At 34.8% G+C, this 57671-nt stretch carries 46 protein-coding genes (2 of these 46 running past the window's edge); 30 read left to right on the forward strand and 16 right to left on the reverse strand.

The features are described from left to right. The 10 genes from G3A46_RS10775 to G3A46_RS10820 form a co-directional block, all read right to left on the reverse strand. On the reverse strand, positions 1 to 47 hold the start of the coding sequence (locus tag G3A46_RS10775; protein WP_165149695.1) for an efflux RND transporter periplasmic adaptor subunit. It extends 1693 nt beyond the left edge of the window; only the first 47 of its 1740 coding nucleotides appear in the window; its start codon is at positions 45 to 47; its stop codon lies off the left edge, out of view. Positions 48 to 60: 13 nt separating this feature from the next. Then, positions 61 to 543, reverse strand: coding sequence for a DUF305 domain-containing protein (locus G3A46_RS10780; RefSeq protein ID WP_165149697.1), 483 nt, complete (start codon positions 541 to 543; stop codon positions 61 to 63). Positions 544 to 567: 24 nt separating this feature from the next. Beyond that, positions 568 to 1836 carry a TolC family protein gene (locus G3A46_RS10785; RefSeq protein ID WP_241836887.1) on the reverse strand — a complete coding sequence of 423 codons (1269 nt, stop codon included), beginning with the start codon at positions 1834 to 1836 and terminating at the stop codon, positions 568 to 570. Further along, a complete protein-coding gene (locus tag G3A46_RS10790; RefSeq protein ID WP_165149699.1) occupies positions 1829 to 2194 on the reverse strand; it encodes a four helix bundle protein in 366 nt (121 codons plus the stop codon). The genes G3A46_RS10785 and G3A46_RS10790 overlap by 8 nt, the downstream gene beginning before the upstream one ends. Before the next feature lie 83 nt (positions 2195 to 2277). Further along, the gene (locus G3A46_RS10795; RefSeq protein ID WP_165149701.1) at positions 2278 to 6090 is read right to left on the reverse strand and encodes an efflux RND transporter permease subunit; all 3813 of its coding nucleotides are present in this window, start codon (positions 6088 to 6090) and stop codon (positions 2278 to 2280) included. A 147-nt stretch (positions 6091 to 6237) separates the two neighbouring features. Further along, positions 6238 to 6654: a hypothetical protein gene (locus tag G3A46_RS10800; RefSeq protein ID WP_165149703.1), complete on the reverse strand. Its 417-nt coding sequence runs from the start codon at positions 6652 to 6654 to the stop codon at positions 6238 to 6240. Between the two features lie 471 nt (positions 6655 to 7125). Beyond that, positions 7126 to 7467 (reverse strand): hypothetical protein, encoded by a 342-nt coding sequence (locus G3A46_RS10805; RefSeq protein WP_165149705.1) that lies wholly within the window; start codon positions 7465 to 7467, stop codon positions 7126 to 7128. A gap of 35 nt (positions 7468 to 7502) precedes the next feature. Continuing rightward, the gene (locus G3A46_RS10810) at positions 7503 to 7772 is read right to left on the reverse strand and encodes a hypothetical protein (RefSeq protein WP_165149707.1); all 270 of its coding nucleotides are present in this window, start codon (positions 7770 to 7772) and stop codon (positions 7503 to 7505) included. Between the two features lie 111 nt (positions 7773 to 7883). Next, positions 7884 to 8957: a saccharopine dehydrogenase C-terminal domain-containing protein gene (locus tag G3A46_RS10815; RefSeq protein ID WP_206736007.1), complete on the reverse strand. Its 1074-nt coding sequence runs from the start codon at positions 8955 to 8957 to the stop codon at positions 7884 to 7886. Between the two features lie 82 nt (positions 8958 to 9039). Further along, positions 9040 to 11391, reverse strand: coding sequence for a patatin-like phospholipase family protein (locus G3A46_RS10820; protein ID WP_165149709.1), 2352 nt, complete (start codon positions 11389 to 11391; stop codon positions 9040 to 9042). Between the two features lie 312 nt (positions 11392 to 11703). On the opposite strand from G3A46_RS10820, the gene G3A46_RS10825 reads away from it, so the two are divergent. The 15 genes from G3A46_RS10825 (at position 11704) to G3A46_RS14265 (ending at position 32425) form a co-directional block, all read left to right on the forward strand. Then, positions 11704 to 12336 (forward strand): Crp/Fnr family transcriptional regulator, encoded by a 633-nt coding sequence (locus G3A46_RS10825; RefSeq protein WP_165149711.1) that lies wholly within the window; start codon positions 11704 to 11706, stop codon positions 12334 to 12336. Between the two features lie 67 nt (positions 12337 to 12403). Further along, positions 12404 to 13213 (forward strand): sulfite exporter TauE/SafE family protein, encoded by an 810-nt coding sequence (locus G3A46_RS10830; RefSeq protein WP_165149713.1) that lies wholly within the window; start codon positions 12404 to 12406, stop codon positions 13211 to 13213. Between the two features lie 265 nt (positions 13214 to 13478). Then, on the forward strand, positions 13479 to 13748 hold the full coding sequence (locus G3A46_RS10835) for a heavy metal-associated domain-containing protein (RefSeq protein WP_165149715.1): 270 nt from the start codon (positions 13479 to 13481) through the stop codon (positions 13746 to 13748). Between the two features lie 335 nt (positions 13749 to 14083). Next, positions 14084 to 15427 (forward strand): rhodanese-like domain-containing protein, encoded by a 1344-nt coding sequence (locus G3A46_RS10840; RefSeq protein WP_165149717.1) that lies wholly within the window; start codon positions 14084 to 14086, stop codon positions 15425 to 15427. Positions 15428 to 15550: 123 nt separating this feature from the next. Continuing rightward, positions 15551 to 16885 carry a cytochrome ubiquinol oxidase subunit I gene (locus tag G3A46_RS10845; protein ID WP_165149719.1) on the forward strand — a complete coding sequence of 445 codons (1335 nt, stop codon included), beginning with the start codon at positions 15551 to 15553 and terminating at the stop codon, positions 16883 to 16885. Positions 16886 to 16887: 2 nt separating this feature from the next. Continuing rightward, positions 16888 to 17964, forward strand: a complete 1077-nt coding sequence (cydB, locus tag G3A46_RS10850) for a cytochrome d ubiquinol oxidase subunit II (RefSeq protein ID WP_165149721.1) — start codon at positions 16888 to 16890, stop codon at positions 17962 to 17964. Positions 17965 to 17986: 22 nt separating this feature from the next. Continuing rightward, positions 17987 to 18289 carry a hypothetical protein gene (locus G3A46_RS10855; protein WP_165149723.1) on the forward strand — a complete coding sequence of 101 codons (303 nt, stop codon included), beginning with the start codon at positions 17987 to 17989 and terminating at the stop codon, positions 18287 to 18289. Positions 18290 to 18457: 168 nt separating this feature from the next. Further along, positions 18458 to 18838, forward strand: coding sequence for a hypothetical protein (locus tag G3A46_RS10860; RefSeq protein ID WP_165149725.1), 381 nt, complete (start codon positions 18458 to 18460; stop codon positions 18836 to 18838). A gap of 137 nt (positions 18839 to 18975) precedes the next feature. Then, positions 18976 to 23307, forward strand: coding sequence for a CusA/CzcA family heavy metal efflux RND transporter (locus G3A46_RS10865; RefSeq protein WP_165149727.1), 4332 nt, complete (start codon positions 18976 to 18978; stop codon positions 23305 to 23307). A 10-nt stretch (positions 23308 to 23317) separates the two neighbouring features. Beyond that, entirely contained in the window at positions 23318 to 24484 is a 1167-nt protein-coding gene (locus tag G3A46_RS10870) for an efflux RND transporter periplasmic adaptor subunit (protein WP_165149729.1), read from the forward strand. 946 nt (positions 24485 to 25430) lie between these two features. Next, the gene (locus G3A46_RS10875) at positions 25431 to 25640 is read left to right on the forward strand and encodes a DUF6140 family protein (protein ID WP_165149731.1); all 210 of its coding nucleotides are present in this window, start codon (positions 25431 to 25433) and stop codon (positions 25638 to 25640) included. A 51-nt stretch (positions 25641 to 25691) separates the two neighbouring features. Beyond that, a complete protein-coding gene (locus G3A46_RS10880) occupies positions 25692 to 27956 on the forward strand; it encodes a dynamin family protein (protein WP_165149732.1) in 2265 nt (754 codons plus the stop codon). Positions 27957 to 27960: 4 nt separating this feature from the next. Then, positions 27961 to 28383, forward strand: coding sequence for a hypothetical protein (locus G3A46_RS10885; RefSeq protein WP_165149733.1), 423 nt, complete (start codon positions 27961 to 27963; stop codon positions 28381 to 28383). Next, positions 28383 to 31445, forward strand: coding sequence for an ATP-binding protein (locus G3A46_RS10890; protein ID WP_165149734.1), 3063 nt, complete (start codon positions 28383 to 28385; stop codon positions 31443 to 31445). Before G3A46_RS10885 ends, G3A46_RS10890 begins: the two co-directional genes overlap by 1 nt. Continuing rightward, complete coding sequence (locus G3A46_RS14265; RefSeq protein WP_206736008.1) at positions 31436 to 32425, forward strand: hypothetical protein; 990 nt, start codon at positions 31436 to 31438, stop codon at positions 32423 to 32425. Before G3A46_RS10890 ends, G3A46_RS14265 begins: the two co-directional genes overlap by 10 nt. A gap of 80 nt (positions 32426 to 32505) precedes the next feature. On the opposite strand, the gene G3A46_RS10900 is transcribed toward G3A46_RS14265, so the two are convergent. Beyond that, positions 32506 to 32682 (reverse strand): hypothetical protein, encoded by a 177-nt coding sequence (locus tag G3A46_RS10900; protein ID WP_165149735.1) that lies wholly within the window; start codon positions 32680 to 32682, stop codon positions 32506 to 32508. Between the two features lie 77 nt (positions 32683 to 32759). Between G3A46_RS10900 and G3A46_RS10905 the strand changes: the two genes are divergently transcribed. The 5 genes from G3A46_RS10905 (at position 32760) to acs (ending at position 37726) form a co-directional block, all read left to right on the forward strand. Next, positions 32760 to 33656, forward strand: coding sequence for a WYL domain-containing protein (locus G3A46_RS10905; RefSeq protein WP_165149736.1), 897 nt, complete (start codon positions 32760 to 32762; stop codon positions 33654 to 33656). Positions 33657 to 33747: 91 nt separating this feature from the next. Then, positions 33748 to 34335, forward strand: coding sequence for a hypothetical protein (locus G3A46_RS10910; protein WP_165149737.1), 588 nt, complete (start codon positions 33748 to 33750; stop codon positions 34333 to 34335). A gap of 299 nt (positions 34336 to 34634) precedes the next feature. Beyond that, the gene (locus tag G3A46_RS10915) at positions 34635 to 35192 is read left to right on the forward strand and encodes a YeeE/YedE thiosulfate transporter family protein (RefSeq protein ID WP_165149738.1); all 558 of its coding nucleotides are present in this window, start codon (positions 34635 to 34637) and stop codon (positions 35190 to 35192) included. A 3-nt stretch (positions 35193 to 35195) separates the two neighbouring features. After that, positions 35196 to 35609, forward strand: a complete 414-nt coding sequence (locus G3A46_RS10920) for a DUF6691 family protein (RefSeq protein ID WP_165149739.1) — start codon at positions 35196 to 35198, stop codon at positions 35607 to 35609. A 209-nt stretch (positions 35610 to 35818) separates the two neighbouring features. Beyond that, on the forward strand, positions 35819 to 37726 hold the full coding sequence (acs, locus tag G3A46_RS10925) for an acetate--CoA ligase (protein WP_139855693.1): 1908 nt from the start codon (positions 35819 to 35821) through the stop codon (positions 37724 to 37726). A gap of 757 nt (positions 37727 to 38483) precedes the next feature. On the opposite strand, the gene G3A46_RS10930 is transcribed toward acs, so the two are convergent. After that, the gene (locus tag G3A46_RS10930) at positions 38484 to 39632 is read right to left on the reverse strand and encodes a cysteine desulfurase family protein (RefSeq protein ID WP_165149740.1); all 1149 of its coding nucleotides are present in this window, start codon (positions 39630 to 39632) and stop codon (positions 38484 to 38486) included. A 206-nt stretch (positions 39633 to 39838) separates the two neighbouring features. Between G3A46_RS10930 and G3A46_RS10935 the strand changes: the two genes are divergently transcribed. From G3A46_RS10935 to G3A46_RS10945, 3 genes are all read left to right on the forward strand, one after another. Continuing rightward, positions 39839 to 40705: a hypothetical protein gene (locus tag G3A46_RS10935; protein WP_165149741.1), complete on the forward strand. Its 867-nt coding sequence runs from the start codon at positions 39839 to 39841 to the stop codon at positions 40703 to 40705. Positions 40706 to 40966: 261 nt separating this feature from the next. After that, complete coding sequence (locus G3A46_RS10940) at positions 40967 to 42589, forward strand: M1 family metallopeptidase (protein WP_165149742.1); 1623 nt, start codon at positions 40967 to 40969, stop codon at positions 42587 to 42589. Between the two features lie 44 nt (positions 42590 to 42633). Next, positions 42634 to 45924 carry an amidohydrolase family protein gene (locus G3A46_RS10945; RefSeq protein WP_165149744.1) on the forward strand — a complete coding sequence of 1097 codons (3291 nt, stop codon included), beginning with the start codon at positions 42634 to 42636 and terminating at the stop codon, positions 45922 to 45924. Between the two features lie 214 nt (positions 45925 to 46138). Here G3A46_RS10945 and G3A46_RS10950 read toward each other — a convergent pair whose 3' ends face one another. Further along, positions 46139 to 46771: a fasciclin domain-containing protein gene (locus tag G3A46_RS10950; RefSeq protein ID WP_165149746.1), complete on the reverse strand. Its 633-nt coding sequence runs from the start codon at positions 46769 to 46771 to the stop codon at positions 46139 to 46141. 189 nt (positions 46772 to 46960) lie between these two features. Between G3A46_RS10950 and G3A46_RS10955 the strand changes: the two genes are divergently transcribed. Next, on the forward strand, positions 46961 to 47338 hold the full coding sequence (locus G3A46_RS10955) for a LysM peptidoglycan-binding domain-containing protein (RefSeq protein ID WP_139855699.1): 378 nt from the start codon (positions 46961 to 46963) through the stop codon (positions 47336 to 47338). 62 nt (positions 47339 to 47400) lie between these two features. On the opposite strand, the gene G3A46_RS10960 is transcribed toward G3A46_RS10955, so the two are convergent. Then, on the reverse strand, positions 47401 to 48864 hold the full coding sequence (locus G3A46_RS10960) for a magnesium chelatase (RefSeq protein ID WP_165149866.1): 1464 nt from the start codon (positions 48862 to 48864) through the stop codon (positions 47401 to 47403). A 73-nt stretch (positions 48865 to 48937) separates the two neighbouring features. Next, positions 48938 to 50059, reverse strand: a complete 1122-nt coding sequence (locus G3A46_RS10965; protein WP_165149748.1) for a VWA domain-containing protein — start codon at positions 50057 to 50059, stop codon at positions 48938 to 48940. 179 nt (positions 50060 to 50238) lie between these two features. Here G3A46_RS10965 and G3A46_RS10970 point away from each other — a divergent pair, with 179 nt between their 5' ends. Together G3A46_RS10970 and G3A46_RS10975 are read left to right on the forward strand one after the other, a co-directional pair. After that, on the forward strand, positions 50239 to 51453 hold the full coding sequence (locus G3A46_RS10970) for a bifunctional alpha/beta hydrolase/OsmC family protein (protein ID WP_165149750.1): 1215 nt from the start codon (positions 50239 to 50241) through the stop codon (positions 51451 to 51453). Positions 51454 to 51583: 130 nt separating this feature from the next. Then, complete coding sequence (locus G3A46_RS10975; RefSeq protein WP_165149752.1) at positions 51584 to 52168, forward strand: superoxide dismutase family protein; 585 nt, start codon at positions 51584 to 51586, stop codon at positions 52166 to 52168. A 95-nt stretch (positions 52169 to 52263) separates the two neighbouring features. Here the strand turns inward: G3A46_RS10975 and lpdA are convergent, their stop codons facing one another. Beyond that, positions 52264 to 53667 carry a dihydrolipoyl dehydrogenase gene (gene lpdA, locus G3A46_RS10980; protein ID WP_139855703.1) on the reverse strand — a complete coding sequence of 468 codons (1404 nt, stop codon included), beginning with the start codon at positions 53665 to 53667 and terminating at the stop codon, positions 52264 to 52266. Between the two features lie 169 nt (positions 53668 to 53836). On the opposite strand from lpdA, the gene G3A46_RS10985 reads away from it, so the two are divergent. The 4 genes from G3A46_RS10985 to G3A46_RS11000 form a co-directional block, all read left to right on the forward strand. Continuing rightward, on the forward strand, positions 53837 to 55039 hold the full coding sequence (locus G3A46_RS10985; protein ID WP_165149754.1) for an aminotransferase class I/II-fold pyridoxal phosphate-dependent enzyme: 1203 nt from the start codon (positions 53837 to 53839) through the stop codon (positions 55037 to 55039). Between the two features lie 110 nt (positions 55040 to 55149). Next, entirely contained in the window at positions 55150 to 56643 is a 1494-nt protein-coding gene (gene nhaC / locus G3A46_RS10990) for a Na+/H+ antiporter NhaC (protein WP_165149756.1), read from the forward strand. A gap of 151 nt (positions 56644 to 56794) precedes the next feature. Then, a complete protein-coding gene (locus G3A46_RS10995; protein ID WP_165149758.1) occupies positions 56795 to 57430 on the forward strand; it encodes a peroxiredoxin in 636 nt (211 codons plus the stop codon). A gap of 3 nt (positions 57431 to 57433) precedes the next feature. Next, positions 57434 to 57671, forward strand: the 5' portion of a protein-coding gene (locus G3A46_RS11000; protein WP_165149760.1) for a thioredoxin family protein. It continues 77 nt past the right edge of the window; the window shows 238 of its 315 coding nt (coding positions 1–238); it begins with the start codon at positions 57434 to 57436; the stop codon falls past the right edge of the window.

A 57671-nucleotide genomic window follows, 5' to 3' on the forward strand; every position in this document is an offset into this window, starting at 1 on the left:
AGCCCAACAACTAAGGCTATCGCTATATAAATAATATTTTTATTCATCTGATTCTTTATTTTACTTATTGTTTTCTAATCGTTTAATCATAGCTTTCATTTCGGCTATTTCTTTTTCTTGTGCTTTTATAATGTCGTTTGCGAGTTTTTTTACCTCTGGATCTTTTATATCCGCTCTTTCACTAGTTAAAATAGCAATAGAATGATGTGGAATCATAGCTCTCATCCACAATACATCGCCAACAATAGGACTTTGAGTTCTAACCAACCCAAGAGCAGAAACAAACAGAACTAAACTCCCCAATAGTATTGCAATGTTCTTTTTCTTGTTTTTATACATTTTTCGCATAAAAAACCACATAATTACCGCCATAGTTGAAATACCTAAGCAAGACATATAAAATCTTGTAAGACTAAAATACACGTGGTCTATCTGATAAGTATTCAAATACATAGTGATGTACATAGCCACAAATGAAGCAGCGAGCATCAAAATGAATTTTGTGTATACATTTTTATTGGAATGTTGTTCTGTATTTTTCATAGTGGTAAATTTTAAAAGATTATACTATTCATTTACTATATAATACTCCACAATACTAGACTGTTTAAAATACTCAGCAACAGCTTCTATGCGCTTTATTTGAAACTGAAGTTGTAATTCCTGTACATCTAAAACTTCATTAAAATTGATAGTGCCCGTTTCGTAATTCCTCAATAGAATTTCATTTGCGTTTTCTGCTTGTTTCAAGTTTTTATCTTGAGTTTCAAGTCGAATTCGCGCTGCATCTCTACTTCTTAATGCGGTTTGAAGTTGTGTAAACAAAGTGTTCTGCGAGGCTTCTTTTTGAATGTTTAGTTCCTCATACCTCAACTTATTCTGACGAGCTACAGACTTGAACTTCTTATTAAAAATCGGGATAGAAAGTGTCGCCATAGGCATTACCATATTCGGGGCTTCATTAAAAAGCATATATTCTACCCCTACTCCAAAACTCGGTGCGCTTTCTTTTTTATTAAGGGCATCGGCTTGAGTAACTACCTTATTTAACTCTTCAAACTTTGTCAATTCGGGGTGGAAATTTAAATTTTCAAAATCTATCTCTACCTCTTTTTCTGGAATAGTTAAGCTATCAACAATAGGAATATCAACAACTTCCTTTCGGTTCATAATCTTATTGAAAACAGTTTGCTCTGAAGCAAAATCCTGTGCCAATACCATTTTCCTTTCGGCTAAATCATTCTGCCTCATTTGAAGTCGCAATACAGAAACTGCAGACGCTTGTCCTACTTCCACAGAGGTTAAAGCCATTTGCTCATAAACCTTTAAAAGCTGAATATTAGAATCTAATACCTGTTGTTTTTTTGCTATTTCATACAAACGATAATAGGATTGCGACAAGGCCAAGGCAATTTTTCTTTTAGCGATTTCAATCTCAACTAAATCTGCGTCAGCCATAGCATTTGCATATTTTTCGCGTGCTGCAATAGTTCCAAACCAAGGCAGCATTTGCATAACCGAAAACTCTGCTTGTTGCATCATCGGCATATTTCCTTCTCCAAACATATACCCTCCTGAAAACTGAGTATCGGGTAAGGCATTAACCTCAGCTATTTTTTCAGTTGAAATTGCATGCTGCTTTTCCACCGCTTGAATATTTGGGTTGTTTTCTAGGGCCTCTTCAATATAGGTTTGCAAATTTTGTGAATAACCAAAACTACTCATCAACACTAAAAAGATTAAAGATAGAAGTTGGATGCTAGAAGCTGGAAGCCTGAAATGCGACTTTAACATTTGTGTATTCACTTTTACTTTTATGAAATTTATTTTATTCATAGCTTTTCCAGTTTTGATATAATTTGGTCAACATTTTTCCTATTTGTTCATTGCGTTTAGTAAATTCGGAGTGCTCTTCTTTTTCTATATAATTACAAGCCAAGGCATAGTCTAGCCAATCTTGGGTTTCGGAATTCGAACCTAATGCATTTATAAGCTGCTGTTTAAAAACTGCTTCGTATTGTCGTTTTCCCCAACCTTCACTAATGTTAGCTGATACAGAACGCGAGGAGCGCACGATTTGTGAAGTGAGTGAATATATTTCTTCATTCGGAAATTTTCTTGTTCGCCAAAATATATCCATAGCCAACGAAAACGCTTCCTTATGTACCTGTAAATCCTTGTACGATTTTATCATAACTTCTGTATTTTTTTTAAGAACATTTGAAATTCCTATTTCTAATATCTAATTTCCAACCTCCAACCACCAACTTCCAAACTCTAGTTTTCTTTAATAGTTTTTAAACGTTTTTTCAATTTTGCTTCTCGTCTCCAGCTGAATAAAACCGGAACTACAAATAGAGTAATTAGTGCAATTAACATCCCACCAAAACTTGGAATAGCCATTGGAATCATAATATCGCTTCCCCTACCTGTAGATGTTAAAATTGGTAATAACGCAAGAATAGTAGTAGCCGTAGTCATTAAACACGGACGGATACGCTTCAACCCTGCTTCTAACACAGACGCTCGGATTTCCTTTACGCTTTCCGGTTCATTCTTATCAAAAGTTTGAGTTAGATAAGTTGCCATTACCACACCATCATCAGTGGCAATTCCGAAGAGGGCTATAAATCCTACCCAAACAGCTACACTTAAATTGATGGTGTCCATCTGAAACATTTGTCTTAGGTTTTCACCAAAGAAATTGAAATTCAAAAACCAATCTTGTCCATAAAACCAAATCATTAAAAATCCTCCAGAGAATGCCACCGCAATTCCAGTGAACACCATTAACGAAGTAGATACCGACCTGAATTGGAAATAAAGAATCAAAAAGATAATCGCCAAAGCTAAGGGAACAATAACTGAAAGTGTTTTCTCAGCTCTAATTTGATTTTCATAAGTTCCCGTAAACTGATAACTAATTCCCTTAGGTACCGAAAGCTCTCCACTGTCTATTTTCTCTTGAATTAATGCCTGAGCGTTTTCAACCACATCAACTTCCGCAAAATCGTTTAGCTTATCAAAAAGTACATAGCCTACCAAGAAGGTGTCTTCACTTTTAATAACCTGCGGACCTTGTTCGTAACGTATATCCACTAGTTCTCCTAAAGGTACGGGATTTCCTTTGCCTACTGGCACATAGATGTTCTGAAGATCCTGTGGGTTAGCTCTTAGCTCTCTTGGGTAACGCACGCGTACTCCGTATCGCTCACGCCCTTCAACCGTTTGCGTTAAAGGCATTCCACCTACAGCAACTTGCAATATTTGCTGAACCTCTTCAATAGAAACTCCATATCGCGCGAGACGCTCTCTTTTAATATCTATTAACAAGTAAGGTTTCCCAACAATACGATCGGCAAAAACCGCTTCTACTTTTACACCTTCAGCATGTTTTATGATTTCTTCAAGTTCAAGTCCGAAAGCCTCAATCTCTCGTAAATCCTGACCTTTCACTTTAATCCCCATAGGCGCACGCATTCCTGTTTGCAGCATCACCAACCTAGTTTCAATAGGCTGCAATTTTGGAGCAGATGTCACCCCTGGGATTTTGGTTACTCGTACAATTTCATTCCAGATATCATCAGGATATTTTATTTCAGGTCTCCAGTTTCTATAAAACTCCCCGTCGTTATCGGGTATAAGGTCTCCTGATGTCACATCGAACGCAGAAGAAATGTCTCGTCCTGCTTTTGAAGCGTTCTCGACTGCGCTCGAACTGACATCTCTATTGGGGTTTTCGACAAGACCACCTTTCTTCAGCTCGAAAAGTCCATCTTCATTAACTTTAAACCTCTGTCGTTTTCCTTCGTCATTTAATGCGTATTCTGGCTTGTATAAAATGATATTTTCATACATCGACAATGGCGCTGGATCTAAAGCCGATTCTGTTCTCCCTGCTTTTCCTACAACGGTTTTAATTTCAGGAATCCCTGCAACCGCCATATCTAATTGCTGCAAGACACGTTTGTTTTCTTCTACACCTGAGTGAGGCATTGAGGTTGGCATCAGTAAGAAGGAACCTTCATTTAGCGAAGGCATAAACTCTTTTCCTGTATTTTGCCAAATAAGAACTCCGAAAACAACGATTAGCGTTGGTACAGAAAGGAAAACTATTTTATTACTTAGTGCCCAAGCTAGAATTCGAGCGTAATATTTCTGAAACACCCAAAACACTCCAAGAAGCCCAAAACAGATAAATCCTACAAATAGGAGGTTCCAAAATATACTTTTATCTACACCAAGAGGACGCCAGAATTCAGCTAATAAAAAGACAACGGCTAGTGCTGAAATAAAGATGTTTATAACATTAGCGCGTTCGTCTGTAAGCCAGATTTTATCAGAAATTTTAGAAGCGATTTTTTCATCTTTTAAAAGTCCTGTAATTCCAAAACCGATTAAAATAAGACCTAACCAATAGCCAAAAACTATGGCTGCAATCCCAAGAATTATTAGAATTCCGTTAATTAAATTAGAAGTAACCTTTTTAAAGCTTTTTCTTCGGAATAGATAAGCTGCAAATGGAGGAATTAAAAATAACGCAACCATAAATGCCGCTACCAATGCCGCTGTTTTTGTAAAAGCTAATGGGCGGAATAATTTCCCCTCTGCTCCTATCATCGTAAACACAGGGATAAAACTGATAATAGTGGTAAGCACCGCAGTTAATATAGCGCCTGAGACTTCAGCACTCGCATTATAAACAACAGAGTTGATTGATTGCTTTACACCTGTTTCTGAAAACCGTTGTTTTTCTTCTTCTAAATGCCTAATTATATTTTCAGAAAGAATCACTCCTATATCCACCATAGTTCCAATGGCAATGGCAATACCAGATAAGGCGACAATATTGGCATCTACATTAAAGAACTTCATCGCGATAAACACCATTAACACCGCAACAGGTAATAACCCCGAGATAAGTATTGACGCTCGAAGGTTAAACACCATTACAATAATCACGAAAATTGTAATTAGGATTTCTAAACTTAAGGCTTCGTCGAGGGTGTCTAATGTTTCCTGAATAAGTTCCGATCTATCGTAAAAAGGAACCACTGTAAGTTGCGAAATAGTTCCATCCGAAAGTTCTTTTGAAGGCAATCCTGCTTTAAGTTCTTCAAGTTTATCTTTTACATTATTAATAACTTCCATAGGGTTGGCTCCGTAACGAGCAGTAACAACGCCACCAACTACCTCAGCACCTTCCTTATCCAAAATTCCTCTTCGCGGTGCAGGTCCTAAACTAACATTTGCAATATCCTTGATTCGGATAGAAGTATAGTTTTCAGAAGTAACCACTGCATCTTCAATATCGGCTACAGACTTTATATATCCCAAACCACGCACTAAGTACTCAGCTTGGTTAATTTCCATGGTTTGAGCACCGATGTCTTTATTGCTTTCTTTTACAGCTTTTACAATTTGCGATAGACTGATGTTGTATTGCCTCATCAACTCTGGCTTTACATCAATTTGGTATTCTTGAATATAACCACCAATGGAAGCAACTTCTGAAACTCCACTAGCTGATGACAGTGCGTATTTTACATAGTAATCTTGAATACTTCGCAGTTCGTGTAAGTCCCAACCACCGGTTACATTGCCATCTTTATCTCTACCCTCAAGAGTGTACCAATAAACTTGCCCTAAACCTGTTGCGTCTGGCCCTAAGGACGGATTTACATTTTCTGGAAGTAAGCCAGCGGGTAGAGAGTTTAGCTTTTCTAAAATCCTACTTCGGCTCCAATAGAATTCTACATCTTCTTCAAAAATGATGTAAATACTCGAAAATCCGAACATAGAAGAACTTCTAATGGTCTTTACTCCAGGAATTCCTAATAGTGATGTTGTAAGCGGATAGGTTATTTGATCCTCAATATCTTGGGGAGAACGCCCTTCCCATTGAGTGTAAACTATTTGTTGGTTTTCGCCTATATCAGGAATAGCATCTACGGCTACAGGATTACTAGGCAACATACCAGTATCCCAACTAAAAGGTGCATTTACCACACCCATACCTATGAAAAGTGCGAGTAACAATACTGCAACCAGTTTGTTCTCTATGAGAAATTTTATGCTTTTATTTAGCATTTGAATTGATTTTTAAACAGTTAAACTTTGAATAAAACCCTAAGAAGTCAGGAAAATAAAATCAAGAATCTTGTCCTAAAATGGTAAAACCATAGGACAGACTTATCCAAACCCACGATAACTATCGGAGTCGGAAACTGTTTAAAATCAAATTAAGTAAGTCTCGTGAAGCTTCTGTATGTCCCGTATGAGAAAGGGAGGATTATAATCCCTAAACGGAATTATATTAGAATCTAGATCTTCAAAAAGATTTATATATGAATAGAAAAATGAAGCAACAAAAGTCTGTTGCTCTAAGCTTAATGTATCAAAAGAATGTTTTAACTCATCTTGACCTTCAATCAAAACTTGTTTGTCTGTACAACAAGAGTCTTCAAGAATTTGAATTTCACAATCGCTAGTAGGCACCTCCATATCCATTCCGCAAGAGTGAGCGCTTTGGGTTAGCGAATAATCTACTAACGTTTCTCCACAATAGTGCATATCTATGGTAAACGACATAGTGGTAAACATCACTAAAATCGCCATAAACACAGATACTATTTTATGGAAAATTGAATTCATTGCTAGCAAAGATAATGAAATTGAGATAATAACTAGCAATCAATGCTATCCTAAATAAATTTTGCGCCGAACTGAATATTTCTTAATTTTTCTTAATTCCTTTCTTTTTTGCATCGCCCAAAACCCTTCGGCTCCGCTCAGGACAGGCTTCAACAAAAAAGTCTAGGCTTACGAACCTTTATCTAAATTTATCATTCGGCAGCTAAATTTTATCCCGATAGCTATCGGGATCGCTTTGTTATTTTTTGCTAAATATAAAAATTCATAATGCTCAAACAGCCTAAAATTTTTAACGCTGCACTCATTTCAAATTTTACGATAAATTTTCGATAGGCCAATTTGACATTTAATTTCAACCTCTTTTAATATTAAATCTGTGGAAATATTAATAATACGAGGCAATCTGATAAGAAGAGAGAAAACCTTTAGGACAATTTTGATTTATATTAAAAAAATATCTATAAAGAAAAATTAAGAAGCACTTCTATTTTCCATTTTCTGAAGAACATAAAATACAATTCCTCCTAAAGCATAACAAACCACATCCCAAATATCTCCCGTATATCGATAGGATTGTTTTGGAAGATAATATTCAAAAACAACCGAATACAGAACTACTAAACTTATAATTGTAAATAAATCTATGCAAATGCTTTTATCTTTCTTAATAAACCAAGCCGTATGCAACCCAAGCGTTGCTACCATTGGTATTACAAGAAAATCATTTAGGTGATTAAAAACCCAGTTAGGCGCAACTATTTGAAAATATTTCAATCCTTGAACGCATAAAAACACTACTACTGAAAAAAGCACATAGCCATGTAATATTTTAAGCGGAACATTGCGCATTAGATAAACAATAACGCTATTAACCAAGCTATAAAGCCGCCAACAACCATTATCACCATCCAGATAGAATGCAATAGGTAGTAAGTACCGCGAATTAGCAGAAAACGATTGTTTCTCCACTTTTCAGTAAAAGAATCCTCTTCTTCAGGTTCTGAAACAATTTCGGGATCAATTTTGTTTTCATTATTTGTCGACGGTAATTCCGACTCTTGCTTTTCTAAATTAGCATTTTCGAGTTCGGTATTTTCGCCATTATCTTTCTTCGACATATCAATCAAAATTCAACTTTCAAAAATACGAACTATTTTTATCGAAAAAGAATGATATAGTCCTTTTGAAGATTTTTGAGCATATGCCCTTTGAATAATAGTTTTTAAAAATTATTTAGGGTCTTTATATTTTTCATACATCGACCCAAAATGTGAATTGATAAACAGATCGAATGGAATTTCCTCTTGCTTGATAAAACCTTTGTGTTTTAATTTCCCTTCTGAAACCAAATCTACAACTGAGGAAATACTACAAGCTGTTGTCCAACTTATGGCGCGCCAGTCTTTATTATCTAAGGTAATTCTGCGATAGGACTCTGAAAATTCTTTTCTTCTTAACTTCCCATCTATCATTCCTTCAACGGCAGCATAAACGAGAACTATATCTTCATCAACCAACGGCAAGGCATTGTTTAAAATATCTTTAGCAAGTTTTCGGTCGTCTTTTAGAAGCAAATCGTAGAGCAATAATTTCATTCCATCTCTATGTCCTGGATATCTTATGGTTTTATAGTTTAGAGTATCTACTTTCCCTTCCATAGTTTCACACATAGTTCCCAACCCACCAGAGGTTAAAAATGCTTCATATTGACGGCCGTTTATATTTATAATCTCTAGGTCGTTTAAGGAGCTGAGCATTTTACGTTCGCCGTTGTGAATCACTTCAGCATCGTTTAAGTATTCGTTAATTACCCCTTCTGCACTCCAAGTAAAACTATACCCTAATAGCCCCATTGGATGCAAAGGCAAGGCTCCTACTCTTAGTTTTACCGATCTAACCTCAGAAAACTTACTGTATAATCCCGCTCCTAAAATCCCGATAAAACCTGGAGCCAACCCACATTGTGGAGCCAGCACCGAGTTGCTGTTTTCAGACATTTTTAGGATAGCATTTAAAGTAGGTACATCTTCGGTTAAATCGAAGTAATGAACGCCCATATCAACAGCTGTTTCGGCTATTTTAATATTTAGAAAGTAAGGCAAACAGGAGACAACAGCGTCTTTGTCTTTTAGAAAATCACGTATATTCTTATCGTTGGAAACATCTCCTTTTACTATTTCAAAAGGAAATTTCTCTTTGGCTTCATATTGATCCATTCCTTCCACATGAAACTTTGAACTTAATAAAGTAGCCACTAAACTTCCTACTTTTCCCAGACCTAAAACACCTATATTTTTTATCATTTTGTCAATTGTTAGATACCTTGAAAGTTAACGATAACTCCCAAACATTCCAAAGAAAAAAATAGCGGTAACTACCAAATAATTAATCCGAACTGTCTAAATGAAAACCAATTCCTATAAAAAATCGTAGTTTATTAATATTGTTTACATAGGACATATCGAAGTTTACTGGCCCTAAAATAGAATTATATGAAAAAGTTGCCCCGGTAGACATTAAAATACTAGGCTGATCTAAATCTGACCATTTTCCTTTGTTAGAAAACGCATCTCCTATGTAATCCTTAAAATCTCCAAACCCAACGGAAGCAACATTAAAATGTGGTGTTATATATACTTTGTGCATCACATTAATTTGAGTCGCCAAATTCAGTTTTATAAATTGACTCATCACCAACTCTTTGTCTTGCAAGCCAGGGAAAACGTAGAAATCACTTCTAGCAGATCTTAAATTCCCGCCTAAGGAATATTTTGAGTTAAGCGTTAAACCTGAATACAATTCCTCCTCAGTCGATTCGACATCGTCTATTGTAAAGTGTCCTGCAGCACCGATAATAGCGGTAACAATATTAGACACTGGAAATCTTTTTTCATAATCAACTCCCAATCTAGTAAACCCATTGGTGTCGCCATTGTAATCTGGAATTGTATTATCTGTAAAATTTACCTTTAAATTTCCAAGCAACGATCTTCCTACCCAACCTTTAAACTCCGAACCTTCAGTAGCAAATAGCACTTTATTCATACTATTAGATTTGTAGTGAGCATAAAGTTCTACATCGTAATTATCGTACATACTAAACTTAAAAATATTCTCATTTAAGTTCGGGTTTATAGTTGGCTTTATATTCGTGTTGTGATATCTTACACCAAGCCCCACGTAGCTACGCATAGGACTAATATTCCAATTAACTTGATTGTCAAAGGAATGATATCTATTTCTTACATTCTCAACATAGTCTCCTTGTAGATATACTTTTTGCTTTTTTTGTTCGCCATATAATTCTGCTCGCCACCACCAATTGCGATTTTTACTGAAATTCTTTTGATACTGAAGGCGAAGTTTTGGCTGTTCGGCAATGTCGGCAGTAATTACAGTTCGTGATGCATCGCCTAATAAATTTCGACCCGTGTAATTTAATACAACCCCAATCCCGTTGTACCCATCGTAATGCAAGCCACCTTTCAGTTGATGCGGCGATCTTTCAACAGCGTTAAAGTTTAACTCAACAGCATCACTATTTATATCAATATCGTAAGCTATTTGAGTAAAGATCGTCGTTCCCATGGCTCTATTTACACCTTCTATTACTTCATTTACGTTATAAGGGGTATCGGTTTCTAAATCTAAATGAGCTTTTACCAAGGCAAGGTTAGCGTCACTCACGCCGTTATAGGTAATAGTGTCAAAACTAAATTTATCTCTTGGTTTTGGAGGATTAACTTTTATCTGTTCGTAGTTTTTCAGCATTTTCGCCAAAGCTCTAAGCGTATCCATCTTTTCTAGTACAGCTTGTTTTCCATTTTCATAAAGAATATTAGCCTTATCGAAATCTGCTGAGGAATAGGAAAGCTTCCCACTATGATCAATTAAAATATCACATAGCTCTCTGTTTTGGGGTCTTTTCTTATTACTATTTAGCATAGTAGTTTGAGACATTAAGGCGGGAAGGCTTTGTAACTTTTCCTTTGTAAAAGGCACGTCGCCAACATCACTACCAATAATAATATCGGCACCCATTCTTTTAGCTACATCTACTGGAAAGTTATTTAAAAGCCCGCCATCTATCAAGAGGGTTTCTTTGTAATCTACCGCTTGAAAAACTCCTGGAATAGACATACTGGCCCGCATAGCAAGTGCTAACGAACCCTCGCTTAAAACAAGCTCTTTTCCATTGACTATATCGGTTGCAATTGCCCTATACGGAATTGCCAAATCGTCGAAATTTGTAACGTCGTAAACTGGGAAGGTTAATAGCGTAATAAGTTCTCGAAGACCCTGGTCGTTTACTAAAAAGTTACCTAGTTTAAGGCTACCATCCATCCAATCCATCTCGATGGCATAGCGTCCAAACTCTGCTTTCTCTTCAACGCTCACGTCTTTTAGGGCCACGCCGCCACCCATCAAATTATCCCATTCGGTCTTTTTTAGAATATTTGTAATACTATCTCCAGAGTATCCCATTGCATATAAAGCGCCAACAATACTCCCCATGCTATTCCCAACAATTAAGTCGGGCACTATCCCTAATGAATCTAAAACCTGTAAAGTGGGAACGTGAGCTATTCCCTTTGCCCCTCCACCACTTAGCACCAATGCTACCTTTGGTTTTTTACCTTGGAAAGTTTTCTTTTTGAAATTTGTAGAATCCTGCGAGTGAGCTATAAATTGCACAAATAGCAGAAAGGCCGTAAAAAATAGTAATTGTCTTCTCATACTCAATTATATATGTGAATATAGAGAAAAAAGAGATTTAAGCATCGGTTATTGCGTTATTTCAACAGAATAACAACTAAATTGTGATTTTTATAGTTTTTTACACACAATTAACTTGAAAGTTTTAAAAAATCATAATCGATTAATTTTATTTTAAACTACTAGAATCCTTTTTAAAATTCCTCCCAAAACTTATTTTATAATGTATTTTTGAAGTATAGTATAAAGCGCTAATAGAAATTACTTGATGGTTTTTAACCTTGAGTTTCTTAGGCAACAATTCTCAAACCCGAAAGAATATTTATTTTTAGAATGATTGAAGATCTAAAACAAAGCTACGGACATCTTTTTGAAGATGATTTACTCAACGAAATTATGGAGGTTGGGGTTATTAAGGAAGTCCCCGAAGGTTCTAAAATGATGGATATAGGCGACTATGTAAAATCTATGCCGCTGCTTATTTCTGGAGCAATCAAAATTTTAAGAGAAAATAATGAAGGCGATGAGCTCCTACTCTATTATTTAGAAAAAGGAGAAACTTGTTCAATGACTATGACGTGTTGCCTAGGCCAAAAACAAAGTGAAATTCGAGCCATAGCCGAAACGGATGCCAAACTAATAATGGTTCCCGTTCAAAAGATGGAAGAATGGACTTCTAAATACAAATCGTGGCGAAATTTCGTTTTTGAAAGTTATCACAACAGAATAAATGAACTTTTGGCAACCTTGGATAGTATTGCTTTCCACCAAATGGATGAAAGGCTAGAGCAATATTTACGTGAAAAAGCTAGGGTAAATGAAAGCGATATTATTAAAAACACCCACCAAGAAATTGCATACGACCTCAATACTTCCCGAGTAGTAATTTCAAGATTGCTTAAAAAAATGGAGCAAATGGAAAAAATTGAACTTGGCAGAAATTATCTAAAAATTTTAAACTTATAATCTATGTGTAACACTTGTTACAACACAGGCTGTTTTAAAATATTACTTTTGGCGCAAGTTTAAAATTATGGAATTAATAGAAGTTTTTGGATATATAAGTGCATTAGCAATTGGAATTTCTTTAGGTATTATTGGCGGTGGTGGTTCTATATTAGCCGTTCCCGTTTTGGCGTATTTATTTTCGATAGACGAAAAAGCAGCGACAGCCTATTCGCTATTTATTGTTGGAGCAAGTGCTTTGGTAGGTGGAGTAAAACAACATCTTAAAGGTTTTGTAGATTGGCGAACCGCTATTGTATTCGGGATTCCTTCGATTGCCGGTGTATCTTTAGTGAGGTATTTTGTAATTCCTATTCTACCTGAAGTTTTGTTTAGCATTGGCGATTTTGAACTCACCAGAAGAATGGGAATGTTTGGCTTTTTTGCCCTACTAATGATTCCCGCAGCTTTCTCTATGCTAAAGCCTAAGAAAGATGTTGCTGTAAATAAGAATACTGAAGTAAAATACAACTACCCCTTAATCCTTCTTGAAGGGTTGCTAGTAGGTGCTATTACTGGCTTGATTGGTGCTGGTGGCGGATTTTTAATTATACCTGCCTTAGTGATTTTAGCAAAAGTTGAAATGAAAATTGCCGTAGGAACTTCCTTAATTATTATCGCTTTTAAATCACTACTCGGTTTCTTTTTAGGAGATGCACTAACAATGAATATCGATTGGCCTTTCTTAATGCTTTTCACCGGAATATCATTTGTAGGTATTTTTATCGGTAGTTATTTAAGCAATTTCATCGACGGGAAAAAACTTAAAAAAGCCTTCGGATACTTCATTTTTGCCATGGCTTTCTTCATTTTCTATATGGAGTTTATTCTAAAGTGAGAAGTGAGAAGTGAGAGGTTAGAGGTTAGAAGTTAGAAGTTAGAAGTATGACTTAGGACGTATGACGGTAGGACTTATGACGCAAGATGTAAAGCTTTTGTTTTCTTTAAGGTTTTTATCGTTTAATTTCATCTTAATACCTTTTTTTCAACTTAAGAGTATAGCACAGTCCCCTTTTGTAACCTAGGTTACTGCCCCACTTAAATTTCAGTCATATTTTTGAACATAATTAAATCCCAAAAGGTTTACTTTAAAATAAAAAAATATGAAAAACTCAATTACAGTACAGAATTTAAAGTGCGGTGGATGTGCAAATACTATCACAAACAACCTATCTAAATTTGAAAATATAAGTGAAGTGCAAGTAGATGTAGAATCAAGCACAGTTTCGTTTGAATCTGCCGATACTGAAGAAATATCGAGAGTAAAAGAAAAACTAAAAAGCTTAGGCTACCCTTCAGTAGACGACGCTAACTCACTTACTTCAAAGGCGAAATCGTTTGTAAGTTGCGCGACTGGGAAAATGACTAGTTAGATTTTTGATGAAAAATTAATTAAGGGATTCTTCCATTTGAAAATTCCGAAATTACTTTTTTCAAACCTATAAAATCAATTTTCTCACCCTTTGTAACCTGAGTTACTGTACCTTATTATTTAATGTCTTACCTTTAATAATTATAAGGAAATAGATAATAACTAAGGAAAAAATTGAAGAGTTCATTCTGCAGTATTACTCTAGATTTTTAAGAATTAAACAAAATTGAATAAAAGCAAACAAGACTAAAGAAAACCACAGAGTCAAAGAATTAAGTAGAAAATGCACATCTTTTCTCTCTTTTCACTGTTCTCTGTTCTAAAAATAAAATAATTATGAAAATAAAACAATTTGAATATAAGCCACTTTCACATTTTTCGTATGCTATTATAAGCGATGGAAAAATGGCCTTAGTGGATCCAGAAAGAAATCCGCAACAGTATTATAAATATGCCGAAGAAAACAATGCTGAAATAGTTGCCGTTTTTGAAACGCACCCTCACGCCGATTTTGTGAGTTCGCATCTTCAGATTCATAAAGAAACTGGAGCAACTTTATATTGCAGCCAAAAAACTGGGGCCGATTACCCACATCAAGCTTTTGACGATGGTGATGAAGTTAAAATTGGAAATGCTACTTTCAAAGCTATAAATACTCCAGGACATTCCCCAGATAGTGTAACGTTTGCAGCTACAGAAGGCGACAAAACAGCGTTGTTTACAGGTGATACACTTTTTGTAGGAGATGTAGGTCGTCCAGATTTACGTGAAAACGCAGGTCACGTAAAAGCTAAGCGTGAAGAATTGGCGAAAATGATGTTTGACACTATTCAGAATAAATTCACTCACCTACCGGATAACGCATATGTTTACCCAGCTCACGGGGCAGGTTCTTTATGCGGAAAAGGAATGAGTGCAGACGCAACCTCTAGTACTTTAGGAAATGAGCGTATGGGCAACTGGGCTTTTAAAAAACAAACAGAAGAGCAGTTTGTAAATCACTTATTAGACTCTCAACCTTTTATTCCACACTATTTTGGGTATAATGTTGATGTAAATAAAAACGGTGCAAAAAACCTTAGAACTTCTCTAGGTGAAATCGATCTTAAATTAAATGTTACTGAATTAAATAAAGATTTATTAATCGTTGACATTAGAGATGAAAAGGATTTTAAAAAGAATCATATAGCTGGAAGTATAAACATTATGGCTACTTCTGATACTTCCAAATTTGAAACTTGGTTAGGATCTATTGTTCGCCCAGATGAGAAATTTAAAATAGTAGTTGATTCTATAGACAATGTTGAAAAAATCCTTCAGCGTACTGCTAAAATTGGATATGAAGCAAATGTAGTTTCTATAAGTACACTTGCGGAAAAAGGTTTAGAAAAATCTGATAGATTAAATGTAGATGAATTCAAGGAGAATCTAAAAGACTATACTATAGTTGATATTCGTAATGAAAGTGAATTTTCGGAAGGGAAGTTTTTTGACGATGCTATTACCATTCCGCTACACCAATTACGCGAAAAAGTAGCTGAAATACCTACAGACAAACCGATAGTGGTTCACTGTGCTGGAGGTTACCGAAGTGCAGCTGGCTCAAGTATTCTTGAAAAAGAATTAAACGCAAAAGATGTTTTTGACCTCAGCGACGATGTAAACGACTTTAAGAATTAAGGTTAATCGATTAATTATTTAGAAAGGACGTTTTAATAACGTCCTTTCTTCATTTTAATAGTAATTATTACTAAATCATTACTGTCGATTTCATAAATTTGAGTGACCAACTCTCAATCAGTTATGGAAGACATGATTTTTTACGATAGGATGCAATTTGCATTTACTATCACTTTCCACTATTTATTTCCGCAATTAACCATGGGACTATCCCTGATGATAGTCTATTTTAAATGGAAATTCTTAAGAACTCAAATAGATAAATACAACGATGCTGCAAAGTTTTGGATGAAGATATTCGCTCTTAATTTTGCAATGGGAGTGGTAACAGGAATCCCAATGGAATTTCAATTTGGAACCAATTGGGCTAAATTTTCTGAACTTACGGGAGGAATTATCGGTCAGACCTTAGCAATGGAAGGAATGTTTTCATTTTTTCTTGAATCTTCATTTTTAGGATTGTTTCTTTTCGGAGAAAAATTACTTGGACAAAAGCTCCATTTTTTAACTGGCTTCTTAGTTTTCCTTGGTTCTTGGGCAAGCGGATATTTAATTATTGCAACCCATTCGTGGATGCAACACCCAGTGGGTTATGAAATATTAGAAAACGGAAAATTTGTTCTCAACAACTTTGGTGCACTGTTTTCCAATCCTTGGCTGCTACCTTCTTTCTTACACAATCAAATGGGATCTTTAATCACCACTTCTTTTGTAGTTGCAGGAGTTGGTGCATTTTATATCCTAAACAATAAACACAGTGAATTTGGAAAACTCTTCGTGAAAACTGGGGTTATTTTTGGTTTGGTTTCTAGCCTATTAGTCGCTTTTCCTACAGGAGATTGGGCAGCAAAAAACGTTGTAAAATATCAGCCAGTAACTTTTGCAGCCATGGAAGGTATTTTCGAAACTGAAGAAGGTGGTTCTGAAATTATCTTAATCGGTCAACCCGATGTGGAAAACAAAAAACTAGACAACAAGATTGCGGTTCCGAATATATTGAGCTTTTTAACCTACCAAAAATGGGATGCAGAGATCAAAGGTCTTAATGAATTCGACGAAAGTGCTTATCCCACAAACATCCCTGGCTTGTACTATTCGTACCACATAATGGTTGGTTTGGGAACTATTTTTATAGGATTATTGCTTTTAGCAGCCGTTCAGTTATTCAGAAAGAAACTTTATAAAACTAAATGGATTCTCTGGTCATTGATGTTTATGATTCCTTTTCCATATATCGCAAATACTGCAGGTTGGTATACTGCCGAATTGGGAAGGCAGCCGTGGTTGGTTTACAATCTTTTAAGAACCGTCGATGGAATTTCCCCAACTGTATCATCAGGAAATACATTATTTACTTTACTTGGATTTATTGGACTTTATTTACTGCTAGGGCTATTGTTTTTAATGCTCGCTGGAAAAATCATCTATAAAGGTCCTGAAACCACTAAACTCAACTAATTATGGAATTATTCTGGTATATCGTTTTAATGGCTATGCTTACCATTTATGTGATTTTAGATGGTTATGATTTTGGAGCAGGAATCATTCATCTTTTTTATGCGAAAAAAGAAAAAGACAAAAAGGCTATTAGAAATGCTATTGGCCCATTTTGGGATGCTAATGAGGTGTGGCTTATAGCTGTAGGTGGGGTTTTATTTTTTGCTTTTCCAACTTTGTATGCATCTTCGTTTAGCGGTTTTTATTTGCCGTTGATAATGATATTATGGTTACTCATTTTTCGAGCTATCGGACTAGAATTAAGAGGACAAATTCACAACAAAATGTGGGAAGCAATTTGGGATAAAGCTTTCGGAATTGCTAGCCTACTCCTAGCCTTGTTTTTTGGGATTGCACTGGGAAACGTAGTAAGAGGTGTAAATTTGGGGATGGTTACTGACGGAGTGTCTGCCCACGAGCCTCATTTTTTCTTCTTACCACTTTGGAATTCAACTTTTAGTCCGCACGCAGAACATTTAGGTATAATCGACTGGTTCACAATTTTACTGGGGGTAATCGGTGTTGTAGCTTTAGCTATTCACGGGGCAAATTGGATAATTTTTAAAACGAATTCAGACTTAAACCAAAAGCTTAAAAAAGTAGTTTTTAACTTGAATATTGTATTGTTAATCTTAGTTATTATATCGCTATTTTCTTGGCATATAATCGACCCTAAACCATTTCATAATTTTGTAAAATATCCTTGGCTTTGGATCTTCCCGATAATCACATTTAGTGGAATTTTCGGCTTATTTAAAGTCAAAAGCTTTAAAAAGGATGGATTAGGATTTTTATTTTCAACCTTATTTTTATTTGGCGGATTAGCTTCAACTGTATCTTCTATATTCCCAAACTTATTACCATCTACAAATGACGTAAACCCTTCCCTAACCATTTATAACGCAGCCGCACACGAGTATGGTTTATCAATTGGTATTTATTGGTTTGTTATAGCCGCAGTGTTAGTAGCCATATATATGGTTATTCAGTATCGTGTTTTTAAAGGAAAAATGGACGATGTAGGGTATGGAGAACATTAGTAAGTTTTAGTATTACTTCATTATGACAGATACACTTATTGCTATAATCAGTATTTTTATTGGAATCCTTGGTGCATTGCTTTTAAGCGTAACTAAGAAGAAATATTCAATGGGGTTCACAGGAAATACAATCGCTGGAATATTCGGGAGTATATTTTTTATTAAAATCTTCGGAAGGCTTGGCTTCGACCCTATTTCCATTATGAAAACAGGAGAAGTTAACTATGCACTCTTTGCTATAAATATGGCCGTTTCACTAGTAGGAGGCGCAATTGGCTTATTAGTTACTAAGCTAATTGTGACTAAGATGAATCAGAAAAAATAATTCATTTTTCTACTTTGTAACAAAAGTCACTGTATCTATCCTTTTAAATCTCAATCTTTGAAATAATATTTTTAATTATATGAATTTCAGCAGTTCCTAATAATCGTATTATTTAACTGATTCATATCATATTCAGTTCAGAAAAAAATATATATTTTTGATACTTAAATGAAAGCCATATTCGCCATATCATTTTCTTTTCTCCTCGCTTTCCAAAGCGTTGGCATTGGCATTCAGGATATATTTTTAATAGGCAAACTAGTACAACACGCCGAATATCATTCAGAAAATTACGGAGACGACTTTTTTACATTTGTTCAAAAACACTACGGTACTGAGAAAGAAAATCATCAAGAACCTGAACACGAAGAATTGCCATTTCAGCATATTTCTTGTCAACACGTTTTAACCGATGTTGTGATAGTTTCATTGGATATTACTTTACCAAAAGTGGAAATAAACATTCCACAATCTCATAAATTTTATTACCAAAATTTATATTCCTCTTTGGAAAAAATTTCAATTTTCCAACCTCCAAAATTCGCATAACTAAATAGACCTTTTGGAAATTATCTATTTCCAATTGCAAGTTTTTACTGCTCCAAACTTGGATCGGTATTCCAACAATTTTCTATTGATTAATACTTCAGCAATTTATCTGTTGAAGTTCAAAGATTAATTTAGTTATGTTATCAAAAATCATTCAATTTAGCATCAACCATAAACTCATTATCGGGTTATTTACCCTTGTTTTGATTGGCTTTGGTGTGTTTTCCCTTACACAATTACCTATTGGGGCAGTTCCTGATATTACCAACAATCAAGTGCAGGTTATTACCACTTCCCGCAACCTTTCTACTCAGGATATGGAACAGTTTATCACCTACCCTGTCGAGCTGGAAATGGCCAACTTACCTGGGGTAGTTGAAATTCGTTCTACTTCAAAATTTGGACTTTCAGTAGTTACTATTGTTTTTGAAGAAAGTATGGGTACGTACTTGCCCAGACAACTTATTGCAGAGAAAATTCAATCTGCATCCGAAAATATTCCCGAAGGATTTGGCACGCCTCAAATGGGCCCGATAACCACTGGTCTTGGTGAAATTTATCAATACATTCTAGACGTAAAGCCAGGGTATGAAGATAAATACACAACCACTGAACTGCGCACAATTCAAGATTGGATTGTAAGAAGACAGCTCTCCGGAATTCCTGGTGTAGTGGAAGTAAATACTTGGGGAGGACATTTAAAGCAATATGAAGTTGCTATAAATACCAACAAGCTGAATGCGATGAATATTACCGCTTCAGAAATATTTACTGCATTAGAAAAAAACAACAGTGTTTCAGGCGGTGGTTATATTGAAAAGGAAAATCAGGCTTATTTTATTCGCGGGGAAGGCTTGGCTACTTCATTAGAAGACATTGGAAATATTGTAGTAAAAAACGATAATGGCTTCCCTATTTATGTGAAAGATGTCGCCAAAGTACAGTTTGGCAGTGCCCCTCGTTTTGGTGCTATTACCGGAAATGGAGAAGGCGAAAAAATCCTCGGACAGATAATGATGCTGAAAGATGGCGATTCCAATCAAGTAATAAATGACGTACAAGAAAGAGTAGCGGAAATAGCAGAATCTCTACCTGAAGGGGTTTATATAAATCCGTTTTTGGATAGAAGTGTGCTGATTGGAAAAACCACTTTTACAATTGCTGAAAACCTTATTCTCGGGATACTTATTGTAATTTTTGTAGTGGTGTTACTATTAGGAAATTTCCGTTCCGGATTAGTGGTAGCCTCTGTTATCCCACTGTCATTGCTTTTCACGCTCTCGATGATGTACTTATTTGGTGTGGACGCAAACTTGATGAGTCTTGGCGCTATCGACTTTGGAATTATCATTGACGGCGCAGTAATTATAGTTGAATTTGTCGCTTTTCAAATTAGTAAAAACGCTTCAAAACTCAATGCACTTCCTTTATCAGAAAGGCGATTAGCAAAAGATAACCTCACCTGGAATAGCGCTTCAAAAATGATGAATTCTGCCATTTTTGGGCAACTTATTATTCTTATAGTTTTTATTCCTATTCTTTCATTAAGCGGTGTGGAAGGCAAAATGTTTAGACCGATGGCGATGACGTTTAGTTTTGCGCTTATCGGAGCTATGATTTTGTGTTTTACTTATGTTCCTGTAGCTGCTTCTCTATTTTTAAAACCCGAGGAAGCTTCCAAAAGAAATATTTCTGTTCGGATAATGACCTTCTTAAATCGCTTTTACGAACCGTCAATTCGTTGGGCATTAGGAGCGAAAAAACTGGTTTTAAGTATTGCTGTTTTAATCCTTGCAGTTACTGTTTATATTTTTACTACTATGGGTGGCGAGTTTGTCCCTACGCTTGACGAAGGTGATTTTGTAATTCAGCCTGTATTAAAAACGGGGACTTCTCTTAGCAATACCATTGATATTACTACTCAAATTGAAAAAATTCTCATTGATAATTTCCCAGAAGTTGATCAAGTGGTTAGCCGTATTGGTGCCGCAGAAGTTCCTACAGACCCGATGTCTATGGAGGAAAGTGATGTTATTATCACTTTAAAACCAATAAAGGAATGGACATCCGCCTCAACTAAAAATGAGTTAGCTGAGAAATTTAAAGAAGCCTTAGCAATAATTCCTGGGATGGAAGTGGAATTCACCCAGCCTATCGAAATGCGTTTTAACGAACTTATTACAGGAGTTAGAGCAGATATTGCGATTAAGATTTTTGGAGAAGACCTCGATATACTAAATAAAAAGGCTAACGAAATAAAAGGCCTAATAGAAAATGTTGAAGGTGCCGATGATATTATTGTAGAAAAAGTTGCCGGCCTACCCGAAATGAATGTAAAGTTCGACAGAAATAAAATCGCACGGTACGGTTTAAACATTGAAGATTTAAATGAAATGATCTCAATGGGCTTCGCTGGAAAATCCTTGGGAAGCATCTTTGAAGGTGAAAAACGATTTGATTTAGTGGTTCGTTTAGATGAAAATAATCGTCGCGATCTTTCAAATCTTCAAAACCTTTATGTTGATATTCCAGCCGGCGGGAAAGTTCCTTTAAGTGAACTAGCTGAAATAAAATACTCCAAAGGTGCTGCGCAAATTTCCCGAGACGACACAAAACGTCGCATTGTAGTTGGGGTAAATGTGAGAAGTCGCGATCTACAAAGTGTAGTTGATGATGTTCAAAAAATAATTGACGACAATCTTAAACTCCCTGCTGGCTACACAATTGATTACGGAGGTCAGTTTGAGAATCTTCAAAGTGCAAAAAACAGACTTTTAATCGCCGTTCCCATTGCATTACTGCTGATTTTTATAATGCTTTATTTCGCTTTTAATTCAGTAAAAGAAGCTTTGATGATTTACTCTGCAATTCCTTTGGCAGCGGTTGGTGGCGTGTTGTTGCTTTGGATTCGCGATATGCCTTTTAGCATCTCGGCAGGTGTTGGTTTTATTGCCCTCTTTGGGATTGCCGTACTTAACGGAATTGTTTTAATAGAACATTTTAAAGAACTTAAAAAAGAAGGAATGACAGATAAAAACGAGCTTATAGTACAAGGTACAAAAGACCGTTTACGTGCAGTATTACTAACCGCTTCTGCAGCAGCACTCGGATTTTTACCAATGGCTGTTTCAACAAATGCTGGGGCTGAAGTTCAAAGACCATTAGCTACTGTGGTAATTGGTGGTTTGATAACAGCTACAATTCTAACCTTAATAGTTTTACCTGTGTTGTTTTCAATTTTTGATTCTGATAAAAAAAAGAAACCTAAAAAGAAATTAGGAAAGTCATTGCCAATTACAATTCTCGTATTACTTCTAAGTTTTTCAGGAATGGCTCAGCAGAATCCGAAATCGTTGCAAGATTTACAGCAAATGGCTTTGGAAAACAATGCTGGACTTAAAGCTTCCTCACTTCAGATGGATGAAGCCAATGCTTTAATTGGTAGTGCTTTCAGTTTTGATAAAACCACAGTTTTTTATGAATTTGACGAAAATAATATGGCACCGAATAATGAGCCTCTTAAGGTTTTTGGTGTGGAACAAGACTTTCTTTTCCCAACAGTTTACTTCGCTGAAAAGAATGTAAATAAGCGTCAGTTTGAAATGCAAAACAAGCAATACCAACTTCAAAAACGCAAAACTGAAGGGTTGGTTGCAGCAGCCTATTATCAATATCAATATGAAAAAAACAGAGCAAGTGTTTACGAGAGATTGGATAGTTTGTATCAAAATTTTGCGCACGCAGCGCAACGCCGTTTTGAATTAGGTGAAACAAATTACCTAGAAAAGATAACCGCTCGTGCCAAACAACGACAGTTAGAAACCGATTTCAATCAGACTAAAGAAGATGTGTTAATTGCAATGGAGCAGCTAAAAACTGTAGTTCAATCCAAAGATAGTTTGCTGATTGCTGAGCACCCCCTTGAGAAACTTCAACTTTCAATTGCAGCTTCTGAACAACATCCAGCGTTAGACTATTATGAAAGTAGAAACAACTTTTTTCAAGCTAAGAGCAGTCTTGAAAAGCAAAGCTTACTTCCAGATATCAGTCTTTCCTATTCGTTAGGTAGCAATTCTGGTTTGAGTCAGAACCTTTACGCCTATCAAATCGGACTTAAAATTCCGTTGCTTTTTGGCGGAAATGCTTCAAAAATAAAAGCATCAAAGATTGCCGCAGATGTAAGTCAGCAACAAGCTGAAGATTATAGAATTCACTTGAATTCAAGAAAAGTGCAGTTGCTCAATGAAGTTTCAAAATATGAAGATGCACTTCAGTATTACGAAACCGAAGGAAAATCACTTTCAGAAGAAATTTTAAAGACAGCCAATATCAGTTTCAAAAATGGAGAAATAGACTTTTTTCAATACATCCAAAGTCTTGAAAACGCTTACGAAATTGAATTACAACATCTAGAAAACCTCAATAAATACAACCAAGCAGTAATCGCTATCAACTATTTAACGCTTTAAAAAATTAATTATGCAGTATATAAAATCAATTTTGTTGCTATTAGCCTTCATTTTGGCATCGTGTAACAATTCAGAAAAAAAAGTGGAATCTACTGATTCTACTTCAGAAGAAATTGCAGACGGAAATATTCATCTTTCAAAAGCACAGTTTAAAAACGCCAAAATGGAAATTGGCCAACTCACCGAAAAACCATTTGCTCAAACAGTACAAACCAATGGCGTAATTGATGTGCCACCACAAAGTCGAGCGGTAGTTAGCGCCTTTGCCGGAGGTTATATTAAAAACACACCGTTATTGGTTGGAAGCAAAGTTTCAAAAGGACAACGCTTGGTTACCATCGAAAATCCAGAGTTTATAACAATGCAGCAGAATTATATGGAAACTGTGGCGCAGCTTTCATACCTAAACTCCGAATACGAGCGACAAAAAACGATGTTTGAAGAGAAAATAACTTCCCAGAAAAGTTATTTAAAAGCTGAAAGTGAATACAAAACAGCTTTGGCGCGTAGTAATAGTCTAAAGAAAAACCTTCAGATGCTGAATATAAATCCGGCTTCCGTGGCAGCGGGAAATATAGTTTCACAAGTAAATATATATAGCCCCATAGATGGAAATGTAACTCAAGTTTTTGTGAATACGGGTACCTATGTTTCTCCAGCCGATAAGATTATGGAAATTATGAACACCGACCATATTCACTTGGAATTAAAAGTTTTTGAGAAGGATTTGTTACAACTTAAAAAAGATCAGGAAATACTGTTTTCTGTGCCAGAAGCCTCAAAGGAAACATTTAAAGGCGATGTGCATTTGGTTGGAACTTCCATCGATCCCAATTCAAGAATTGCAATGATTCACGGACATATAGATGAAAAAGACTCGCAGAATTTCACCGCAGGAATGTTTGTAGAAGCTCAAATCGTAACAGGTACCTCTAACCATTTGGCCTTACCTGAAAACGCGATAGTAGAATTAGATGGAGTGAATTATGTATTGCTTATAGAAAACGAAAATAACAACGAATACCAATTACACTCTGCAAGAGTAAAGGTTGGAGCTACATACCAAGGCTATACAATAATTGAGAATGCTTCAGAATTTGAAAAAGATCGTCGTTTTTTAACCAAAGGTGGTTTTGCATTGCTACAGGAAGAAGGTGGCGGTGGGCATGGACACTGATGAAATCGAAATCGAAAACGAAATCGAAAACGAAGTTGAAGATGTCCCTCGGGTGAGTTTATCCTGGGCTAAGCTGGAGGATGACCTGCAAGGTGTTGTTTTGATTTGTGTAAGCAAATGAAAATCTCCTTGTAGGTCTAACGCGTTCGAAAACGAAATCGAGATTGAAATCCAAATCGAAATTGATCCCGATGGTTATTGGGGGAAGTTGAAGATGAAGATGAAGTTGAAGTTGAAAAAGAAAGGACATTACCTGATTTAATACAATTACGAGTTCCTTCCTCTTCTAAATATTTTAAATAATTATACGGAATGATTTAAGGGAAAGGTGGCAGCTGGGAAATGACCTGTACGGTGCTGTTTTCATGTGTTTCTTATTCTTACATCCCACTCTAGGTTTGAGAATATAGTTACTGAATCTATTGAGAAAAGAAAAATTAAAAAAATGTTAAAATAGATTTATTTTAAACTGAAACGCTAAATAATTAATTATCAATAATGTAAGTTGATTGGTTTTTAAAAAATTTAAAAAAACCACCTAATTTCTTAGTATAAATTCAAAATTAGTGTTGGAGAATATTAAATAAATCACTTATGTTTAACAAAAAATTTAGGTTTTGAATAGAGTGTGACGGTTATTAAAAATTAAATTATAACAACTGAAATTTCTATTTATTCTAAATTTTTAAACTTCTCCCCAAAACAGATCTCATCAATATTTATTGACTGAGATATTATAGTAGTTGTATGGTATTTAAATACCTATACAGGTTTAATTAAAGCCTGAAAGGTATTTAACAAGGACATTTATGTATCAATTACACTAAGATAATATCGCTTTTTAAACTTTCCCAGTATGTGGGAAAGCCAGTTATTAATATTGCAATATGTAATTAATGTAAGAACTATAAATAATTAATAAACCTATATATCTATTATATCTATTATGGCAGTATTTGAAATTAAGACAAAAGAAAGGATGAATGTAAATGGAGAATTTGTAGACAAAGGACTATCCGTTCAGATTAGTACTATGCATTCTAATCCGTTTGAAGAAGCAGATAAAATCAATAAAACTTTTATGAGAATTCATGGCTTCGATTTAAAATCAGCTGGGTATTTGAGTATGGGGTATTTGGAGTATAGAACCGTTTAGATATCTAGATTAAAGGATTTGTCTTAATAATAAAACAAAATTTCCAAAAGAATGAAAATAACAATTAATTATGATACCGTATCATTTGTTTCTCAAATTGAATGTACAGATAAAATAATAGAAAATAACTTAAAACAATCTATAGAAGAGAATAAGGATAAAAGGATTACAGATTGGTTCGAGGGTTTTATTAAAAGAGTTAAAGAAGCAACCAATAATGACAAGTTCTCCATTGAAATATATGGTTGTGATTCATATGAAAAGGACTTTATAGAATCTGTTTTAAAAATGGAGAGTAACATTATTACTAAAAGCCAAATAAATTTTGTGGATGACAGTACGGTTAAGGAAAGATATGATGCCATTGACGCTTTTATAGATTATACTTTAAAATCGTACGAGACGATTATAGCTAACGCCATAGAATACAACAAGGAAAGAGTTATAAATTTAAGAAGTAATAAGGTTGAAGTTCCCGTCATTGCAACAATGAGCTCAGGAAAGTCAACATTACTAAATGCTATTTTGGGGAAAAATTTATTATTTGAGGATACAGGTTCAGCCACAGGTACTATTTGTACGATAAAAATAAATAATTCAGAAAAGTTTACTGCTAGGGCAATTAAAGGTGATAACATACTTGATGAAACAAGTGTTGAAATAGATAAATTTTTTGAAAAATGGAATAAACGCGTTAACCAAGAAAAAGATAAATATCCTGAGTTAGAATTATATTTGGAAGGGCCAATTAAAGATTTAAATTCATCAGGGATGGAGTTAAACCTTATTGATACACCAGGCCCAAATAGTGCTAAATTTGAAAACCATAAAGACAAAACCGAGCGATATTTGCAATTAAAGGATAATCAAAAGCTCCCAATTGTTCTATATGTTTTAGATCCTGAAAAGATGGATTCTAAAGATGATGATGATACTTTAAAAGAAATTAGTGGTCTTTTTAGAAAAAATAAACAAAATCTTGATAGAATTGTATTTGTTTACAACAAAGTAGATCGTGAAAAACTAGGTAATAAGTCATTTAGCGAGATTTTAGAGAAAGTTTATAAGTTCTTGGATAAATTTGAAATAAAGAACCCTAAAGTTTTTCCAATAAGTTCAATTTATGCTAAACTAGCACAATTAAATGGAACCCTTGATGATGATGATGAAATCGATTTAAATAGTTATAGAAGTAAGTTTACTCCAGTTCCTGAAAAAAACAAAAAAGGCTATCAACTTATTGACTATGCCCCTCTAACTATAAATCAAAAAGCACACTTAAAAGAAAGAATTACAAAAAGTGAATTAGATGCCGATTTAGTGTATTCTGGACTAGCGGCTTTAAAGTTGTATATCGAAGATTATATTGTAAATCATCATCAAAAAATCCAATATAGAGGTTTGATGAGCATTGCAAACAATGTTTTCAACGTAATTAAATCTAAAATTGACTTAGAAAAGAAAAATCTAGAAGAAAAAACAGTTGACGAACAAAAAAAAATCGAAGAAAGAAAGAAAAAGGAAGAAATCGATTTAATTAATCGTAGAGATGAAGCTTTACAAGAAATAGCTAATATTAAGGTTGACAAGAAATTTATTCAAGATGCAACTAAAAAGGCAGATTATTCTTTTGATAGACTGAAAGCTAAATCCACAAGAAATAAGCTTAGTCCTACTGAAGCAAAACGATTAGTAGAATGGGCAAATAATATAATTTCGGATTTAGAAGTAAGTATAAAAACGGATCTAGTATCAAAAATAAATGATGAATCACAAAATTATTTGCGAAGGTTAAAAACGGAGGTTGGCAATAAATTTAATTTAAAAAAACAAAGTATTGAACAGAAATCTTTTAATTCTCAATTGCTTAATAAAATTAATGTTTTAGATATAAGAAGTATAGATGCCTATAAAACAACAGTAAAAGAACAAAAAAAACGAGAGGTAGAAAAAAAGGTTCCAAGTGGAAATTTTTTTAAAAGACTTTTCGGTATAAAAGAAACTAAAATCGTTCTTGAATCTTATACGGTATCTACAACAGCAACTAATATATCAAAATTTTATAATGATAAGATTGTGCCCAAAATAAAAGAGTTTAATGCTCTAATTAAGAAATGTGATAGTGAATCTGAAAAGATATTTCAGGAATATAATATTGCCTTTCAGGATCTTGTAAAGTCTTCTTTTGAAGAATCCTTGAACAGTGTATATAAAAATTCTGATAATGAACTAGCTAGGAATGAAGAAGAAATAAAGAAAGAGTTGCTAAAATTAAATGGGATTTCTAATAATATCTCAAAATATAAAATTAAATAGAGTGATGAGAGAATTTAAAGAAAACGAAGATTTTATTTCTAGTATTAAAGACAACGACATAAATGAGATTAAGAGAACTTTAATTGACAATATATTTTTTCTTCAAGGAGATAAAAATGAGATTAATAAGGCAGTTGAATATGCTATTGCCAATAGCGACTTTAATTTTGAAACCTATAAAGAGTTAGAAGTTTCAAATAAAACCGACAAGCAAGATTATTTTTCTGACGAGAAGTGGAATATGCGAGAAAACTATTCTAAAGAACGATATTTTCTATTGGTAAAACTATTCAAGGAAACGTTCATAGAACAAGAGTATAATGGTGAATTGGACTTACCATCAGGAAATAATGAAATATTAAAAAAAGTAATAATTGGTGGTGTTGTATTAATTGCAGGATATTTAATATATAAAGCATTAAGTTAATGAGTGAAGAATTAGTAAACTTAGAAGAAAAGGTAACGGCACCTGTAAATTTAATCGATATAAAATTCGATTTACAAAAGCAATATTTACGCGATGATCATTTAAGCATTTTATCCATAGATAAATTAAAGAATGAAGCTTTGTTGTCAGCGGTTTCCAAGGAGGAGATTAGGGGTAAAATCCGCTTTTTCCAAATGCAGAAATTTGTCTATGAAAAAGATGTTAAGATAACCAATAAGCTAAAATCTGTATTTACTACGTTGCATTCTGTTAATAGCTCTGTGGTTTTTAAAATTGTTTCAAACGGTACAGAATGTAATTTATATATCGGAGTTAAGTCCGGTGTAAAGGTCAATGAAAAAGCAAAAGTTTTAAAAGGAGCATTAGAAGGAAACTTTCCTGGAACCAAATTTTCAAATAACAATGAAAATTTAAGTAATCAAGAAGTTTTAAATATTAATAATGAGATTTTTAATAACTGTAAGGAAGTAACTGCGGTAGTTGGAATTCCTTCAATAAAGGATAAAGAAGAAGATCAGTTTTTTCAAGGAATAGAAAACCTCATTTTAGGAATGAACGGCAAGCCCTTTTCAGCTTTTTTTATTGCAGACCCAGTTTCCTCAGAACAAGTAGAACTAACTCTAGATACTTACGAGCAAATTTATAGTGTTTTGTCAAGTGAAAAAGAATTTGTGGTTACGGAAGGTGAAAACACTTCTATTTCAGATTCCATAAGCTATTCCACGGGCAAATCAACTTCAATTTCACAAAGTACAACCGTTGGGACAAGTGAGACAAAAACTACTAACTCTTCTCCTTGGATTGGCAGAAAAATGATGAATGGCTTTTTTGGAACAGGTTCCAAAACTGCAGATTCCGTTTCAAAAGGATTAGAAAAAGGTTTTAGAGGGGCTGTTAAGTATGGCACTGCTTTAGGAGGAACAATTTTGGGTGCAACAGCAGCAGGTATACCTGGAGCAATAATCGGAGGCGAAGCAGGAAAAAAGAAAGGAGATGAGCTCAGTGAAGATTTAGATTTAAAAGACAAAGCAGAAGGTAGTAAGGCAGTCGCAGCAAACGAAAATATTACAGACGGCTTAACTGAGGGACAGACCGATACAGAGGGTAATACTAAAGGTAATTCGTCAGGAACTTCTAACTCTAGACAAAAAACATATACCAACAAAAGAGCATCTAATTTTTTAGACCAATTAGATAAACAAATCGAGCGCTTAGTACAAGGAAAAGGAGTTGGGTTCTGGAATGTTGGCGTCTATTTCGTATCGCATGAAGAGCAAAACAGTATTATAGCAGCTAATATTTACAATGGAATCACCAAAGGTGCAGAATCTAACTTCGAAACAGCTGCAATCAAAACCTTTAATTCTATTAATAAATCTGAAAAAGATAAAGTGTTAGCGTATTTGCAGCGTTACGAAGTCCCAAGAATAGTAGATTACGGATTTTTAGCCCAAGCGATTACAACAGATGAACTCACAGTTCAAATAAATTTTCCTCACAAATCAGTGGTAGGGTTAGATGTGGTAGAAATAATACCCTTTGGAAACAACCCGAAAAAGCAAGTTGAAAACAATATTAAGATTGGTCAATTATATAATTATGAGCAAAAACTTAATAACGATATACTTTTAGATTATAATAAATTTACAAGCCACATTTTTGTTACAGGTAGTACAGGTTCTGGAAAGTCTAATGTAACATATAACTTAATAGATAAACTTTGCGAGAATGACATTAACTTCCTCGTAATAGAACCAGCTAAAGGAGAATATAAAGAAGAGTTTGGTGGAAGAGAGGATGTTTCAGTATTTGGCACTAATTCTTCAGAAACTGAATTATTAAGAATTAATCCATTTTCATTTCCCCAAAGCATTCATATATATGAACACATAGATCGATTTATCGAAATTTTGAATGCTTGTTGGCCAATGGAGGCTGCAATGCCTAATATTCTTAAAGAGGCTATTGAAGATGCTTATATATCAAAAGGCTGGTTACTGGATGAATCTAGATGTATTGAAGAAAAAATACAATATCCTTTATTTTCAGATTTGTTAGAGTCGTTAGAAAATGTAATCGCCCAAAGCAAGTTTTCTGAAGAAGTTAAAAGTAATTACGAAGGGGCTTTAGTTTCTCGTGTTCGAAGTATGACCAATGGTTTAAATAAATTAATTTTTACTGATGATTGTATTTCAGATGAAGATTTGTTTGACAAAAACGTGATTGTAGATTTATCACGAGTGGCTTCTTCAGAAGGAAAGGCTCTATTTATGGGGATTTTATTTATGAGGTTAAATGAATATCGAATTGCAAATAAGACTCAAAGTAATAGTGATCTAAAACACATAACTATAATAGAGGAAGCTCATAATTTATTAAAAAGAACTTCTTCAGAACAATCATCATCTAGTGCCAATTTAGCAGGTAAGTCCGTAGAAATGATATCTAATGCAATTGCCGAGATGCGAACTTATGGAGAAGGCTTTATAATTGCAGACCAAGCACCAGGACTATTAGATATGTCGGTTATTCGAAACACCAACACTAAAATTTGCTTGCGATTACCTGACTTTGAAGATAGAAAGTTAGTAGGTAGTGCTATGAATCTTTCCGATGATCAAATCAAAGAATTAGCAAAACTGGAAACTGGAGTTGCGGCAATATATCAAAACGATTGGCAGGAGGCAATTTTATGTAAATTTGATAAGTTTGAATCTCAAAATGACGAATTTACACACAATGAAGTTTCGAATAAACAAGAAAAGGTCAAAAAAGTTCTAGAAATCATTTCTAATTATGAAAAAAATAAAGAAATAACTGAAGGTGAAGTAAACTTTATTAATGAGGTTATTTGTTTAGATTTTCTTTTAAGGCAAGAATGGAAATCCAAGACTAAAAGTAAATTGAAAATTGAATTATTGAAGAAATTAATAAGTGTCACCGGTGAAAAAGATGTGGAACCTATTTTAAATTATGTGGTTCATTTTTTAAAAAGACGTAAAAGTGATCATAAACTAACAACTATCAAATTATGGCATTAGAAAAAATAATTAAACCAGCCATGGAAATTGGTGAAAAAGTACTGAAGGAAGGATTAAAGAAAGGACTAGATGGATTAAAAGAAGGAAAAGGTTTTAGTGAATCGTTAAAAGGTGGTTTTGAAACCGCTAAAGAATCTGCTTTTAAGGAACTAGATAAAGTCTTATCTCCAGAAAGCCAAAATGAATTAACCGAATCTGCAAAGAAATTAGATGCAGTTGATCAAAAAATTGCTAAGGATCCTGAGTCTGTTGCAGAAAACCCAACGGAAGAAGTAAAAGATGTCAATGAGGTTACAGAAAATGTGAACGAGGCCGCAAAAGAAATTGGTAAAAAGCTAGATCCTGGTCTACTTTCTGAAGTCAATGAGGGTTTGCAAGAATTTAAGGATATTCTAACACAAATAAAAGAAGTACAAGATAAGTTAAAGGAATTGGGTGTTAGCCCAGATATGCTTTCAATGTTAAATGCTGAAGCCATTGAAATAGATGAGATGGATGATTTAGAAGAAGGCGAAGGAACGGAAGAAATAACACAAAATATAATGATAAACCCAACCCGCCCCTACCACCGCACTGAAATAGACCTACTTTTCAATAAAGTAAAAGCACAAATGCATCAACAAGCTTTGGAGAGAGGAGGAGACGGTGTAGCACTCTATACAGATTGCTACACAGGAGAAATATTACGTGGTGGCGATAGATATGATTATGAGCACATACGTTCTTCAGAAGCTATTTTTATGGCGTATCGTGACCGTTTAACCAACTCTGAAATCGCGGAAGTGGTAAATTGTCCAGAGAATGTTGCTGTTACTTTACGCAGCATTAATCAGTCTAAGGGAAAGATGAGAATGGAAGATTGGTTAGCTAACCCTAACAATATTTCTAATCATAATATCAACAAAACTGTTGCATTAAAGGCTTTAGCTAATGCCGATAATGGAATTCAAAAAAAGGTGAAAGAAATATTATCGCGTTAGTGAAAAGTTTTTAAAAAGTATAAAAACAACAAAACCAGAGTTTAAAGCTCTGGTTTTGTTTTCACACTTACAATTCAAACTTACATTACCATATTCACAGACCGCAGAAACCCAGCCACAGCCATTGTTAGTCCTACAGTTACAAGCGTTACGGTAACTTTGTCTTGGCCAGAAATTTCGGCGATTTCTTTTGAGGTGTTTATACTGCTTTGTACTAAACGACCTAACTGATCTAATTGAGCTTTTTCTAAATCCATAATCTGTTATTTAAATTGTTTAAAACAAATTTAATAAGTAGATTTCCCAGATAACGGGAAGCTAAAAAAGTATTTTTATGAGTAAAGATATTAGAAGGTATTTAGTTTTTTTAGAGCTCTTAAAAGAGGCGGATGGCTTAGTGACTTCAGAACAAATTGAAGCTGGATTAAAAAAAGAAGGCCTAAATTTTTCAACATCTTCATTAAACAGAGATTATCAGTTTTTGGTAAGTATTGGTTTCAAAATACATAACGTAAAAACAAAGGGCTATCAATTAGATATTGAAAACACCGAAGAGTTTTCATTTTTAACCAACCTTTTTAAACGCATTGCTTTTTCCAATCTGCTAAATAAAAGCATCTCTCTAGAAAATGACAACCACAAATACCTTTCCCTAGATGAAACCAGTCTAGTAAAGAATTTTCAATACTTCGATAACATCTTAGAAGCAATAAAGAATAGAAAAGAAATTAGCTTTCAACACAATAGTTTTTATCACACCGATAGGAATAGTCCAAAGTCACATATTGTAAAACCTCACCTATTAAAAGAATATCAGAATAGATGGTATGTTGTAGGAGAAACCCAGGAGGGATTTCGTGTATTCGGGTTAGACAGAATAAACGGGTTACAAGTACTAAATAACAAGCCGTTCAAAAACAAAACTGAAGAGGCTAATGAGATACTTTATCATACAGTTGGTTTAAATTTTTCCGATTACGAACCCTTACGAATAGTTTTGTGTTTTCACGCCAGTCAGAAACCATATCTTGAATCTTTAAAACTGCACAGATCACAAGAAGAATTGACAGATGGATTGGAAGGATATTATACAATTAAACTCTTTGTAAGTTATAATTTCGAACTCAAGCAGCAAATCTTAAAATACGGAAGTTTAGTTGAAGTTTTGGAACCTGAATTTGTTAGAGCAGACATTAAAAAGGAATTAGAGAACGCTTTAAAACTTTACTAAAAAAAGTAGTAATTGGGTATCGTTGTTTTACCCCTCCTCTCCCATTCCTATATTTTTCGTATCTTAAACTTTAATTTTAAAAAGCTTGATTATGAAAAAATTACTCGTTGTTATTGCATTTACTTTTGCTTTTTCAGCATTTCCCCAATCTAAAATTCTGCCAGCCGACATTCAGATAAAGACTGCTGTTCTAGCGGCACCTGAAATGTATCGCGATGCTGCTACAGTACTTGGTTATAACGCCGAAGGAAAACTAGTGACACTTCGTGAAGGCACAAATACATTGATTTGTTTAGCAGACGATCCAAACAAAGAAGGAATAAGCGTAGCCTGCTATGGCGCCGAATTAGAACCATTTATGGCAAGAGGAAGAGAATTAGAGGCTGAAGGAAAATCTAATCCTGAAAAGCAAGAAGTTCGAAAAAAAGAAATTGAAGCTGGAACGCTAAAAATGCCCGAAGAACCTTCAATGGTTTATGTTTTGGCTGCTGAAGAAAAAGACCTTAATATTGAAACTGGTGAAATTGAAAATAGCAGAATTCGATATGTACTTTACAAACCTTATATGACGGGTGAAAGTACTGGCTTACCAACTAAACCACAAGCTCCAGGAATGCCTTGGTTAATGGATGCTGGCACTCATCGTTCCCATATTATGATTTCGCCTGCTAGAAAATAATTAGGATAGTTATATTTAGATCTATTAAAAAAGGTGGTGTTCTGTTTTAATACAAAACACTACCTTTTGCTATTTATACCTTCCAATTTACTCTCAAACACTCCAATAACTTTAAATTATTAATTTTTTATTTCATATTATTCAATTTTTAAAAAGGCTATACACTACTCTTCTTTAGCTAGTTAACCTCAAATGAAAATTAAATTTTTCTCTTTTCTTTTTAATTACCCATTGGAATGTAATCTAGGTTACAGTCTGTTTGGTTAATCATACTTAAATTTGCACAAAAATAATTAACTATGAATTTGTTTTATGATCCTTGGCCTTGGTATATAGGCGGACCTTTAATTGCGCTTGTAATGTTTGTGCTTTTGTACTTAGGAAAGCAATTTGGAATGTCATCAAACCTACGTACAGCCTGCTCAGCCTTAGGAGCTGGCAAAGCAGCAGACTTTTTTAAATTCGATTGGAGGACCCAACGTTGGAATTTAATGGTTGTATTAGGCGCCTTAATTGGGGGTTTTATAGCTTCTAATTTTATGAGCGATAATATTGTTACCATAAATCCTGAAGTCGCACAACAGTTAGCTGATGACTATAACATCACTTCCGCAAACGAAGCGTATTTGCCAACTGAAATTTTCAGTATGGAGAATATTTCTCAGCCAAAAAACATTTTGATTTTACTAATAGGTGGTTTACTAGTAGGCTTTGGCGCTAGATATGCAGGCGGCTGTACTTCTGGTCATGCAATTTCGGGACTAAGTAATTTACAACTTCCTTCTTTGATTGCAGTAGTTGGATTTTTTATTGGTGGCCTAGTTATGATTCACCTTATTTACCCTTTAATATTTTAGAAAATGAGATACATCACATATTTAATAGTAGGTATATTCTTCGGAATTATAATGTTTAAATCTGAAGCTGCATCTTGGTTTCGAATCTATGAAATGTTCCAGTTTGGTAGTTTTCATATGTATGGAATTATGGGCTCTGCTTTAGCCATTGGAATAATAGGTGTTCAGCTAATTAAAAGAAAGAACATAAAACCCATAGATGGAAGTGAAATGAGATTACAGCCAAAAGATAAAGGTTTTAGCCGTTATATGATTGGTGGTATAATTTTCGGTTTAGGATGGGCACTGTCTGGCGCTTGTCCAGGACCAATGTACGTTTTAGCCGGAGCAGGATATTTTCCTATTTTAATAGTTATCCTCGGAGCACTATTAGGAACCTTTCTTTATGGTTTAGTAAAAAACAAACTTCCTCATTAATTTCGATTTTATTCATAATTTGAAAATCCCGCTACAAAAATTTGCTAGCGGGATTTTTAGTTTTTGTAAATAGTTATTTCCATATTTTTTTGATTTCTAATTTAAATATTCTGAAAATGTAAATATATTTGAAAGGCTATAGTCTATTAAGGCTTATTAAAATCTGTCTTAATTTTAGAAAATTCACTTCCCATAAAAACCGTTTTGCAATGAGTAATTACCACATAAAGAATTTAGAAGAATATTTTCAAGTTTACAGAAAATCTGTTCGTGACCCAGAAAGCTTTTGGGAGGAAATAGCCGAAGAAAACTTTTTGTGGCGTAAGCGATGGGATAAAGTACTAGAATACGACCTTTCAAAATCGGAATTCTCTTGGTATAAAGGGGCAAAACTAAATATTACTGAAAACTGTATTGACAGGCATTTATATACACACGCCAATAAAACAGCTATCATTTTTGAACCAAACAATCCCGATGAAATGGCAGAGCACATAAGCTATCGCCAACTTCACGATAGGGTTTGTAGGTTTGCCAATGTTTTGCAAAACCACGGGATTCAAAAAGGAGATCGCGTTTGTATATACCTACCAATGATACCTGATTTGGCAATTTCCTTATTGGCATGTGCGCGAATTGGAGCGATACACTCTGTGGTTTTTGCAGGGTTTTCTGCCTCTGCTTTATCTAGCAGAATTAACGATTCCGATTGTAAGATGGTTATAACTAGTGATGGTTCATTCCGTGGAAATAAAACAATAGACTTAAAAGGAATTGTTGATGACGCTTTAGAAAGTTGTCCAGGTGTAAAAACTGTTTTAGTAGCAAAACGAACAAATTCTGATATCCCGATGAAGGAAAATCGCGATAAGTGGTTACAACCTTTATTAGACGCTGCAATGAATGAATGCGTACCTGTAATTATGGATGCAGAAGATCCATTATTTATTTTGTACACATCTGGAAGTACAGGAAAACCAAAAGGAATGGTTCACACTATTGCTGGATATATGGTTTATACCGCCCATAGTTTTAAAAACGTGTTCCAATACCGAGAGAACGATGTTTTTTGGTGTACTGCGGATATTGGCTGGATAACCGGCCACAGTTATATAGTTTATGGCCCCTTAGCAAACGGAGCCACAACCTTAATGTTTGAAGGTGTTCCCTCCTATCCAGATTTTGGACGTTTTTGGAATGTTGTAGAAAAGCACAAAGTGACTCAGTTTTACACCGCACCAACGGCAATTCGCGCCTTAGCAAAAGAAAAAACAGATTTTTCAGAAAAATACGATCTTTCATCACTTAAGATTTTAGGTAGTGTTGGCGAACCTATTAATGAAGAAGCTTGGCATTGGTACAACGATAATATTGGGAAGAAAAACTGCCCAATAGTAGACACTTGGTGGCAAACCGAAACTGGTGGAATTATGATTTCTCCAATTCCCTACTCCACTCCTACCATTCCAACGTATGCAACCTTGCCGCTACCAGGAATTCAACCTGCATTAATGGGTGAAAATGGAGAGGAGCTTAAAGGAAATTCTGTTAGTGGAAAATTATGCATAAAGTTCCCTTGGCCTGCCATGGCAAGAACGATATGGAATAATCACGAGCGATATCGCGACACCTACTTTTCGGCTTATAAAGACATGTACTTCTCTGGAGATGGTGCACTTCGTGATAGTACAGGTTATTACAGAATAACAGGACGTGTTGATGATGTAATTATTGTTTCTGGTCATAATCTAGGAACAGCTCCTATTGAAGATTCGATAAACGAGCACCCAGCAGTATCTGAGAGTGCAATTGTAGGCTTTCCTCACAGCATCAAAGGAAATGCACTATACGGTTATGTGATTCTGAAGGAAACTGGAGAGAGCCGTATGCACGACAATTTGCGCAAAGAGATAAATCAGATTATCACAGAACACATTGGACCCATTGCAAAATTGGATAAAATTCAATTTGTTTCTGGCTTACCTAAAACTAGAAGCGGGAAAATTATGCGTCGTATTTTGAGAAAGATAGCTGAAAAAGACACTTCTAACCTTGGAGATATTTCTACCCTACTAAATCCTGAAATTGTTGAAGAGATTATGAAGGAGGCGCTATAGATGGACGATATTGGAAGTTGGATATTGGAAGTTGGAAGTTGGAAGTGAAATTTAAAAATCATTATTTTCCTTCGGCTCCGCTCGGGATGCGGGATTTGGAATTTGAATTTTGGAATTTCCAACTATTGTCTTCGACAGGCTAAGACTGACAAATGGAAAGAGATTTTGTGTTTTGAAAACATGGCTATCCCTAGGATCCACTCGGGGTAGGGGATTTGGAATTTGGGATTTGGAATTTCCAACCATTGTCTTCGACAGGCTAAGACTGACAAGGTTATTTAACAAAATAAGCAACCAATACCCACGAATTATGGGTAGCATTGTTTCCCTTCGACTCCGCTCGGGGTAAGGGATTTGGAATTTGGGATTTGAGTTTCCAACCATTGTCTTCGACAAGCTCAGACCGACAAATGGAAAGAGATTTTGTGTTTTGAAAACATAGTTATCCCCAGGCTCCGCTCGGGTTCGGGATTTGGAATTTGAATTTTGGAATTTCCAATTATTGTCTTCGACAGGCTCAGACTGACAAGATTCTTTAACAAAATAAGCAACCAATACCCACTAATTTTGGGAAGCATTGTTTCCCCTCTACTCCGCTCGGGATGCGAGATTTGGAATTTGAATTTGGAATTTCCAACTATTGTCTTCGACAGGCTCAGACTGACAAATGGAAAGAGATTTTGTGTTTTGAAAACATAGCTATCCTTAGGCTCCGCTCGGGGTGCGAGATTTGGGATTTGGGATTTGAAATCTAAATTTATTCCTCGATAAACTCCTTTAAAACTTCAACTACATAATCCACTTCTTCTTTTTTATTGAAAGAAGAAAATGAAAAACGAATTGATGGTTTTGCAAGGTCGTCGTCTGAAAGAATGGCGCTTAGAACGTGTGATCCGCCTTCGCTACCACTTTGGCAAGCGCTTCCTTTGGAACAAGCAATTCCTTTTAAATCTAATTGAAACAAAAGCAGCATCGCTTTTTCAGAGGTAATAGGAAGACATACATTTAGTAAGGTATATGTACTGCGCTCGTCATTATCGCAATCTCCGTTAAACTTTACTCCCTGAATATTGTCTGAAAGTTGTGTTTTAAAGTATTGCTTTAGTTCGCTAATATATTTGCGTTCCTTTTCTAATTTGTGATAAGATAATTTTAATGCTTCAGCCATTCCTGCAATTGCATAAACAGCTTCAGTTCCTGCTCTGAGTCCTCTTTCCTGAGAACCACCGTGAATTAATGGCTTTAACCCTGAGTTTTTTCTTACAAAAGCAAAACCAGCTCCTTTAGGTCCGTGGAATTTATGTGCAGCAGCAGCAGCAAAATCAACTGGAATTTCTTTAAAATCAAGTTCAAAATGCCCTACAGATTGTACTGTATCACTATGGAAAAGTGTATCGTATTTTTTACAAAGCTCAGCCGTCTTTTTTAAATCAAGAAGATTACCAACCTCATTATTAACGTGCATTAAGCTCACTAACGTTTTTTCGGATGTATCTGATAATAACTTTTCTAAATGCTCGTAATCTACATGTCCGCAATGGTCCAAGTTCACGAATTTTATTTTAATCCCGTACTTTTCTTGAAGCCACTCTAAAGTGTGTAAAACAGCGTGATGTTCAATTCTACTAGAAATTACGCGCTTAACACCAAGATCACGAACAGCACCGTTTAATATTAAATTATCAGCTTCAGTACCCCCAGAAGTAAAAATAATTTCGCTTGCAGAAACATTCAACAGCTTAGCAATTTCTTTTCTAGCATTTTCTAACAACGACTTTGAAGATCTACCGTATGAATGAGTTGATGAGGGATTTCCGTATTCGGTTTTTAAAACTTCACTAATACAGTCAATCACTTCATCTCTAAGCTGAGTAGTTGCGGCGCTATCGAAATATACTTTTTTCATTTAGAAATTATTTAAAATAATGGCATTTAAACAAGTGGGAATTATCTAAAATCCTATTTATTATTTTCAGATTGCAAAAGTACATATTTAAACAGTTTTCAAGCTTATTAACTCGAAAAGAAAAAACGAGTCATAAGTTTTGTAAAATATTACTTCTTCTAGAATATGGCGTAGAGTTTGCTATTTTTGAAGAAAAATGATTTACTATGAAAAAGATTCTTTTCCTCCTCACTTTATTTACCCTTCAATTAAGTTTCGCTCAACAAAACACTGAGGTCTATATATTCGACATTTCACCTTCTTATTCAGGTATGGAACTGCTAAATGCTCGTAATGTTTCAAATAATGAAGGGTACGACAACCAGCCGTCATTTATTTCAAATGAAACTTTAGTCTTTGCTGGAAATAACAATGGACAAACAGATATTTCAGAATACAATTTAAATTCAAAAATTAAAACTTGGGTTAATCAAGAAACCGAGGGCGGCGAATATTCACCGCAAAAATTTCCTTCTAGCAATGATATTGCAGCTGTAAGACTGGATAAAGACGGGAAACAACGACTTTATAGATATGATTCAGAAACGGGAAAATCTTCAGAAATTATAGAAGATTTAGAAGTAGCATATTTCTCATTTTACAATGACGAATTAATTCTTGCCACTGTTTTAGCTGATGACAAATTGGATTTAGTGATGATTAACTTAACAACTAAAGCTGTTGATACTTTATTTCGAAACGCAGGAAGAACGCTTCAAAGAATTCCGAAATCGGACTATATGAGCTATTCATTGGTAAACGATGAAGGAAACCTTGATATTTATATGCTAGAAATGAATATTTTAGGAAGTTATTTTGTTAGTGAACTGCCTATTGGTATTCAAGATTACGTATGGATTAATGACACCCAAATACTTGTTGGTAGCGGTAATAAACTGTATATGTACGACACTCTGGGTGAACCAGAATGGAATCGTGTAGCATCACTTGAAGACTACGGAATAAAAAATATAACTAGAATGGCAATTAGTCCGAATGGTAAAAAAATAGCCATAGTTGCTGAAGAGAAATAAATTAGGAAATCAATTTTTAATTGAAAGTTTAATTGCCTTATTTCGGAGGCTAAATAAAAAGAAGATTCTTCAGTATTACAGTCTTGAAATGAATCCTTTTGCCTTAAAGTTTCAGACAGCTTGAGTTTTTTTTATAGCAAAACCGAATGTTTCAATTGAACTAACTGAATAATTTCTCTTTTATAAAACTCAGCTACTTTTCAGTATTTCTAATAGCTTCAAGTCTTTTTTTTGGTATTTTTAGACAAAAATTTCTCCTCAATGAAAAATCTTTTCTTTCTACTATTCCTAAGCATTAATTTTGTTTCCATTGCACAAGAATTCTCACGTGCAGATACTCTTCGAGGTAGCATTACTCCTGAAAGAGTTTGGTGGAATGTTACACATTACGATTTAAAAGTTTCCGTAAATCCTTCAGAAAAATCTATTGAAGGTAGTAATACCATAACTTATGAAGTTTTAGAGCGCAACAACATTATGCAAATCGACTTGCAGGCTCCGATGAAAATTGACAAAATTCTTCAAAACAATGAAGAGATTTCATTCACTTCAGAAGAAAATGCGCATTTTTTAATACTGAAAAAGAAACAGAAAAAAGGTAAGCAGAATAAAATCACTGTTTACTTTTCTGGAAAACCAACTGTAGCTCGACGTGCTCCTTGGGATGGTGGTTTTACTTGGACAAAGGACAGCAATGGCAACGACTTTATCGCCACTGCTAACCAAGGAATTGGGGCAAGTGTTTGGTGGCCGTTAAAAGATCACCCTTCCGAAGAGCCTGATAACGGCATGACAATTTCGGTTACGGCACCAAAACATTTAATGGATGTAAGCAACGGACGACTTATTAAAGTAATTGAAAATGACACCACAAAAACTTGGGTTTGGGAGGTTGTAAATCCTATCAATGCTTACGGAGTAAACATAAATATTGGCGATTATGTACATTGGAGTGAAAAGTATCAAGGTTTAAATGGAACTTTAGACATGGATTACTACGTGCTTAGAGAAAATGAAGAAAAAGCCAAAGAACAATTCAAACAAGCCCCAATGATGATGGAAGCGTTTGAACACTGGTTTGGCCCCTACCCTTTTTACGAAGATGGATACAAGCTTGTGGAAGCACCATATTTAGGAATGGAACATCAAAGTAGTGTTACCTACGGCAATCAGTTTGAAAACGGATATTTAGGCCGCGACTTATCTAGATCGGGTTGGGGAATGAAATTTGATTTTATAATAATTCACGAAAGTGGTCACGAATGGTTTGCAAATAATATCACTAATAATGATGTGGCAGATATGTGGGTTCATGAAGGATTTACCTGCTATTCTGAAAATATCTATCTCGATTATCACTTTGGAAAAAAAGCATCTTCAGAATATGTTGTTGGACTTCGCCGTAGTATTTTAAATGATATTCCAATAATTGGAAATTATAATGTTAGCCATTCAGGTAGCAGCGATAAGTATTACAAAGGTGCAAATATGCTTCACACCATTAGACAACTAATTGATAATGATGAAAAGTGGCGACAAATTTTAATCGGTTTGAATAAAGATTTTTATCATCAAACTGTGAGCAGCAAACAGGTTGAAGATTATATAATGCAGAAAAGTGGCTTAGATCTCAATGTGTTTTTTAACCAATACCTAAGAACAACAATGATTCCTAAGGTGGAATATAAGGTTGAAGACAACAAGTTGAAATTTCGCTATACCCACATCCTTAAAAACTTTAAGATGCCTGTAATTGCTATAATTAATGGAAAAGAAGAATGGATAGAACCTACTTCGGAATGGAAAACAAAAGAATTTTCATCATCCATTGAAACTGCTGAAATTAAAAAAGATTTTTATGTTATTACTGAAGAAATAGAATAACGTACACCCAATTATAATTACACCGAAATTTATAAACATTGAATATGAAACTACTTTCAACACTCCTCATTTTTACGATTTCACTAACGCTTACAGCACAGAAAAAAAAGAAAAAAGACAGTGAAAAATCAGAAACAAAATGGGAAGTTGCAAATCCTGGTAAAGATTTTAACTACAAAACACATTCCTTTACTACCGATGAAGGAACTTGGATGAACCTTGATGTTAGCCCCGACGGGCAAACCATAGTTTTTGATATGGTTGGCGATATTTACACTCTGCCAATTACTGGAGGTACAGCCAAAGCTATTAGAACTGGAATTCCTTTTGAAATTCAGCCAAGATTTAGTCCAGATGGGACAAAAATTTCATTTACCAGCGATGCAGGTGGTGGTGATAATATTTGGATGATGAATGTTGATGGCAGCGATGCTAAACAAGTTACCAAAGAAGATTTTAGACTACTTAACAATGCCGTTTGGAGTGCAGATGGCAATTATTTAATTGCTAGAAAACATTTTACATCAGGAAGAAGTTTAGGAGCTGGAGAGATGTGGCAATACCACAAAACAGGAGGCTCCGGTATTCAGCTTACCAAAAGAAAAAATGACCAACAAGACGTAAACGAACCCTTCGTTTCTTCAGATGGAAAGTATTTATACTACAGTGAAGATGTGTACCCTGGCGGATATTTTCAATATAACAAAGATCCAAACAGTCAGATTTATGTTATAAAACGCTACGAGTTTGAAACCGGAGAAACCGAAACTATTACAGGAGGACCTGGTGGAGCAGCAAGACCAACAGTTTCTCCTGATGGTAAGAAATTAGCTTTTGTAAAAAGAGTGCGCACCAAAAGTGTTTTATTTATCCACAACCTAGAAACAGGAGAAGAGTTTCCTATCTATGACAATTTGAACAAAGATCAGCAAGAAGCTTGGGCGATTTTTGGAGTCTATCCAAACTTTAATTGGATGCCAAATAATAACGAAATCATCTTTTGGAGTGGTGGAAAAATTAATAAGATTGATGTTAACTCATTGGAAGTTACAAACATCCCTTTTACAGCTAATGTAAAAATAGATTTAGCCGAAACTGTTCATTTTGACAATAGAATTGAAACTGAAAAGTTCACCCCAAAAATGATCCGTCATACGGTTACTTCACCGGATGGAAAACATATTGTTTTTAGTGCTTTAGGGCATTTATACAAAAAAGAATTACCTAACGGAAAACCTCAACGTTTAACAAACAGTACCAATTTTGAATTCGAACCTACATTCTCTCCTAATGGTACTGAAATAATTTACGTTACTTGGAACGACGTTGATAAAGGAGCTATTTACAAGATTTCAGTAAACGGCGGAAATCCTGTAAAACTTACTTCAAACAAAGGAATTTACCGAATGCCTTCTTTCTCTTCTAACGGAACACAAATTATCTTTAAAAAAGAAAGTGGAAATACCGATCAAGGTTTTACTTATACAAAGAAAGAAGGGATTTATATAATGAATGCTAATGGAGGTAATGAAACTTTTGTAACCGACAAAGGTGATTACCCAATGTTTAGCGCAGATGGAAAACGTATTTTCTTACAAACTGGCGGCACATATTTTGGGAGCATTGAGAAGAAATTAATTAGCGTAAACCTTAATGGAAACGAAGAAAAAACACACATTACCTCAAAATATGCAAATAGATTAGTTCCAAGTCCAGACAATAAATGGGTTGCTTTTACAAATCTTCATAAGTTATATGTTGCGCCTTTATTGCTTAACGGACAAACAATTGACTTAGACGACAAGACAAAAGCATTACCTGTTTCACAACTTGCAAAAGATGCTGGAATCAACATACATTGGTCAGCAAACAGTAAGAATGTAATGTGGACACTTGGAGATGAATACTTTAGTAATGAATTAAAAAACAGATTTACCTTTTTACCAGGTTCACCAGATGAATTACCAGAGGTAACATTAACCGGAACCAAAATTAACTTAGAAGCTCCAGTAGATATTCCTAATGGTAGAATTGCATTCACAAATGCAAGAATCATCACAATGGAGGGCGATAAGGTAATTGAAAACGGAACTATATTAATTAATGGCAATAAAATTGAAGCTGTAGGAGCTGCAGATAAAGTTTCTATTCCATCAGGTACAAAGATTTATGCTGCTGAAGGAAAAACTATTATGCCAGGAATGGTAGATGCACACGCTCACGTTGGTGCTTTCCGCTATGGATTGCCTACGCAACAAAAATGGTCGTTTATGGCCAATTTAGCCTTTGGTGTAACTACAGCACATGACCCTTCGGCCAATACAGAAACGGTATTTACACTATCTGAACTTCAAAAGAGTGGCCAATTGGTAGGGCCGAGATTATATTCTACTGGATTTATTTTATACGGTGGTGATGGCGATTTTAAAGCTGTGATAAACAATTTAGAAGATGCTAGAAGCAGTATTCGCCGTACAAAAGCCTTTGGTGCTAAAAGTGTAAAGAGTTACAACCAACCACGTCGCGATCAACGTCAGCAAGTTTTACAAGCAGCGCGTGAAATGGGAATTAACGTGGTGCCTGAAGGAGGTTCAACATTTTATCACAACATAACGCAAGTTATTGACGGACACACCGGAATTGAACACAACATTCCTATTGCACCTATTTATAAAGATATTAGAGAAGTTTGGAGCAGAAGCAATACTGGCTACACTCCTACTCTTATTGTAAATTATGGTGGGATGAATGGAGAAATTTATTTTTATGAAAGAGACAATGTTTGGGAAAACGAAAAACTACTCAACTTTACTCCGCGTGGCGTTATAGACAGTCGTTCTCGTCATAGAATTAAAGTTCCACAGGAAGAGTACCAAAACGGGCATATTTTAGTTTCTGAAACGGTAAAAGATTTAAGTGAAGCAGGCGTAAAAGTAAATATGGGGGCTCACGGTCAATTACAAGGTCTTGGGGCACATTGGGAAACCTGGATGATTAATCAAGGTGGACTTAGCAATCTTGAAACTTTAAAAGCCGCTACTATTAACTCTGCTGAATATATTGGTGCAGGTGAAGATATTGGCTCATTAAAAGTTGGTAAACTAGCAGATTTAATCGTGATGGATAAAAACCCATTAGAAGATATCGAAAACACCTTATCTATAAATATGGTTATGGTAAATGGTAGATTGTACGATACTGAAACTATGAATGAAATAGGTAACAATCCTAAGGAGCGCCTACCTTTTTTCTGGGAGTTAGATGGTTACAATCAAGCATTCCCTTGGCATCAAGAAACCCAAGGATTTATGGATGGCGGTTGTACTTGTCATTAAAAATCGAAAAGGTCAGTAAACTAAATTTACTGACCTTTTTTAATTAATATATTCCAACCCTATTTTATTACTCCTAAAAACAACCTAGTAAAAGATAGTGTTTCACACACCATAAATTCTAAGGAGGATTTATATGCTTGGGCTTATTTAGGAAAAGAATAGAAATAAAAAAAACCTCTTTTCAGAGGTTTTTAATAATAGAAAATAGGATGATTTACATTTTTGGCATCAATACTTTATCTAAAGTATGAACCACTCCGTTGGAGGCATCGATATCTACATTTGTAACAGTAGCAACATTTCCTTTAGCATCTTTAATAATTACTTTACCATTCTTTTCAGATAAAGTAAGAATCTCTCCATTTAAGGTAGTAACATCCAATTTGTTATTAGCATCTTTAATTTTCGCTAAAACATCAACTGAAGGCAACTTTCCTTGAAGCACGTGATACTTAAGCAAACTTTGTAATTTTTCCTTGTTTTCAGGTTTCATCAAATTATCTAAAGTTGCTTTTGGAACTTTGCTAAAGGCATCATTTGTTGGTGCAAAAACTGTGTATTCGCCTTCATTTTTAAAGGTATCGGCTAAATCTGCAGTTTGAAGAGCACTAACTAAAGTAGATAAGTTGTCGTTACCCATTGCTTTAGCCGAAATAGAATTAGCTTCCATATCTTCCATCCTAGCCATTTTCTCTTCTTCTAACTTCAATATAGAGTCGGCTTCACGTTCCATTCTCAATTCTTCCGCCTGAGCTTGTGCCTCAGCTTCTTTCTTTTTCGAATCATTACAACCAACGAATAGAATTCCTACGGCTGCAATTGATAATACAATTTGTTTAAACTTCATAGTAGTGTTTTTTAGTTTGTATCAAAGGTATCGTTCAAACTGTGAAGTTTTTACCAATTATCATTAACATTTAGTTAAATTTAACTGAGAATGAAATAGTTACACTTTTGTCTTAAATTTTTCTAAATGTTAAATTTAATTTTGGGTAAAATTGTATCTTTATAAAAATTAACACTAAAACTATAAAAAATGATTAAGTCAAAATACCAGAGTGTTCTGGATTTAGGAGAAAAACTTAACATCCAAGAGGGTGATGTAAAAGAAGAAAATGGTCAACTTAAAGTTTGGGGTACTGCAAAGACTCAATACGACAAAAACTTAATTTGGGATGAAATTAAGCGAGTTGGTGGTGAAAACCCTACAGACATTATGGCTGACATTAAAGTTGCGGATAGTTCTGTTTTTGCACATCACACTGTACAAAGCGGCGAATCTTTAAGTAAGATTGCTAAGAAATACTATGGTGATGCAAACAAATACAACGCTATCTTTGAAGCTAATAAAGGTAAGTTAAAGTCTGCAGATCTTATTCATCCTGGTGATGAGTTGGTGATCCCGAACATTTAATATTCTGTAAGAATTTATAAAAAAAGGCTGTCAAAATTTTGACAGCCTTTTTTATTTATAAGCTATAGTCCACTTATATAACCACCATAAACATCTTTAAAATGAAGTCCGTTACCAATACTAAATTTACTTAGCTTATTATTGGCTGCTAGTCCCCACAGTATTACTTCTTTTAAAAAGTAAATATCCTCTTTTAAAGTATCAGGCTGATATTTTTCTATTAATTCCTGTAAAGGAGTTATCCTATCAAGTTCCATTCTATATTCTTCATCGGAATAAGAGTCCAATAGTTCAAAATCACTTTCTTCAAAAAACCAAGATACAATTTCAGAATACGGATCGTCATCTCCTTCTTTGGTAAGTTTCTCAATTTTTGGAAAACGCTCTTTAAAAGTTGTGTCAACTGCATCAACTATTAACTGCTGTGCAACTTGATTTACTCCTTCTTGTTCTCCTTCGTACACCAATTCAATCTTACCTGTAATTGCAGGGATAATTCCTACGAAGTCACCTAACCTAACAGAAGTTTTCTGCACTCCGTTATGTAATGCTCTTCTCTCCGCGGTGCTCAATAAGTTTTCGAACGCTGTAATACTCAATCTAGCGCTTACACCACTTTTAACGTCTATATAATCATTTTCTCGTGCTTCAAAACTAATTTGTTCTAAAACATCTTTTGCCAAATCGGGAACATAAACACCAGATTTTTCTTTTGTAGCTTGGTCGGTCTCTTGCTCAGTAATAGCACGAGCTGTTTCTATGCTTTCTGGGTAATGAGTGAGAATTTGCGACCCAATTCTATCTTTTAATGGTGTAACAATACTACCACGGTTGGTATAATCTTCTGGATTTGCAGTAAATACAAATTGTATATCTAATGGTAATCGCAAGGCAAAACCTCTAATTTGAACATCTCCTTCTTGAAGAATATTAAACAATGCCACTTGAATTCGCGGTTGCAAATCTGGCAATTCATTAATTACGAATATGCATCGATTACTTCGCGGTATCATCCCAAAATGAATTACACGATCATCTGCATAGTTTAGTTTTAAATTGGCCGCTTTAATTGGATCCACATCGCCAATAATATCAGCTACAGTAACATCAGGTGTGGCAAGTTTTTCAAAAAAACGATTATCTCGATGCAACCAACTTATAGGAGTATTATCCCCTTCTTCTTTAATTAAATTTTTAGCATAACGAGATATAGGGCTATAAGGATCGTCATTTACTTCGCTACCTTCCACAATAGGTATATACTCGTCTAATAGCCCAACCATCTGTCGTGCTAACCGCGTTTTTGCTTGTCCGCGTAATCCGAGAAGATTAATATTGTGCTTAGAAAGTATGGCTCTTTCCAAAGCTGGAATTACTGTTAATTCATATCCGTGAATTCCTACAAACGGACTTTCTTTCTTCATAATTTTTTGAAGAAGGTTCCTGCGTAGTTCTTCCTTTACAGGTTTTGATTCGTAACCTGACTTTTGAAGGTCGCCTAATGTCTTTATTTTAGTAATATCTATATTCATATCTTTTCTTTCTTAAATTTTTAAACCACCTAGGTGATTTCATTTCTACCTCTTTGAAATAGACTTTTTATCTTATTCTCTTTCTTCTATTAGATTCATAATCACTAAAAATCATTTCTCCTAATCCTTTCAACCCTGTATAAAATGCCTTCCCTTGGTTTGCTGCTGTAAAATGTTCGATAAACTGCATTAAATAGGGATCCTCAGCAATCATAAAAGTTGTTATTGGAATGTGAAGTTTCCTAGCTTGTGATGCCATTGCGTAACATTTATTAACGATATACCTATCTAAACCATTACTATTTTTATAATAACGCCCATCGGGAAGTCTTACACAGCTTGGTTTTCCGTCGGTTATCATAAATATTTGTTTGTTTGTATTTCTTTTTCTTCGCAACAAATCCATTGCCAATTGCAATCCAGCAACTGTATTTGTATGGTAAGGCCCTACATTTAAATAAGGCAAATCTTTAATTTGAATAGGCCAAGCATCATTTCCGAATACTAAAATATCTAAAGTATCTTTTGGGTAACGCGTTGTAATAAATTCGGATAGAGCCATTGCCACTTTTTTAGCGGGGGTGATTCTATCTTCGCCGTAAAGAATCATACTATGGCTTATATCTATCATTAACACTGTACTCATTTGGGTTTTGTACATCGTTTCTTCAACAACCAAATCGTTTTCAGACAGTGTAAATTCACCCAAACCGTGATTTATCTGAGCATTTTTAAAACTCTCGGTCATTGAAATCTGTTCTAATGAATCCCCAAATCGATAGGAGCGAAATTCTCCTGCTTGCTCATCTCCTCTACCTGTTTGTTTGGTACGGTGATTTCCAGCGCCACTTTTTCGCAGTTTTCCAAAGATTTGCTCTAAAGCTCTCTTTCGAAGTGCTCTTTCAGTTTTATCGGTAATTGCTAAACCTCCTTTACCATCCACTTTAATTTCTTCACGCAGATAACCTTTCTTTTTAAGGTCTTCTACAAAATCATCTAAAGTGTAATCTTCATTTGTAAGTTTATATTCGTCATCCAATTGCTTTAACCACTCTAAAGCTTCATCTACATCCCCAGAAGTATGCGTTATTAATTCTTGGAAAACATCTAAGAGTTTTTCGAAAGGAGACAGCTCTTTGGGAGTGTGCTTGGTGAAGACAAATCCACTTTTAAGTCCTTTTTTGTTCATCTTATAAATGTAACGGATTTGTTGTTTAAATAAAACAAGTAAACGTTAAACTAGCATTAAAACTACTAATGAACGCTGTTGAATTAATTCAGGTTAACTTTCTGTTTATCCTTTATAAAATACTTAATTTTAAGGCTACATATTTTTTATAATTTGTAATTTAATCAAAAACGATTTTTATGAATATCCATAAGGTATCCTTTACTAATAAAGATAAAGAGCAATTAGCTGGTCGTTTGGAACTTCCACTGGATCAAAAGCCTCATAATTTTGTAATATTCGCGCATTGTTTCACCTGTAATAAAAACTTAACTGCAGTAAAAAACGTAGGTCGAGCTTTAACGAATGCAGGGTTTGGAGTTTTGAGATTTGATTTCACTGGTTTAGGTGAAAGCGAAGGAGATTTTGAGAATACCAACTTCTCAGGAAATGTTGATGACCTTATAGAAGCAGCTAACTTCTTAGAAAAAAACTATCAAGCACCTACACTTATTATTGGACATTCACTTGGAGGGGCTGCGGCTATTTTTGCGGCTTCAAAACTTGAATCTATAAAAGCTGTTGCAGTAATCAATTCTCCTAGTGATCCATCTCACGTTATGCATTTATTAAAGGATAGCGAACAAGAAATTACTAGAAAAGGAGAAGCTAAAGTTAATTTAGGCGGTGTAGATTTCACCATAAAAAAACAATTTCTAGATGATCTAGAAAACAACACTTTAAAAGATGTTGTAAGTGATCTTAGAAAAGCACTTTTAATTTTACACTCACCTCAAGATAACACAGTTGGTATTAAAAATGCTGAAAAAATATACATTGCCGCTCATCACCCTAAAAGCTTTGTGTCTTTAGACGGAGTAGATCATTTACTCTCGAAAAAAGAAGATTCCAAGTACGTAGGTGAAGTTATTGCTGGTTGGGCTTCGCGATATGTAGATATACCTGCTGCCAAAGAAATAAAGAGTAAAAGTAAGGTTGCTGCTAGTTTAGGGCAAGACGAAAAATTTACCACTAATTTAAAAGTTGGTGATCATTATTTAATTGCAGATGAGCCTAAATCTTTCGGCGGAAACAACTTCGGTCCTTCGCCTTACGAATTTCTATCAGCAGGACTTGCTGCTTGTACAGTTATGACAATACAAATGTATGCGAGAAGAAAAAATTGGAATGTAGGCAATGTTTCTGTGCATATAGACTACTCAAAAGAACACGCTATAGATTGTGAAGATTGCGAAAAAGATTCTTCAAAAATTGACACATTTAAACGTGAAATTAAATTGGTAGGAAATCTAACCGACGAGCAAAAAGCGAAATTGATGCAAATTGCAGATAAATGCCCTGTTCATAAAACGCTTCATAGCAAAACACAAATTATCACTAAGCTTGTAGAATAGTATTTAAATATTGATAGAATTTCATTATTCATAAAAACTGCTAAGATTTTTTTAAATTCTTGTTTGTGGAATGGTGAAATCTTATCTTTAGTGATTAATTATTAATCAACACAAACTAAAAACTTTTTAAATGAAAAAATTAGGACTATTACTTACAGCTACAGCAATGTTAGCTTTTGTAGGTTGTAAAAACGAAAAAAAAGACACTGATTCTTTAGAAGAATTAACCGAAACGGTTGAAGTGAAGGAAGTTAAAGAAGCTCCAAAAATGCTATCAGTAATGATGGAATCTAAAAGCGGAAGTAATACAATTGGTGAGGTTGTATTTACAGAAGAGAATGGAGTTGTAAAAATGGAAGCTAAATTTGAAGGCTTAACTGAAGGTACTCACGCGATTCATATTCACGAAAAAGCAGACTGTAGTGCAGATGATGGAACTTCAACAGGAGGTCACTGGAACCCAACTCATCAAAGACACGGTAAGTGGGGAGATGCTGAAGGATACCATAAAGGTGACATAGGAAATATGGTTGCTGATGCTAATGGTATGGCAAAAATTTCAATGGAAACTGACGAATGGTGTATTGGATGTGATGATGAAAACAAAAACATTGTTGGGAAAGCTATAATAGTTCACGACGGTGAAGACGATTTTGTTTCACAACCAACAGGTGATGCCGGTGGACGTGTTTCTTGTGGAGGAATTATTAAATAATCCACAATAAATCTTATAAAGTAAAAAAGCATCTTGAAATAATTCAAGATGCTTTTTTTATATGGTTACTCACCATTTATCGTTATTCGCTTTTACTATACGTGAATAGCTCTATCATCAGTCGCGGCAAGTGCAGCTTCTTTTACTGCTTCAGCATACGTTGGGTGTGCGTGACTCATTCTAGCAATATCTTCTGCACTAGCGCGGAATTCCATAGCTACTACAGCTTCAGCAATTAAATCGGCAACTCTAGCTCCTACCATATGTACACCTAATACCTCATCTGTATTTTTATCTGAAAGAATTTTTACAAAACCATCAATATCACCACTTGCACGGCTTCTTCCTAATGCACGCATCGGGAATTGTCCTGCTTTGTATTCTACTTTAGCTTCTTTTAGCTGCTCTTCTGTTTTACCTACAGAAGCAACTTCCGGCCAAGTATAAACCACACCTGGAATTAAGTTGTAGTTGATATGTGGTTTTTGACCAGCTATAATTTCAGCAACTAAAGTTCCTTCTTCTGAAGCTTTATGAGCTAACATTGCACCTCTAACAACATCACCAATAGCGTAAATGTTGCTAATGTTTGTTTGAAGTTGGTCGTTTACATCAATCATTCCACGCTCAGTAACTTTTACCCCAGCGTTTTCAGCTTTTAGTCCATCTGTATAAGGTTTTCTACCTACACAAACTAAACAGTAATCACCTTTAAAGGTAACTTCTTTATCTTTCTTATCGGTTGCAGTAATTACAACTTCTTTTCCTTTTTTAGAAACATCAGAAACTTTATGAGAAAGGTAAAACTTAACTCCTTGTTTCTTCATAGCTTTTGTAAGCTCTTTACTTTGGGCAGCGTCCATAGTAGGAATAATTCTGTCCATATATTCAATAACAGAAACTTCTGCACCTAAACGACGGTAAACTTGGCCTAATTCTAAACCAATTACTCCACCACCAATAACAACTAGGTGCTTAGGCACTTCTTTTAAGCTTAATGCTTCAGTTGAAGTAATTACTCTTTCTTTATCTAACTTAATAAAAGGTAGCGTTGAAGGTTTACTTCCAGTAGCAATAATTGTATTTTTTGCTTCGATGGTTTCGGTTTTCTTACCGTTAGTAATATCGATATGAGTAGCATCTTTAAAAGATCCCATTCCCGTATAAACATCGATTTTGTTTTTATCCATCAAGTAAACAATTCCTTTGGTAGTTTGATCTACAACAGAGGCTTTGCGCTCGATCATTTTTTTGAAATTAAGCTTAATATCGCCAGGAATTTCAATTCCGTGATCTTCGAAGTGCTTCATAGCATCTTCGTAGTGATGTGAAGAGTCTAATAAGGCTTTACTAGGAATACAGCCAACGTTAAGGCAAGTACCTCCTAATACATCGTACTTTTCTATAATTGCGGTTTTCATACCCAATTGTGCGCAACGAATTGCTGCTACATAGCCACCAGGACCAGAACCTATTACTGCTACATCATATTTTGACATCTTGTATGTGTTTTTTTATTTGAAGATGCAAAGGTACAATACTGCTTAATAGTTTAAAAGTTTAGCGGTTTAAAAGTTAAAGTTTTATCATTAAAAAGTAATTGCTTTTATAATTTGACCACTCCTATAAATTTTCGCAAATTTGTGAAACAACAATAAAAAGACAATCATGGCATTTAAACCAGCAGATAAAATTCAAGATTTACAATACTTTGGAGAATTTGGAGGCGTTAATCCTTCTATTTCAGATTCATCTACTTACACATTCCTTTCAGCAAAAACTATGTTCGATACATTTGAAGGAAATGCAGACGGATGTTATCTTTATTCTCGACACACAAGTCCATCAAACTTATACCTAGGGCAAGCACTTGCTGCAATGGAAGGCACAGAAACAGCAAATGTTGCTGCAAGCGGAATGGGAGCAATCACCCCTGCACTACTACAACTCTGTAAAGCTGGAGACCATATAGTTTCTAGTCGTACAATTTACGGTGGGACTTATGCATTTCTTAAAAACTTTGCACCAAGACTAAATATTGAAACTTCTTTTGTAGATATTACTAAACTTGACCAGGTTGAGGCAGCAATTACTGAAAACACTAAAGTTCTTTACTGCGAAACAGTGAGCAATCCACTTTTGGAAGTTGCCGATATTGAAGGACTTTCAAAAATTGCAAAAAAACACAACCTTCAATTATTAGTAGATAACACTTTTTCACCATTAAGCCTTTCTCCAGCAAAACTAGGGGCCGATGTTGTACTTCACAGTTTAACAAAATTCATAAATGGAAGTAGTGATACAATGGGTGGCGTTACTTGTGGTACTCAAGAATTTATTGATAGCTTACGAAATGTAAACGACGGTGCAAATATGCTTCTCGGTCCTGCAATGGATAGTTTGCGTGCAGCTTCAATTTTAAAAAACCTAAGAACACTTCATATAAGAATCAAGCAACATAGTGAAAACGCTTTGTATTTGGCTGAAAAATTTGAGGCTGACGGCTTAAAAACAGTATATCCAGGATTAAAATCGCATTCAGGACACGAGATTTATAAAAAAATGATGAACAAAGAATACGGCTTTGGTGGAATGCTAACTGTTGATGCTGGCAGCATTGATAAGGCTAATGAATTAATGGAGTTAATGCAAGAACACAATCTTGGTTATTTAGCTGTAAGTTTAGGATTTTATAAAACATTGTTTAGCGCTCCAGGATCTTCTACTTCTTCTGAAATTCCAGAAGACGAACAAAAAGAAATGGGACTAAGCGATGGATTAATACGTTTTAGCATTGGTTTAGATAACGACATTGAACGCACCTACACAATGATGCGCGAGTGTATGGTTAAAGTTGGAATATTGAAATAAATTCTTATTTGTTTATAATTTTGGAAGGGAACAGACAATCTGTTCCCTTTTTTAATTTGCGTAAGTTTTTTCAAAATCGTAACATTACATTCCTAAAAATAAATCACACTATGCAAAGCCAAGATATTAAGCCTACCGACCCAAAAAACGAAGACATTGTTGAAAATTTTGAATTGAATATATGGGAGGCTTTAATACCTGTATTCGCATTAATAATAATGCTTTTTTACAATGTATTTGTAGCTTATGGTGATGATGCTCTAAGTGGAAGTAACCAGTTTATACTCTTAATGGGAGGTGCTGTAGCTGCTATTGTTGGCTTCTTCAACAAAGTTAAGTTCGACCAAATGATAGAAGAAGTAGCCTCCAACATTAAATCGACTGCTGGGGCTATTTTAATTTTATTAATGGTTGGAGCATTGGCAGGAACTTGGCTAATTAGCGGGATTATCCCAACAATGATTTATTATGGACTACAGATATTAAACCCGACAATATTCCTAGCTTCTTGTGTTATAATTTGTGCTATTATTTCAGTGGCAACTGGAAGTAGTTGGACAACGTCTGCAACGGTGGGTATTGCCTTGATAGGTATTGCAGATGCTATGAACATTCCACTTGGAATGACGGCTGGAGCAATTCTTTCTGGAGCTTATTTTGGAGATAAAATTTCACCTCTAAGTGATACCACCAACCTTGCTCCTGCTATGGCAGGAACAGATTTGTTTACTCATATTAGATATATGCTCTATACTACTGTTCCCACATTAACAGTAACTTTAATTGTATTTATAATATTAGGTTTTAATATTGATACTTCAGGAACAGCAGACACACAAGCTATTTTGGCTTCTGTAGAAAAATCTATAAATGTAAGTCCGTGGTTGTTTGTAGTGCCAATCGCGGTGATTATTATGATTGTTAAAAAAACATCTCCACTTATTGCCCTATTAATTGGTTCCTTGCTTGGAGGTGTAGCAGCATTAATTTTTCAACCAGACATTGTAGCCTCTGTTGGAGGAGGAACTTCTTTAACTTTTGAATCTGGCTATAAAGGGATAATGAACGCAATAACCGTTGACAGTTCTATTGCGACGGACAATGAATCATTAAAGGATTTATTTTCAGCCGGAGGAATGTCTGGCATGTTAAACACAGTATGGTTAATTATATGTGCTATGACATTTGGGGGAATTATGGATGCAATTGGTGCGTTATCTGCAATTAGTAGAGCGTTGTTGAAGTTGTTTCACACTACCTTCGGACTTTTTGCAAGTACTGTTGCAAGCTGTTTAGCTATCAACCTAACAGCAAGTGATCAATATTTAGCTATTGTTGTTCCTGGAAAAATGTACGCACAGGCATTTAAGGATAAAGGTCTAGCTCCAGAAAACCTATCTAGAACTCTCGAGGATAGTGGTACTGTAACATCAGTATTAATCCCTTGGAATACTTGTGGTGCTTACCATAGTGGAGTTTTGGGTGTTGACACGCTTCATTATGCAGGTTATGCTATTTTCAACTGGTTGAGTCCGTTTACTACTTTACTTTTTGCGGCATTCAGAATTAAAATCAGACAGTTAGCTACAACAGAAACAGCGTAATTCACTCATAGCTTTTTCTTATTGTTAAAAATTTAACCTATCGACAAAACCTATCGGATTATAAATTAATCCATTGAGTATTTCTATTAAATATTAAGGTAGTTCTTATCTTTGTAGAAGAAAATTATTAACCTTAATAAACAATAAAATTATGTCATTAGTAGGAAAAAAATTCCCAAACATCGCAGTAGACGCAATGAACGAAATGGGAGATACTTTTAAGTTAAATGTACTAGAAGAAGCAAAAAAGAACAACAAAAAAGTATTACTTTTCTGGTATCCAAAAGACTTTACGTTTGTTTGCCCAACTGAAATTCATTCTTTCCAAGAAGTACTTTCAAAATTTGAAGATAGAAACACAATGGTAATTGGTGCATCTTGTGATACTCCAGAAGTACACTTTGCTTGGTTAAACACTCCAAAAGATGAAGGTGGAATTGAAGGTGTTACTTACCCATTACTTGCAGATACCAACCGTAACCTATCTAACGCTTTAGGTATCCTTGATATCAAAAACGAAAAATACGATGAAGAAACTGGTCTTTACACAGTAGAAGGTGATAACGTAACTTACCGTGCAACTTACCTAATTGATGAGGAAGGAAAAGTTTTCCACGAAAGTGTAAACGATATGCCACTAGGTAGAAACGTAAACGAATACCTAAGATTAGTTGATGCTTATACTCACGTTCAAAAGAACGGTGAAGTATGTCCAGCAAACTGGGAAGAAGGTAAAGAAGCAATGGTTGCTAACCGCGAAGGAGTTGCTACATATTTAAGAAATTAAGATATGGTAGTAGAGCTAAAAGATGATAGCCTGCAGCAATTTGTTTCTGAAGAAAAGAACGTAATAGTTCAATTTTCTGCAGGATGGTGTGGCAATTGTAGATTGATGAAGCCAAAATTTAAAAAATTGGCTACAGAAACTGAAGGTTACAAATTCGTTTTGGTAGATGCTGAAAAGTTTCCTGAAAGCAGAAAGATGGCTAATGTGGATAATTTACCAACTTTCGCAACTTTCAAAAATG

This window comes from Aequorivita sp. KMM 9714 (assembly GCF_011065475.1).
GTDB lineage: Bacteria > Bacteroidota > Bacteroidia > Flavobacteriales > Flavobacteriaceae > Aequorivita > Aequorivita sinensis.

Excerpts from the sequence above, each read along its gene's own strand:
- nhaC (WP_165149756.1), top strand. The coding sequence starts at position 55,150 with ATGCAAAGCCAAGATATTAAGCCTACCGACCCAAAAAACGAAGACATT.
- G3A46_RS10815 (WP_206736007.1), bottom strand. The coding sequence starts at position 8,957 with ATGATAAAAAATATAGGTGTTTTAGGTCTGGGAAAAGTAGGAAGTTTA.
- G3A46_RS10870 (WP_165149729.1), top strand. The coding sequence starts at position 23,318 with ATGCAGTATATAAAATCAATTTTGTTGCTATTAGCCTTCATTTTGGCA.
- G3A46_RS10875 (WP_165149731.1), top strand. The coding sequence starts at position 25,431 with ATGGCAGTATTTGAAATTAAGACAAAAGAAAGGATGAATGTAAATGGA.
- G3A46_RS10890 (WP_165149734.1), top strand. The coding sequence starts at position 28,383 with ATGAGTGAAGAATTAGTAAACTTAGAAGAAAAGGTAACGGCACCTGTA.
- cydB (WP_165149721.1), top strand. The coding sequence starts at position 16,888 with ATGGAATTATTCTGGTATATCGTTTTAATGGCTATGCTTACCATTTAT.
- lpdA (WP_139855703.1), bottom strand. The coding sequence starts at position 53,667 with ATGTCAAAATATGATGTAGCAGTAATAGGTTCTGGTCCTGGTGGCTAT.
- G3A46_RS10955 (WP_139855699.1), top strand. The coding sequence starts at position 46,961 with ATGATTAAGTCAAAATACCAGAGTGTTCTGGATTTAGGAGAAAAACTT.
- G3A46_RS10910 (WP_165149737.1), top strand. The coding sequence starts at position 33,748 with ATGAAAAAATTACTCGTTGTTATTGCATTTACTTTTGCTTTTTCAGCA.
- G3A46_RS14265 (WP_206736008.1), top strand. The coding sequence starts at position 31,436 with ATGGCATTAGAAAAAATAATTAAACCAGCCATGGAAATTGGTGAAAAA.
- G3A46_RS10860 (WP_165149725.1), top strand. The coding sequence starts at position 18,458 with ATGAAAGCCATATTCGCCATATCATTTTCTTTTCTCCTCGCTTTCCAA.
- G3A46_RS10985 (WP_165149754.1), top strand. The coding sequence starts at position 53,837 with ATGGCATTTAAACCAGCAGATAAAATTCAAGATTTACAATACTTTGGA.
- G3A46_RS10900 (WP_165149735.1), bottom strand. The coding sequence starts at position 32,682 with ATGGATTTAGAAAAAGCTCAATTAGATCAGTTAGGTCGTTTAGTACAA.
- G3A46_RS10970 (WP_165149750.1), top strand. The coding sequence starts at position 50,239 with ATGAATATCCATAAGGTATCCTTTACTAATAAAGATAAAGAGCAATTA.
- G3A46_RS10810 (WP_165149707.1), bottom strand. The coding sequence starts at position 7,772 with ATGTCGAAGAAAGATAATGGCGAAAATACCGAACTCGAAAATGCTAAT.
- G3A46_RS10940 (WP_165149742.1), top strand. The coding sequence starts at position 40,967 with ATGAAAAATCTTTTCTTTCTACTATTCCTAAGCATTAATTTTGTTTCC.
- G3A46_RS10780 (WP_165149697.1), bottom strand. The coding sequence starts at position 543 with ATGAAAAATACAGAACAACATTCCAATAAAAATGTATACACAAAATTC.
- G3A46_RS10830 (WP_165149713.1), top strand. The coding sequence starts at position 12,404 with ATGGAATTAATAGAAGTTTTTGGATATATAAGTGCATTAGCAATTGGA.
- G3A46_RS10915 (WP_165149738.1), top strand. The coding sequence starts at position 34,635 with ATGAATTTGTTTTATGATCCTTGGCCTTGGTATATAGGCGGACCTTTA.
- G3A46_RS10975 (WP_165149752.1), top strand. The coding sequence starts at position 51,584 with ATGAAAAAATTAGGACTATTACTTACAGCTACAGCAATGTTAGCTTTT.
- G3A46_RS10995 (WP_165149758.1), top strand. The coding sequence starts at position 56,795 with ATGTCATTAGTAGGAAAAAAATTCCCAAACATCGCAGTAGACGCAATG.
- G3A46_RS10855 (WP_165149723.1), top strand. The coding sequence starts at position 17,987 with ATGACAGATACACTTATTGCTATAATCAGTATTTTTATTGGAATCCTT.
- G3A46_RS10835 (WP_165149715.1), top strand. The coding sequence starts at position 13,479 with ATGAAAAACTCAATTACAGTACAGAATTTAAAGTGCGGTGGATGTGCA.
- G3A46_RS10920 (WP_165149739.1), top strand. The coding sequence starts at position 35,196 with ATGAGATACATCACATATTTAATAGTAGGTATATTCTTCGGAATTATA.
- G3A46_RS10800 (WP_165149703.1), bottom strand. The coding sequence starts at position 6,654 with ATGAATTCAATTTTCCATAAAATAGTATCTGTGTTTATGGCGATTTTA.
- G3A46_RS10885 (WP_165149733.1), top strand. The coding sequence starts at position 27,961 with ATGAGAGAATTTAAAGAAAACGAAGATTTTATTTCTAGTATTAAAGAC.
- G3A46_RS10785 (WP_241836887.1), bottom strand. The coding sequence starts at position 1,836 with ATGAATAAAATAAATTTCATAAAAGTAAAAGTGAATACACAAATGTTA.
- G3A46_RS10820 (WP_165149709.1), bottom strand. The coding sequence starts at position 11,391 with ATGAGAAGACAATTACTATTTTTTACGGCCTTTCTGCTATTTGTGCAA.
- G3A46_RS10845 (WP_165149719.1), top strand. The coding sequence starts at position 15,551 with ATGGAAGACATGATTTTTTACGATAGGATGCAATTTGCATTTACTATC.
- G3A46_RS10935 (WP_165149741.1), top strand. The coding sequence starts at position 39,839 with ATGAAAAAGATTCTTTTCCTCCTCACTTTATTTACCCTTCAATTAAGT.
- G3A46_RS10905 (WP_165149736.1), top strand. The coding sequence starts at position 32,760 with ATGAGTAAAGATATTAGAAGGTATTTAGTTTTTTTAGAGCTCTTAAAA.
- G3A46_RS10790 (WP_165149699.1), bottom strand. The coding sequence starts at position 2,194 with ATGATAAAATCGTACAAGGATTTACAGGTACATAAGGAAGCGTTTTCG.
- G3A46_RS10840 (WP_165149717.1), top strand. The coding sequence starts at position 14,084 with ATGAAAATAAAACAATTTGAATATAAGCCACTTTCACATTTTTCGTAT.
- G3A46_RS10945 (WP_165149744.1), top strand. The coding sequence starts at position 42,634 with ATGAAACTACTTTCAACACTCCTCATTTTTACGATTTCACTAACGCTT.
- G3A46_RS10930 (WP_165149740.1), bottom strand. The coding sequence starts at position 39,632 with ATGAAAAAAGTATATTTCGATAGCGCCGCAACTACTCAGCTTAGAGAT.
- G3A46_RS10865 (WP_165149727.1), top strand. The coding sequence starts at position 18,976 with ATGTTATCAAAAATCATTCAATTTAGCATCAACCATAAACTCATTATC.
- G3A46_RS10965 (WP_165149748.1), bottom strand. The coding sequence starts at position 50,059 with ATGAACAAAAAAGGACTTAAAAGTGGATTTGTCTTCACCAAGCACACT.
- G3A46_RS10950 (WP_165149746.1), bottom strand. The coding sequence starts at position 46,771 with ATGAAGTTTAAACAAATTGTATTATCAATTGCAGCCGTAGGAATTCTA.
- G3A46_RS10880 (WP_165149732.1), top strand. The coding sequence starts at position 25,692 with ATGAAAATAACAATTAATTATGATACCGTATCATTTGTTTCTCAAATT.
- G3A46_RS10825 (WP_165149711.1), top strand. The coding sequence starts at position 11,704 with ATGATTGAAGATCTAAAACAAAGCTACGGACATCTTTTTGAAGATGAT.
- G3A46_RS10795 (WP_165149701.1), bottom strand. The coding sequence starts at position 6,090 with ATGCTAAATAAAAGCATAAAATTTCTCATAGAGAACAAACTGGTTGCA.
- acs (WP_139855693.1), top strand. The coding sequence starts at position 35,819 with ATGAGTAATTACCACATAAAGAATTTAGAAGAATATTTTCAAGTTTAC.